General features: G+C 70.8%; 52 protein-coding genes and 4 tRNA genes (2 of these 56 cut by a window edge). 8 read left to right on the forward strand and 48 right to left on the reverse strand.

The genetic code is table 11. From position 1 onward, the window contains the following. The 13 genes from fmt to pyrR all read right to left on the reverse strand — a co-directional run. Window positions 1–486, reverse strand: partial view of a methionyl-tRNA formyltransferase gene (gene fmt, locus BJ984_RS13200; RefSeq protein ID WP_179548412.1) — the 5' portion only. It extends 429 nt beyond the left edge of the window; the window shows 486 of its 915 coding nt (coding positions 1–486); the start codon lies at window positions 484–486; its stop codon lies beyond the left edge, outside the window. After that, complete coding sequence (locus BJ984_RS13205; RefSeq protein ID WP_179549460.1) at window positions 483–2,531, reverse strand: primosomal protein N' family DNA-binding protein; 2,049 nt, start codon at window positions 2,529–2,531, stop codon at window positions 483–485. Before BJ984_RS13205 ends, fmt begins: the two co-directional genes overlap by 4 nt. A gap of 134 nt (window positions 2,532–2,665) precedes the next feature. Next, window positions 2,666–3,874: a methionine adenosyltransferase gene (metK, locus tag BJ984_RS13210; protein WP_179548413.1), complete on the reverse strand. Its 1,209-nt coding sequence runs from the start codon at window positions 3,872–3,874 to the stop codon at window positions 2,666–2,668. After that, window positions 3,871–5,127, reverse strand: a complete 1,257-nt coding sequence (coaBC, locus tag BJ984_RS13215; protein ID WP_179548414.1) for a bifunctional phosphopantothenoylcysteine decarboxylase/phosphopantothenate--cysteine ligase CoaBC — start codon at window positions 5,125–5,127, stop codon at window positions 3,871–3,873. The genes metK and coaBC overlap by 4 nt, the downstream gene beginning before the upstream one ends. Before the next feature lie 34 nt (window positions 5,128–5,161). Next, window positions 5,162–5,425 (reverse strand): DNA-directed RNA polymerase subunit omega, encoded by a 264-nt coding sequence (rpoZ, locus tag BJ984_RS13220; protein ID WP_173181035.1) that lies wholly within the window; start codon window positions 5,423–5,425, stop codon window positions 5,162–5,164. 5 nt (window positions 5,426–5,430) lie between these two features. Next, the gene (gene gmk, locus BJ984_RS13225; RefSeq protein ID WP_179548415.1) at window positions 5,431–6,345 is read right to left on the reverse strand and encodes a guanylate kinase; all 915 of its coding nucleotides are present in this window, start codon (window positions 6,343–6,345) and stop codon (window positions 5,431–5,433) included. Further along, a complete protein-coding gene (gene pyrF / locus BJ984_RS13230) occupies window positions 6,342–7,220 on the reverse strand; it encodes an orotidine-5'-phosphate decarboxylase (RefSeq protein ID WP_179548416.1) in 879 nt (292 codons plus the stop codon). The genes gmk and pyrF overlap by 4 nt, the downstream gene beginning before the upstream one ends. Further along, the gene (gene carB, locus BJ984_RS13235; protein WP_179548417.1) at window positions 7,217–10,528 is read right to left on the reverse strand and encodes a carbamoyl-phosphate synthase large subunit; all 3,312 of its coding nucleotides are present in this window, start codon (window positions 10,526–10,528) and stop codon (window positions 7,217–7,219) included. Before carB ends, pyrF begins: the two co-directional genes overlap by 4 nt. Next, the gene (gene carA, locus BJ984_RS13240; protein ID WP_179549461.1) at window positions 10,528–11,706 is read right to left on the reverse strand and encodes a glutamine-hydrolyzing carbamoyl-phosphate synthase small subunit; all 1,179 of its coding nucleotides are present in this window, start codon (window positions 11,704–11,706) and stop codon (window positions 10,528–10,530) included. The genes carB and carA overlap by 1 nt, the downstream gene beginning before the upstream one ends. Continuing rightward, a complete protein-coding gene (locus BJ984_RS13245) occupies window positions 11,706–12,239 on the reverse strand; it encodes a PH-like domain-containing protein (protein ID WP_179548418.1) in 534 nt (177 codons plus the stop codon). The genes carA and BJ984_RS13245 overlap by 1 nt, the downstream gene beginning before the upstream one ends. Further along, window positions 12,239–13,573, reverse strand: coding sequence for a dihydroorotase (locus tag BJ984_RS13250; RefSeq protein ID WP_179548419.1), 1,335 nt, complete (start codon window positions 13,571–13,573; stop codon window positions 12,239–12,241). Before BJ984_RS13250 ends, BJ984_RS13245 begins: the two co-directional genes overlap by 1 nt. Next, window positions 13,570–14,535, reverse strand: coding sequence for an aspartate carbamoyltransferase catalytic subunit (locus tag BJ984_RS13255; protein ID WP_179548420.1), 966 nt, complete (start codon window positions 14,533–14,535; stop codon window positions 13,570–13,572). The genes BJ984_RS13250 and BJ984_RS13255 overlap by 4 nt, the downstream gene beginning before the upstream one ends. Continuing rightward, window positions 14,532–15,068, reverse strand: coding sequence for a bifunctional pyr operon transcriptional regulator/uracil phosphoribosyltransferase PyrR (pyrR, locus tag BJ984_RS13260; RefSeq protein ID WP_179548421.1), 537 nt, complete (start codon window positions 15,066–15,068; stop codon window positions 14,532–14,534). Before pyrR ends, BJ984_RS13255 begins: the two co-directional genes overlap by 4 nt. 224 nt (window positions 15,069–15,292) lie before the next feature. Between pyrR and BJ984_RS13265 the strand changes: the two genes are divergently transcribed. Next, on the forward strand, window positions 15,293–17,215 hold the full coding sequence (locus tag BJ984_RS13265; protein WP_179548422.1) for a choice-of-anchor I family protein: 1,923 nt from the start codon (window positions 15,293–15,295) through the stop codon (window positions 17,213–17,215). Between the two features lie 30 nt (window positions 17,216–17,245). Here the strand turns inward: BJ984_RS13265 and BJ984_RS13270 are convergent, their stop codons facing one another. From BJ984_RS13270 to BJ984_RS13345, 16 genes are all read right to left on the reverse strand, one after another. Continuing rightward, window positions 17,246–18,196: a hypothetical protein gene (locus tag BJ984_RS13270; RefSeq protein WP_179548423.1), complete on the reverse strand. Its 951-nt coding sequence runs from the start codon at window positions 18,194–18,196 to the stop codon at window positions 17,246–17,248. Between the two features lie 18 nt (window positions 18,197–18,214). Continuing rightward, complete coding sequence (nusB, locus tag BJ984_RS13275) at window positions 18,215–18,625, reverse strand: transcription antitermination factor NusB (RefSeq protein WP_173181044.1); 411 nt, start codon at window positions 18,623–18,625, stop codon at window positions 18,215–18,217. 9 nt (window positions 18,626–18,634) lie between these two features. After that, entirely contained in the window at window positions 18,635–19,195 is a 561-nt protein-coding gene (efp, locus tag BJ984_RS13280) for an elongation factor P (RefSeq protein WP_173181045.1), read from the reverse strand. 107 nt (window positions 19,196–19,302) lie between these two features. After that, a complete protein-coding gene (locus BJ984_RS13285; protein WP_173181046.1) occupies window positions 19,303–19,737 on the reverse strand; it encodes a type II 3-dehydroquinate dehydratase in 435 nt (144 codons plus the stop codon). An 8-nt stretch (window positions 19,738–19,745) separates the two neighbouring features. Further along, window positions 19,746–20,825, reverse strand: coding sequence for a 3-dehydroquinate synthase (aroB, locus tag BJ984_RS13290; protein WP_179548424.1), 1,080 nt, complete (start codon window positions 20,823–20,825; stop codon window positions 19,746–19,748). Further along, a complete protein-coding gene (locus tag BJ984_RS13295) occupies window positions 20,822–21,346 on the reverse strand; it encodes a shikimate kinase (RefSeq protein WP_179548425.1) in 525 nt (174 codons plus the stop codon). Before BJ984_RS13295 ends, aroB begins: the two co-directional genes overlap by 4 nt. After that, a complete protein-coding gene (aroC, locus tag BJ984_RS13300) occupies window positions 21,343–22,542 on the reverse strand; it encodes a chorismate synthase (protein ID WP_179548426.1) in 1,200 nt (399 codons plus the stop codon). The genes BJ984_RS13295 and aroC overlap by 4 nt, the downstream gene beginning before the upstream one ends. Before the next feature lie 82 nt (window positions 22,543–22,624). Then, window positions 22,625–23,536: a shikimate dehydrogenase family protein gene (locus BJ984_RS13305; protein WP_179548427.1), complete on the reverse strand. Its 912-nt coding sequence runs from the start codon at window positions 23,534–23,536 to the stop codon at window positions 22,625–22,627. Between the two features lie 8 nt (window positions 23,537–23,544). Further along, window positions 23,545–25,005 (reverse strand): endolytic transglycosylase MltG, encoded by a 1,461-nt coding sequence (gene mltG / locus BJ984_RS19120; protein ID WP_271206560.1) that lies wholly within the window; start codon window positions 25,003–25,005, stop codon window positions 23,545–23,547. Next, window positions 24,998–25,498: a Holliday junction resolvase RuvX gene (gene ruvX / locus BJ984_RS13315; RefSeq protein ID WP_179549463.1), complete on the reverse strand. Its 501-nt coding sequence runs from the start codon at window positions 25,496–25,498 to the stop codon at window positions 24,998–25,000. Before ruvX ends, mltG begins: the two co-directional genes overlap by 8 nt. A gap of 2 nt (window positions 25,499–25,500) precedes the next feature. After that, on the reverse strand, window positions 25,501–28,188 hold the full coding sequence (alaS, locus tag BJ984_RS13320) for an alanine--tRNA ligase (RefSeq protein ID WP_179548428.1): 2,688 nt from the start codon (window positions 28,186–28,188) through the stop codon (window positions 25,501–25,503). An 85-nt stretch (window positions 28,189–28,273) separates the two neighbouring features. Next, complete coding sequence (locus BJ984_RS13325; RefSeq protein WP_173181052.1) at window positions 28,274–28,483, reverse strand: hypothetical protein; 210 nt, start codon at window positions 28,481–28,483, stop codon at window positions 28,274–28,276. Between the two features lie 97 nt (window positions 28,484–28,580). Next, on the reverse strand, window positions 28,581–30,893 hold the full coding sequence (locus BJ984_RS13330) for an MSCRAMM family protein (RefSeq protein WP_179548429.1): 2,313 nt from the start codon (window positions 30,891–30,893) through the stop codon (window positions 28,581–28,583). A 581-nt stretch (window positions 30,894–31,474) separates the two neighbouring features. Next, window positions 31,475–31,906 (reverse strand): DUF948 domain-containing protein, encoded by a 432-nt coding sequence (locus BJ984_RS13335; RefSeq protein ID WP_179548430.1) that lies wholly within the window; start codon window positions 31,904–31,906, stop codon window positions 31,475–31,477. A 99-nt stretch (window positions 31,907–32,005) separates the two neighbouring features. Then, window positions 32,006–32,635 carry a 30S ribosomal protein S4 gene (gene rpsD, locus BJ984_RS13340; protein ID WP_173181055.1) on the reverse strand — a complete coding sequence of 210 codons (630 nt, stop codon included), beginning with the start codon at window positions 32,633–32,635 and terminating at the stop codon, window positions 32,006–32,008. A gap of 195 nt (window positions 32,636–32,830) precedes the next feature. Further along, window positions 32,831–34,240, reverse strand: coding sequence for a replication-associated recombination protein A (locus BJ984_RS13345; RefSeq protein ID WP_179548431.1), 1,410 nt, complete (start codon window positions 34,238–34,240; stop codon window positions 32,831–32,833). 60 nt (window positions 34,241–34,300) lie between these two features. Here BJ984_RS13345 and BJ984_RS13350 point away from each other — a divergent pair, with 60 nt between their 5' ends. The 3 genes from BJ984_RS13350 (at window position 34,301) to BJ984_RS13360 (ending at window position 37,120) form a co-directional block, all read left to right on the forward strand. Further along, the gene (locus BJ984_RS13350) at window positions 34,301–35,116 is read left to right on the forward strand and encodes a peptidylprolyl isomerase (RefSeq protein ID WP_179548432.1); all 816 of its coding nucleotides are present in this window, start codon (window positions 34,301–34,303) and stop codon (window positions 35,114–35,116) included. Window positions 35,117–35,195: 79 nt separating this feature from the next. Beyond that, on the forward strand, window positions 35,196–36,425 hold the full coding sequence (locus BJ984_RS13355) for a DUF349 domain-containing protein (protein ID WP_179548433.1): 1,230 nt from the start codon (window positions 35,196–35,198) through the stop codon (window positions 36,423–36,425). A 122-nt stretch (window positions 36,426–36,547) separates the two neighbouring features. Then, on the forward strand, window positions 36,548–37,120 hold the full coding sequence (locus BJ984_RS13360; protein ID WP_179548434.1) for a hypothetical protein: 573 nt from the start codon (window positions 36,548–36,550) through the stop codon (window positions 37,118–37,120). Between the two features lie 79 nt (window positions 37,121–37,199). Here the strand turns inward: BJ984_RS13360 and BJ984_RS13365 are convergent, their stop codons facing one another. From BJ984_RS13365 to BJ984_RS13445, 17 genes are all read right to left on the reverse strand, one after another. Then, window positions 37,200–39,458 carry a RelA/SpoT family protein gene (locus tag BJ984_RS13365; protein WP_173181059.1) on the reverse strand — a complete coding sequence of 753 codons (2,259 nt, stop codon included), beginning with the start codon at window positions 39,456–39,458 and terminating at the stop codon, window positions 37,200–37,202. Window positions 39,459–39,602: 144 nt separating this feature from the next. Further along, window positions 39,603–40,631, reverse strand: coding sequence for a protein translocase subunit SecF (gene secF, locus BJ984_RS13370; RefSeq protein ID WP_179548435.1), 1,029 nt, complete (start codon window positions 40,629–40,631; stop codon window positions 39,603–39,605). Then, complete coding sequence (gene secD, locus BJ984_RS13375; protein ID WP_179548436.1) at window positions 40,631–42,352, reverse strand: protein translocase subunit SecD; 1,722 nt, start codon at window positions 42,350–42,352, stop codon at window positions 40,631–40,633. The genes secF and secD overlap by 1 nt, the downstream gene beginning before the upstream one ends. 68 nt (window positions 42,353–42,420) lie before the next feature. Beyond that, window positions 42,421–42,861, reverse strand: a complete 441-nt coding sequence (yajC, locus tag BJ984_RS13380; protein WP_179548437.1) for a preprotein translocase subunit YajC — start codon at window positions 42,859–42,861, stop codon at window positions 42,421–42,423. Window positions 42,862–42,940: 79 nt separating this feature from the next. Continuing rightward, window positions 42,941–43,978, reverse strand: coding sequence for a Holliday junction branch migration DNA helicase RuvB (gene ruvB, locus BJ984_RS13385; protein WP_173181063.1), 1,038 nt, complete (start codon window positions 43,976–43,978; stop codon window positions 42,941–42,943). Next, window positions 43,975–44,601, reverse strand: a complete 627-nt coding sequence (gene ruvA, locus BJ984_RS13390) for a Holliday junction branch migration protein RuvA (protein ID WP_179548438.1) — start codon at window positions 44,599–44,601, stop codon at window positions 43,975–43,977. Before ruvA ends, ruvB begins: the two co-directional genes overlap by 4 nt. Then, the gene (ruvC, locus tag BJ984_RS13395) at window positions 44,601–45,185 is read right to left on the reverse strand and encodes a crossover junction endodeoxyribonuclease RuvC (RefSeq protein ID WP_173181065.1); all 585 of its coding nucleotides are present in this window, start codon (window positions 45,183–45,185) and stop codon (window positions 44,601–44,603) included. The genes ruvA and ruvC overlap by 1 nt, the downstream gene beginning before the upstream one ends. Before the next feature lie 48 nt (window positions 45,186–45,233). Further along, complete coding sequence (locus tag BJ984_RS13400; RefSeq protein ID WP_179548439.1) at window positions 45,234–45,998, reverse strand: YebC/PmpR family DNA-binding transcriptional regulator; 765 nt, start codon at window positions 45,996–45,998, stop codon at window positions 45,234–45,236. A 46-nt stretch (window positions 45,999–46,044) separates the two neighbouring features. After that, window positions 46,045–46,653, reverse strand: a complete 609-nt coding sequence (pdxT, locus tag BJ984_RS13405) for a pyridoxal 5'-phosphate synthase glutaminase subunit PdxT (RefSeq protein ID WP_179548440.1) — start codon at window positions 46,651–46,653, stop codon at window positions 46,045–46,047. Further along, on the reverse strand, window positions 46,643–47,542 hold the full coding sequence (gene pdxS / locus BJ984_RS13410; protein WP_179548441.1) for a pyridoxal 5'-phosphate synthase lyase subunit PdxS: 900 nt from the start codon (window positions 47,540–47,542) through the stop codon (window positions 46,643–46,645). The genes pdxT and pdxS overlap by 11 nt, the downstream gene beginning before the upstream one ends. A gap of 27 nt (window positions 47,543–47,569) precedes the next feature. Beyond that, a complete protein-coding gene (locus BJ984_RS13415; protein WP_179548442.1) occupies window positions 47,570–48,184 on the reverse strand; it encodes an HIT family protein in 615 nt (204 codons plus the stop codon). After that, complete coding sequence (thrS, locus tag BJ984_RS13420; RefSeq protein ID WP_271206559.1) at window positions 48,184–50,172, reverse strand: threonine--tRNA ligase; 1,989 nt, start codon at window positions 50,170–50,172, stop codon at window positions 48,184–48,186. The genes BJ984_RS13415 and thrS overlap by 1 nt, the downstream gene beginning before the upstream one ends. A 50-nt stretch (window positions 50,173–50,222) precedes the next feature. Next, on the reverse strand, window positions 50,223–50,549 hold the full coding sequence (locus BJ984_RS13425; protein ID WP_179548444.1) for a PGPGW domain-containing protein: 327 nt from the start codon (window positions 50,547–50,549) through the stop codon (window positions 50,223–50,225). A gap of 30 nt (window positions 50,550–50,579) precedes the next feature. Further along, on the reverse strand, window positions 50,580–51,149 hold the full coding sequence (locus BJ984_RS13430) for an alpha/beta hydrolase (protein WP_179548445.1): 570 nt from the start codon (window positions 51,147–51,149) through the stop codon (window positions 50,580–50,582). An 85-nt stretch (window positions 51,150–51,234) separates the two neighbouring features. Then, window positions 51,235–51,309, reverse strand: a tRNA-Val gene (locus tag BJ984_RS13435). Window positions 51,310–51,338: 29 nt separating this feature from the next. Next, a tRNA-Cys gene (locus BJ984_RS13440) sits at window positions 51,339–51,412 on the reverse strand. Between the two features lie 63 nt (window positions 51,413–51,475). Next, window positions 51,476–51,547 (reverse strand) — tRNA-Gly (locus tag BJ984_RS13445). Between the two features lie 137 nt (window positions 51,548–51,684). Between BJ984_RS13445 and BJ984_RS13450 the strand changes: the two genes are divergently transcribed. Together BJ984_RS13450 and BJ984_RS13455 are read left to right on the forward strand one after the other, a co-directional pair. Beyond that, window positions 51,685–51,760 (forward strand) — tRNA-Val (locus BJ984_RS13450). 30 nt (window positions 51,761–51,790) lie between these two features. Next, the gene (locus BJ984_RS13455; RefSeq protein ID WP_179548446.1) at window positions 51,791–52,606 is read left to right on the forward strand and encodes an EI24 domain-containing protein; all 816 of its coding nucleotides are present in this window, start codon (window positions 51,791–51,793) and stop codon (window positions 52,604–52,606) included. Here the strand turns inward: BJ984_RS13455 and BJ984_RS13460 are convergent. Together BJ984_RS13460 and zapE are read right to left on the reverse strand one after the other, a co-directional pair. Continuing rightward, the gene (locus BJ984_RS13460) at window positions 52,585–53,829 is read right to left on the reverse strand and encodes an ammonium transporter (RefSeq protein ID WP_373877442.1); all 1,245 of its coding nucleotides are present in this window, start codon (window positions 53,827–53,829) and stop codon (window positions 52,585–52,587) included. The two genes, BJ984_RS13455 and BJ984_RS13460, sit on opposite strands and share 22 nt — an antisense overlap. Before the next feature lie 238 nt (window positions 53,830–54,067). Continuing rightward, complete coding sequence (gene zapE, locus BJ984_RS13465) at window positions 54,068–55,102, reverse strand: cell division protein ZapE (RefSeq protein WP_179548447.1); 1,035 nt, start codon at window positions 55,100–55,102, stop codon at window positions 54,068–54,070. Window positions 55,103–55,240: 138 nt separating this feature from the next. Between zapE and BJ984_RS13470 the strand changes: the two genes are divergently transcribed. Further along, on the forward strand, window positions 55,241–56,140 hold the full coding sequence (locus BJ984_RS13470) for a sulfurtransferase (protein WP_179548448.1): 900 nt from the start codon (window positions 55,241–55,243) through the stop codon (window positions 56,138–56,140). A 53-nt stretch (window positions 56,141–56,193) separates the two neighbouring features. After that, window positions 56,194–56,394 carry the 5' end (the start) of a SufE family protein gene (locus BJ984_RS13475; RefSeq protein ID WP_179548449.1) on the forward strand. It continues 237 nt past the right edge of the window, so the window shows 201 of its 438 coding nt (coding positions 1–201); its start codon is at window positions 56,194–56,196; its stop codon lies off the right edge, out of view.

Here is a 56,394-nt window from a genome sequence, read left to right on the forward strand (position 1 = left end):
GAGGGAGCCCGAGGTCTCGTGCGCGGCGACCGGGGTCGAGCGCATCGTGAAGACCGGCCCGGCGTCGAGCCCGGGCACCAGCTGGAACACGGTCGCGCCCGAGACGGTGTCGCCCGCGATGATGCTCCACTGCACGGGCGCCGCCCCGCGCCAGCGCGGCAGCAGCGAGAAGTGCAGGTTGATCCAGCCGCGGGCGGGCGTGCTGAGCAGCGGCTCGCGCACGAGCCCGCCGTAGGCGACGATGACGCCGAGCTCGGCGCCGACCGCGGCGATGCGGGCGGTCGCCTCGTCGTCGAGCCGGTTCGCCTTGACGACCTCGATGCCGAGCTCGTCGGCGGCCGCGGCGACCGGGGACGGCGTGAGCACGCGCTTCCGCCCAAGCGGTGCGTCCCTCCGGGTGACGACGGCGGCCACCTCGTGCCGCGCGGCCAGAGCCTTCAGGGCGGGCACGGCCACGGCGGGGGTGCCCGCGAAGACGAGTCTCATTCCATGATCTCCGAATCGTCGAGTCGAACCCGCAAGGTGGGCGGCGGCCGGAAGCCCGGGCCGCTGCCCGTCTTCGAGCGACGGGTGGTGGCGTTCTTCACCACGAGCGCCCGCAGGTGCCGGGCGACCGAGGCGCCGACCGCGTAGTCGAAGCGCACGATGGCTCGCACCATGCCGTCACCCGTGGGCACCGGGCCCAGGGTATCCATCTTCGCCCATTCGGCCTCGGTGACGAGCCGCTCCAGCTCGGTGAGGGCGTTCGCGACGGTGTCGGCGGCCCCCGTCACGGTCGCCAGCCGCACGGCCGGCGGGAAGCGCAGCGCGCGCCGGTCGGCCAGCTCGGCCGACGCCACCATCTCCTGCTGCCAGGTCACGAGGGCCTTCGCGAGATCGCCGCCGACACCCACGAGCACGTTCGGGGCGCGGGGAGCCGACAGCGCGATCGCGTTCGACCACCACCGCAGGCAGTCCTCGGCCACGCGCAGGGACTCCCGGGCGAGCATCCGCGGGCCGTCGAGCAGCAGCACGGCGCGGTAGCCGCCCTCGGCGACCGGTTCGGCGCCGCGGGTGGCGACGACGAGCGCCGGCTTGTCGTCGACCGTCAGCACCGTGCGCTCGCCGTCGCTGACGATCACCCGGGTGCCCGGGAACGCCCGGCCGAGCTCGTCGGCGGTGCGGCCCGCGCCGATCGAGGCGAAGCGGAAGGTGGTGCCGTGGCAGTGCGAGCACGACCAGTTCGCCGCGATCGCCCCGCAGAGGGTGCAGGAGGGCCGCTCCCCCGCCCGGTGCACGTGCAACGGTCCGCCGCAGACGGTGCAGGCGGCCGGATGCCCGCAGCTCTGACAGGCGAGCACCGGTGCGTAGCCCGGGCGGGCGACCTGCACGAGCACGGGGCCCTGCTCGAGGGCGCGGCGGGCGGCCTGCCACGCGGCGGTGGGGATGCGGGCGGCGTTCTGCGGAGCATCCGCGTCGTCCTGCTCGGCGGTCGGCAGCACGCGGGGCAGGTAGCGCGGGGCCGGGAAGACCGGGTGCAGGAAGCCGAGCTCGACGAGCCGCTCGATGTCGGTGCTGCGCGAGTGCGAGACGAAGGCGAGGCGGCAGCCCGACTGCTCCTGGCGCACGAGGGCGGCATCGCGGAGGTGCACGTAGGGCGCGAGGGGCTCGGACTGCAGGGAGTCGCCCTCGTCCCAGACGATGATCTGGCCGAGGTGCGACACCGGCGCGTAGATGCTCGAGCGGTTGCCCACCACGATGTGGGGGTCGCCGTCGAGTGCCGTGAGGAAGTTGGCGTAGCGCTCGTTGCGCGCCTGCCGCGCGTCGAGCCGCACGATCGCGTCGCCCGCGCCGAGGTTCTCGAGGGCCTGCTCGACGGCGAGCTGGTCGCGGTAGTCGGGCACGGCGACGATGACCGACTCCCCGCCACGGTGCACGGCGGTGGCGAGCTCGGCGATGGTCAGCGCCCAGTGCCCGACCGTGTGCTGCCCGACCGTGTGCTGCCCGACGCTCTGCTGCCCTGCGGCATCCTGCCCCTGCGTGTGCTGCTGGTCTCCGGATGCGCGCACCGCCGTCACGGTGGCGATCGCGTCGATGGCACTGCGCGCTCCGGCCTCGGCGAGGTGCATCCCATCGGAGCCCGAGTACCCCGTCAGCGCGAATGCCGTCGGCGTCACCGCCGCTGCTCGAGCGGTGGAATCTGCCGCGGCCTGCCGCGCCAGGAACGCCTTCTCCACCCGCACGAAGCGCGGCGGGATGGCGAGGCGCACGATGTCGCAGGCGCTGCCGGCCGCGCGGTCGGCGAGGCGCCGCGCGAGCGCCCACACCTCCGGGGTCAGCACGGGCAGCGGCGACACGACCTCGTCGAGCTCGCTCAGGGCGCGCTCGCCGGGCACGTGGGGCGTGAGTTCGACGATGTAGCCCCGCGCCGTGCGGCCGGCGGAGCGCAGGGGCACCTTGACCCGCACGCCCGGACGGGCATCCGGAACCAGCGCCACCGGCACGAGGTAGTCGAACAGCCGGTCGAGCTGCGGCAGCGGCGACTCGAGCATCACCCGAGCGACGACGCCTGACGTCTCGACTTCGCTCTCGGGCGCCGCGACGGGGAGCACAGCGGCATCGGCCTCCGCACCGGCCCCCGCGGGCGCCGTCGCCGGGGCGCCGGGCCGAGCGGCACCCACCACGGTCAGAGCCCCGCGGCGGACCGGATCTCGTCGACCCGGTCGAGGCGCTCCCAGGTGAAGTCGGGGAGCTCGCGGCCGAAGTGCCCGTAGGCGGCCGTCTGGGCGTAGATGGGGCGCAGCAGGTCGAGGTCGCGGATGATCGCCGCCGGCCGCAGGTCGAACACGTCCCGAAGTGCCGAGGTGATGACCTCGTCGCTCACCACGCCCGTGCCGAAGGTCTCGACGTAGAAGCCGACCGGGGCCGACTTGCCGATGGCGTACGCGATCTGCACCTCGAGCCGCGACGCGAGCCCGGCGGCCACGGCGTTCTTCGCAACCCAGCGCATGGCGTAGGCGGCCGAGCGGTCGACCTTCGACGGGTCTTTTCCGCTGAAGGCACCGCCACCGTGGCGCGCGGCCCCGCCGTAGGTGTCGACGATGATCTTGCGGCCGGTCAGCCCGGCGTCGCCCTGCGGCCCGCCGATCTCGAAGCGACCGGTCGGGTTGATCAGGATGCGCGCCTCGCGGGAGGACAGCGACACCCCGTCGGCCTCGGCCTGCAGCAGCACGGGGCGGATGACCGTCTCCTCGACCTCGCGGCGCAGCTCGTCGAGCCCCACCGACGGCGCGTGCTGGGTGGACAGCACCACCGTGTCGACGGTCTTCGGCACGACGCCGTCGTAGCCGACCGTGACCTGGGTCTTGCCGTCGGGCCGGAGGTAGTCGAGCACGCCCTCCTTGCGCACGGCCGCGAGCCGGGCCGAGAGCCGGTGCGCCAGCCAGATCGGCAGCGGCATGAGCTGCGGCGTCTCGGTGGTGGCGTAGCCGAACATGATGCCCTGGTCGCCCGCGCCCTGCCGGTCGGCCTCGTCGGTGGAGGAGCCCTCGCGAGTCTCGAAGGCATTGTCGACGCCCTGGGCGATGTCGGGCGACTGCCCGCCGATGGACACCGACACGCCGCAGGAGCGCCCGTCGAACCAGACGTCGCTCGAGGTGTAGCCGATCGAGGAGATCTTCTCGCGCACGAGTGCCGGGATCTCGACGTAGCCGCTCGTCGTGACCTCGCCCGCCACGTGCACGAGCCCGGTGGTGACGAGCGTCTCGACCGCGACGCGCGAGTGCGGGTCTTCGGTGAGCAGCGCGTCGAGGATGGTGTCGGAGACCTGGTCGCAGATCTTGTCGGGGTGGCCCTCGGTGACGGATTCGGACGTGAAGAGGCGAAGGGAGGTCATGGTGCTCCTGATAGGGCGGCGGCGAACACACCGAGGATGTCATCAGCCACCGACGTCTTGCTGCCGGATGCCTCGACGACTATAGCCCCGGCGGCATCCAGCACCAGGACCGTGTTGCTCTCCGTGGCGAAGCCCGTGCTCCAGCCGACGCCGTTCACCACGAGGAAGTCGCAGCCCTTGCGGGCGATCTTCGCGCGGCCGAGCGCGAGCAGTTCCTCGCGCGTGTCGGCGGTCTCGGCGGCGAAGCCGACCACGAGACGCCCGTCGCGGGGGCCGGCCGAGATCGTCGCGAGGATGTCGGGGTTCTGCACCAGCTCGAGCGTCAGCCGCTCGCCGGTGGCGGTCTTCTTGATCTTGGAGTCGCTGACCGAGACGGGACGGTAGTCGCTCACGGCCGCCGCCATCACGGTGAGGTCGTTCTCGGGCGCCGCCACGGTCGTGGCCGCCAGCAGCTCGGCGGCGGTCTCGACGCGCACGACGTCGACGCCCTCGGGCAGCCCCACCTCGACGTGCGCGGCGATCAGCGTCACGTGCGCGCCGCGGTCGCGGGCGGCGGAGGCGATGGCCACGCCCTGCTTGCCGCTCGAGCGGTTGCCGATGTAGCGCACGGGGTCGAGGGGCTCGCGGGTGCCTCCCGCCGTCACGAGAACCCGCCGGCCCTCCAGGTCCCGGATGCGCGCCGAGCCGTCACCCGTGCCGGGACGGTCGGGCCCCTTCGTCGTGGCAGCCCCCGCCGCGATCTCGAGCGCCGCGGCCACGATCTCGTCGGGCTCCGCCATCCGCCCGACCCCGGAGTCGGCACCGGTGAGCTGCCCGCTGACGGGCCCCACGAGGTGCACCCCGCGCGAGCGCAGCGTGGCCACGTTCGCGACGGTGGCCGGGTTCTGCCACATCTCGGTGTGCATCGCGGGCGCGATGACGAGTGGCGCCCGGCTGGCGAGCACCGTGTTGCCGAGCAGGTCGTCGGCGAGCCCGGCGGCGAGCTTCGCGATGGTGTTCGCGGTGGCCGGGGCGATGACGATGAGCTCGGCGGCCTGGCCGATGGCCACGTGCCGCACCTGGGCGACGCCGTCGTACAGGTCGGTCGAGACCGTGTTGCGCGAGATCGCCTCGAGCGTCGGCCGCCCCACGAACTTGAGGGCGTGCTCGGTGGCGACCACGTGCACGTCATGCCCACGCAGAACGAGACCACGGATGACGTTCACGGCCTTGTAGGCCGCGATGCCACCCGTGATCCCGACGACGATGTTCAATTGCGCTCCGATGAGAGGAGGACGAACGGGGGTGCTACTCGATGGGCGCCGCGGGGCGGATCGTCAGCTTGTCCTCGTTGATCTCGTGCATGGCGACCGAGAGCGGCTTGTCGTCGATGGTCGAGTCGACCAGCGGGCCGACGTTGTCGAAGAGGCTTCCCTCGTGCAGGTCGGCGTAGTAGTCGTTGATCTGGCGAGCGCGCTTGGAGGCGAAGATCACCAGGGCGTACTTCGAGTCGACCTTCGAGAGCAGCTCGTCGATGGGCGGGTCGATGATGCCGAGTTTGTTGGTGGGCACGGTGTTCACTCCTTGCTGGGAAGGTCAGTCGCCTTCTGAATCTGCATCAATTCTACGACCTCCGCCGCCGCGGCCTGCACATCGCGGTTCACGACGCGGAAGTCGAACTCGTCCTGGGCCGCCAGTTCGACCTTCGCGGTGGTCAGTCTGCGCTCCTGCTCCTCGGCCGTCTCGGTGCCGCGGCCGATCAGCCGGCGCACCAGTTCGTCCCAGGTCGGGGGCAGCAGGAACACGAGCGTGGCGCTCGGCTCGGCTGCCTTCACCTGGCGGGCGCCCTGGATGTCGATCTCGAGCAGCACGCTCGTCCCGGCCGCGAGGGCGCGGTCGATCGGGGTGCGCGGCGTGCCGTAGCGCGACTTGTTGTGCACCACGGCCCACTCGAGGAACTCCCCCGCCTCGATCATCCGGTCGAACTCCTCGTCGGAGACGAAGTAGTAGCTCACGCCCTCGACCTCGCCCGGGCGCGGCGCCCGCGTGGTGGCCGAGACCGAGAGGTGCACCTCGGGGTAGTTCTCGCGGATGTACGTGGACACGGTGCCCTTGCCGACCGCCGTCGGCCCGGCCAGCACGACCAGGCGGCTGTCGCCGGTGGCCGCGACCTTGGGCGCCCGGCGCTCGAGGTACTCCCGGAGCCGCTGCTGCTGGTGCACCCCGAGTCCCGACAGGCGCTTCGACGCCGCGATGCCGAGCGAGTCCATCACGCGTTCGATCCGCACGGGCCCGAGGCCGGGGATGGCCATCAGCAGGTCGCGCACGCGCATGCCGGCCTCGATGCTCTCAGTGCTGCCGAGGGCGGTCTCGAGCACGGCGACGGCGCTCAGCCGCCGCTCGGTGACGGCTCGCTTGACGGATGCACGGGCACGCCGGGCCGCTACGGCGGCCCGGCTGGCGGCGACACGGTCCACATCGGGCGGGTTCATCGCAGCACCTCTCCGAGAGCGGCGCTCTCGCGTTCGATCGCCTCGGCGAGGCCGGCGGCCCCGGCGGGGCTGGCGGAGCCGAGGGCGAGCACGGAGCGGGACACGCTCACCACGACGTTCGGCGCGAGCTGCCCGAAGACGGCGGGGATGGAGTCGAACGAGGCACCCTGGAAGCCGAAGCCCGGCGCGAGCACCGGCGTGGTCGAGAGGGTGCGGCCGGCGTCGCCGGTGAAGCCGTAGTCCTCGAGGCGCTGGGTGGCGCCGAGCACCAGACCGTGGTCGCCGAGGCGGGTGCGGTCGGTGTTGCGGGCGGCGACCTCGTCGGCGACGAGTCGCGCGACCGTGCGCCCGGGGTTCTCGCCCGCATCCGTCGTCGCCGTCTGCAGCACGCGCGCCTCGGGGTTGGAGGTCGCGCTCAGCACGAAGGCCCCCTTGCCGGCGGCCTCGGCGGTGTCGAGCAGACCGCTGAGGGCTCCGACGCCGGTGTACGCGGTGACGGTCAGTGCGTCGACCTCGAGCGACGAGCCCGCGGTGAGCCAGGCCGCCGCGTAGCCGTCGTTGGTGGAGCCGATGTCACCGCGCTTGGCGTCGCCGATCACGAGCAGGCCGACGGCGCGGGCGGCGGCGAGCACGTCCTCCAGAGCGGCGAAGCCCGCCGAGCCGAAGGACTCGAAGAACGCCACCTGCGGCTTGACGATGCCGACCCGGCCCGCGGCCGCCTCGACGACCCGCAGGCCGAAGTCGCGCACGCCCGCGGCGTCGCGCCCGAGGCCCCACTCCTGAAGGAGGTAGGGGTGCGGGTCGATGCCGACGCACAGGTGACCGTGCGCCGCGAACGCGCCGTCGAGGCGGGCGCCGAAGGGAGCGCCGCTCACCGACGGGCGTTCCTGGCGATGGCGTACTCCTGCAGCGAGGTCACCTCGAAGCCGTCCTTCAGCGCGTCGAAGGAGGCCACGGCCGCGCCCAGTTGGGCGATGGTCGTGAACAGCGGCTTGTCGGCCGCGACGGCGGCGGCTCGGATCTCGTAGCCGTCGACGCGGGCCGAGCGGCCGGAGGGCGTGTTGATGACGATGTCGACCTTGTTCGCGTTGATCAGGTCGACGATCGTCTCGACCGGCTCGCCGTCGCCGTCTGCGGCGTTCTGGGCCGCGTTCTCGGAGTACTTGCCGACGATCCCGGCGTGGATGCCGTTGCGGTTCAGCACCTCGGCCGTGCCGCTGGTGGCCAGGATCTCGAAGCCGAGTTGCTGCAGCCGGAGCACCGGCAGCACGATCGCGCGCTTGTCGCGGTCGGAGACCGAGACGAACACGGTGCCGGTCAGCGGCATGCCGCCGTACGCGGCCTCCTGGCTCTTGGCGAAGGCGCGGGGGAAGTCGCGGTCGATGCCCATGACCTCACCGGTCGAGCGCATCTCCGGGCCGAGCACCGAGTCGACGATCAGGCCCTCCTTGGTGCGGAAGCGTTTGAACGGCAGCACGGCCTCCTTGACGGCGACGGGCGAGTCGAGCGGAACCCGCGAGCCGTCCTGCTCGGGCAGCATTCCCTCCGCCTTCAGCTCGGCGATGGTGACGCCGACCATGAGGCGCGACGCGGCCTTCGCGAGCGGGATGCCCAGGGCCTTCGACACGAACGGCACGGTGCGCGAGGCGCGGGGGTTGGCCTCGAGCACGTAGAGGATGCCGGCGCCGATCGCGAACTGGACGTTCAGCAGGCCCTGCACGCCGATGCCCTGCGCGATGGCGAGGGTGGCGTCGCGCACGGCGTCGATCTGCGAGCGGCCGAGCGTCACGGGCGGCAGCGAGCAGCTCGAGTCGCCGGAGTGCACGCCGGCCTCCTCGAGGTGCTCCATGATGCCGCCGATGTAGAGCTCGTGGCCGTCGTAGAGTGCGTCGACGTCGATCTCGATCGCGTCGTCGAGGAAGCGGTCGACCAGCAGCGGGTTGGCCGTGCCGACCATGCCCTGGCCGGCGATCCGCTCGAAGTAGTCGGCGAGCGACGGGGTGTCGTAGACGATCTCCATGCCGCGGCCGCCGAGCACGTAGCTCGGGCGCACCAGCACGGGGAAGCCGATCTCCTCGGCCACGGCGACGGCCGTCTCGTAGTCGACCGCGATGCCGTTCTTCGGGGCCAGGAGGCCCGCCTGGTCGAGGATGCCCGAGAACAGCCCGCGCTCCTCGGCGAGGTCGATGGCCTCGGGGGTCGTGCCGAGGATCGGCACGCCGGCCTCCTTCAGCCCCTTGGCGAGGCCGAGGGCGGTCTGCCCGCCGAGCTGCACCACCACGCCCACGAGCTCACCCGACTGCGACTCGGCGTGGATGACCTCGAGCACGTCCTCGAGCGTGAGCGGCTCGAAGTAGAGCCGGTCGCTCGTGTCGTAGTCGGTCGAGACCGTCTCGGGGTTGCAGTTGATCATGATCGTCTCGTACCCGGCGTCGTGCAGGGCGAACGAGGCGTGCACGCAGGAGTAGTCGAACTCGACGCCCTGGCCGATGCGGTTCGGGCCGGAGCCCAGGATGACGACCTTGCGGGCATCCGAGGGCTCCACCTCGGTCTCGAGGTCGTAGCTGGAGTAGTGGTACGGCGTGAGCGCCGGGAACTCCCCGGCGCAGGTGTCGACCGTCTTGTAGACCGGGCGGATGCCGAGGATGTGGCGCACCTCGCGCACGTCCTTCTCGCCGAAGCCGCGGAGCGACGCGATCTGGGCATCCGAGAAGCCGTGCTCCTTGGCGAGGGTGAACATGGCGTGGTCGGCGTTCTCGGAGGCGCTGATCGCCTCGGCGACCTCGTTGATCAGCACGATCTGGTCGAGGAACCAGGGGTCGATCTTGGTGGCCTCGAAGGCCTCCTCGATGCTGGCCCCCGCACGGAGGGCCTGCTGCACCGTGACGATGCGGCCGTCGGTCGGCACGGCGGCGATCGCCAGCAGCTCGTCCTTGTCGCCGGGCTCCCCGTCCCAGTGGAACGACGAGCCGCGCTTCTCGAGCGAGCGCAGCGACTTCTGCAGCGCCTGGGTGAAGTTGCGGCCGATGGCCATGGCCTCGCCCACCGACTTCATGGTGGTGGTGAGGGTGGGGTCGGCCGCCGGGAACTTCTCGAACGCGAAACGCGGCACCTTGACGACCACGTAGTCGAGCGTGGGCTCGAAGGAGGCGGGGGTCACCTTGGTGATGTCGTTCGGGATCTCGTCGAGCCGGTAGCCGATCGCGAGCTTCGCGGCGATCTTGGCGATCGGGAAGCCGGTGGCCTTCGACGCCAGCGCGCTGGAGCGGGACACCCGCGGGTTCATCTCGATCACGATGATGCGGCCGTTGGCCGGGTCGACGGCGAACTGGATGTTGCAGCCGCCGGTGTCGACGCCGACGGCGCGGATGATGTCGATGCCGATGTCGCGCATCTTCTGGTACTCGCGGTCGGTCAGGGTGAGCGCGGGCGCCACCGTGATCGAGTCGCCCGTGTGCACGCCGACGGGATCGACGTTCTCGATGGAGCAGACGACGACCGTGTTGTCGGCGGTGTCGCGCATGAGCTCGAGCTCGTACTCCTTCCAGCCGAGGATGGACTCCTCCAGGAGCACCTCGGTGGTCGGGCTCTGGTGCAGGCCGTCGCCGACGATCCGGCGCAGCTCCTCCTCGGTGTAGGCGAAGCCCGAGCCGAGCCCGCCCATCGTGAAGGAGGGGCGGACGACCAGCGGGTAGCCGAGGTCTTCGGCGTAGCCGACGGCCTCCTCGACGGTGTGCGCGATGTAGGAGCGCGCCACCTCCGCGCCCGCGTCGATCACGAGCTGCTTGAAGATCTGCCGGTCTTCGCCCTTGTTGATTGCCTCGAAGTTGGCGCCGATCAGCTCGACGTCGTACTTCTCGAGGATGCCGTGCTCGTGCAGCTGGATCGCCGCGTTCAGCGCGGTCTGGCCGCCGAGGGTCGGCAGGATGGCGTCCGGCTTCTCCTTGGCGATGATGGTCTCGATGACCTGCCAGGTGATCGGCTCGACGTAGGTGGCGTCGGCGAAGTCGGGGTCGGTCATGATCGTGGCCGGGTTCGAGTTCACCAGGATGACGCGCACGCCCTCCTCGCGGAGCACGCGGCAGGCCTGCGTTCCCGAGTAGTCGAACTCGACGGCCTGACCGATGACGATCGGGCCGGAGCCGATGACCAGAACGCTCTGGATGTCGTCTCTGCGTGGCATTACTCGTGGTCTCCTTCGGAGGAAGCGGTGGGAAGCTGGCCGTCGGGCGACTCGCGTCGCGCGAGCACCATCTCGCGGAAGCGGTCGAACAGGTACATGGAGTCGTGCGGGCCGGCGGCGGCCTCGGGGTGGTACTGCACCGAGAAGGCGTCGATGTCGAGGCAGCGGATGCCCTCGACCACGTCGTCGTTCAGGCTGACGTGGCTCACCTCGACCCGTCCGAAGCCGGCGGGCGAGTCGACGACGCCCTCGCGGGGCGCGTCGACGGCGAAGCCGTGGTTCTGGCTGGTGATCTCGACCCGGCCGGTGAGCTTGTCGAGCACGGGCTGGTTGATGCCGCGGTGCCCGAAGGGCAGCTTGTAGGTGCCGAAGCCGAGCGCCCGTCCGAGCAGCTGGTTGCCGAAGCAGATGCCGAAGTAGGGCACGCCGCTCTTCAGCACCTCGCGCAGCAGCTCGACATGGCTCTCGGAGGCCTCGGGGTCGCCCGGGCCGTTGCTGTAGAAGAGGGCATCCGGAGCGAGCTCGAGCACCTCGTCGACCGTGACCGACTCGGGCAGCACCTCGACGTCGAGCCCGCGCTCGGCGAGGTAGTTCAGCGTGGAGGTCTTGACGCCCAGGTCGAGCACCGCGACCGAGCCGACGCGCTCGCCGACGGCGGGCACCTGGTAGCGCTCGCGGGTCGACACGACGCTCGACAGCTTCTGGCCGGCCATCTCGGCACCGGCGCGCACGGCGCCGAGCTGCTCGGTGGCGGAGAGCTCGTACTCCGCGCCCGAGAAGATGCCCGCGCGCATGGCGCCGGCGCTGCGGATGTGGCGGGTGACCGCACGGGTGTCGATGCCCGAGATGCCCACCACCCCGTCGGTCTCGAGGTCGTCGTCGAGGCTGCGCTGGGCACGGAAGTTCGACACGACGCGGGAGGGGTCGCGCACGACGTAGCCAGCGACCCAGATCTTCGCCGACTCCTTGTCGGTGTCGTTGACGCCCGTGTTGCCGATGTGCGGCGCGGTCTGCATGACGATCTGGCCGGCGTAGGAGGGGTCGGTCAGCGTCTCCTGGTAGCCGGTCATGCCGGTGGCGAAGACGGCCTCGCCGAGGGTGCGCCCGCGGGCTCCGTAGGCTCGGCCCTCGAAGCGCCGACCGTCTTCCAGCACGAGCACGGCGGGTTCGGTTGTGATCACGACGAGGTTCCTCCCTGAGGGGTGTTGTTCGGGATGATGGCGCCGGCGGCGTCGATCAGCCGGCCCGCGTCACCGAGATCGGTGGCGCGGACGTAGCTCTCGACCTCGGCCGGGCCGGTGGTGGAGTCGTAGGTCCAGTCGATGCGCACGAGCCCGCCGGGCTCGACGACACGGTCGATGGTCCAGGTGGAGGTGCCCACCGAGCGCAGGCGCTCGCGGACGATGAAGGTCTCGGGTTCGCCGGGGATGACCAGCGACAGGCCGGTCTCCCGCACGGTGAGCACACCGCGGCCGCGGAAGGCGAGGCCCGGGATGGTCAGCCGGTTCAGCGGGTCGCCCGCCGCGGTGGTGGCGACGTAGAGAACGGATGCCCGGGCGAGCTCCCGGCCGCGCGCGGCCTCGGCCGGAGCATCCGTCGCCCGGCCGAACGCCGACTGGCGGTGGCGCCTCGCCCGCCAGGCCCAGACCATGGCGCCGAGCACGAGCGCGGCGAACAGGGTGACGAGCACCCCGGGGACGAGCCGCTCCATCAGCGCACCGCCGCATCGGCCGCATCGGCCGCTTCGCCCACGGGAGCCAGCACACCGTCGCGAAGGGTGGCGAAGCCCTCGTGGAAGGTCCAGCGCACGCTGCCCGAGAGGGTGGCGCCGAGGTAGGGCGAGTTCTGGCTGCGGCCGTGCAGGCGCTCGAGGTCGAACACGCTCGAGGCGGTCGGGTCGACGAGCGTGACGTTCGCGGGCGCGCCGTCCTCGAAGGCGTGGGAGTGCCTCTCCAGACGACCGATGGCGGCGGGGGCCTGGGAGAGCACCCGGGCGACGCCGGCCCAGTCGAGCAGCCCGGTGTCGACGAGCGCGGTCTGCACCACGGGCAGGGCCGACTCGAGGCCGACCATGCCGAAGGCCGCCGCATCCCACTCGCACTCCTTCGCCTCGCGCGGGTGCGGGGCGTGGTCGGTGGCGATGATGTCGATCGTGCCGTCGGCGACCGCCTCGCGGAGCGCCTGCACGTCCTCGTCACGGCGGAGCGGCGGGTTCACCTTGTAGCGGGCGTCGTAGCTGCGGATGAGCTCCTCGGTGAGGAGGAGGTGGTGCGGTGTCGCCTCGGCGGTGACCTGGATGCCCCGGGCTTTCGCCCACCGGATCACGTCGACCGAGCCGGCAGTGGAGAGATGGCAGATGTGCAGGCGGGCGCCGACGTGCTCGGCGAGCAGCACGTCGCGGGCGATGATGGACTCCTCGGCGACGGCGGGCCAGCCCTTGAGGCCCAGCTCGCTGCTCAGGGAGCCCTCGTTCATCTGGGCGTTCTCGGTCAGCCGCGGGTCTTGCGCGTGCTGGGCGATCACGCCGTCGAAGGTCTTGACGTACTCGAGCGCGCGGCGCATCAGCAGCGAGTCGTGCACGCACTTCCCGTCGTCGGAGAAGACCCGCACGCCGGCGCGCGACTGGGCCATCGCTCCGATCTCGCTGAGGCGCTCGCCGCCGAGGCCCACCGTGACGGCGCCGATCGGGCGCACGGTCGCGTAGCCGGCGGCGCGGCCGAGGGCCTGCACCTGCTCGACGACGCCCGCGGTGTCGGAGACGGGCAGCGTGTTGGCCATGGCGAAGACGGCGGTGAAGCCGCCGGCCGCGGCGGCGCGAGTGCCGGTGAGCACCGTCTCGCTCTGCTCGAAGCCGGGCTCGCGGAGGTGGGTGTGCAGGTCGACGAGGCCGGGCAGGGCCACGAGGCCCGCGGCGTCGACGACCGTGGCGCCCGCAGCGACCGCGCCGGTCGTGGTCGACACGATGCGGCCGGCCTCGATCAGGATGTCGGCGCCGGCGCCGCTCGGCAGGGTCGCGCCCTTCAGCAGGTAGCTCTGCTCGCTCAACTCAGGGCCTCTCGCTCGCCGCGCTCGCCGGAGAGCAGCAGGTAGAGCACTGCCATCCGGATGGACACCCCGTTCGCGACCTGCTCGAGCACGGTCGACTGCGGGGAATCGGCCGCACCCGACGAGATCTCGAGGCCGCGGTTCATCGGTCCGGGGTGCATCACAATCGTATCCGGGCGCAAGGCCCCCATCCGCTCGTCGTCGAGGCCCCACTGCCGTGCGTACTCGCGGGCGTTGGGGAAGTAGGCGGCGTTCATCCGTTCGCTCTGGATGCGTAGCATCATCAGCACGTCGGGCCGCACGGCGGCGAGCGTGGCGTCGAGATCGAAGCCCACCGCGGCGGGCCAGCTCTCGGCGCCGACGGGCACGAGCGTGGCCGGGGCCACGAAGGTCAGCTCGGCCCCGAGGGTCTCGAGCAGCCACAGGTTCGACCGCGCGACGCGGGAGTGCAGGATGTCGCCGACGATGACGACGCGAACTCCGTCGAGCGCCCTGCCGCGGCTCGCGTGGCCGTGCAGCCGGCGGCGCATGGTGAACGCGTCGAGCAGGGCCTGGGTCGGATGCTCGTGCGTTCCGTCGCCCGCGTTCACGACGCCCGCGTCGATCCAGTCGCTCTGCGCGAGCACCTGGGGCGCTCCCGAGGCGTGGTGGCGGATGACGACACCGTCGGCACCCATCGCGGCGAGGGTCTGCGCGGTGTCCTTCAGGCTCTCGCCCTTGGAGACGCTCGAGCCCTTGGCCGAGAAGTTGATCACGTCGGCCGAGAGCCGCTTGGCAGCGGCCTCGAACGAGATGCGGGTGCGGGTGGAGTCCTCGAAGAAGAGGTTGACGACCGTCTTGCCGCGGAGCGTCGGCAGCTTCTTGACCTCGCGGTTCTGCACGTCGGCCATGTCCTCGGCGATGTCGAGGATGCGGACGGCCTCGTCGCGGCTGAGGTCTTTGGTGGAGAGGAGGTGTCTCATCCTTCGATCGTCACCTCTTCGGTGGCGTCGAGCCCGGCGAGGCGCACGTTGATGCGCTCGGAGCGGGAGGTCGGCAGGTTCTTGCCCACGAAGTCGGCGCGGATCGGCAGGTCGCGGTGGCCCCGGTCGACCAGCACCGCGAGCCGCACGGCGCGCGGGCGGCCGAGGTCGCTGAGCGCGTCGAGCGCGGCCCGGATGGTGCGGCCGGAGTAGAGCACGTCGTCGACGAGCACGACCGTCTTGCCGTCGATGCCCTGTCGCGGCACCTGCGTGGGCTGCGGGGTTCGGGTCGGATGCTTCGCCAGGTCGTCGCGGTACATCGTGATGTCGAGAGCGCCCACCATGCCGGCGGGATCGCTGCCCGGCTCGATGCCGGCGATCAACGCGCCGATGCGATCGGCGAGGATCACCCCGCGCGTCGGGATCCCGAGGATCACCAGATCGTCCGCTCCCCGGTTGGACTCGAGGATCTCGTGCGAGATCCGAGTCAACGCCCGGGCTATGTCAGCCTGCTGCAGCACGGTTCGTGCCATGGCGACCGACCTCCTTCCCCGCCTCCCGGACGGCCTTAAAGGATGCCTGTGTACCCCTCGACTCTAGCAGTCCGCTCCAGCCGATCGCAGGCTCGAGCTATCCTCATCATAGGGCCTTCGTGACAGTGCTGCGGATCGTCCCGTTCACGCCCGCGTCACCCGTCGTTCACACGGATGCGGTCGGCTGGGGCATCCGAACGCCGAGACCCCTCCCGAGGAGCCCCATGCGCCGCCGCGCCGCCTTCACCGCCCTGGCCAGCACCACGCTGGCCACCTGCACGATCGTCGCGGGGGTCGCCTTCGGGCCCGCCGCAGCCAACGCCGTCCTCGACACCGACCCCACCGCACCGTTCTCCCCCATCGTCGCCTCGGCCTCGGACGCGGCGATCGGCCTGAACCCGCTGGGCAGCTTCTCGACCGGGGTGTTCGACGAGAGCGCCGCCGAGATCGTGCAGTTCCACGGCGGGACCAAGCGCGCCTTCGTGGTGAACGCGCAGGCCGGTGTGGCCCAGGTGCTCGACCTCTCCGACCCTTCGGCGCCCGAGCGGATGTTCGACCTCTCCACCGCCGGTGTGGTCGCCGCAGACGGCTCCACCGTCCCGGCCACCGCCGTCGCCAACTCGGTCGCCGTGCGCGCCGACGGGCTGGTGGCGCTCGCCGTCGAGGCCGACCCGAAGACGGCCGACGGCTGGCTGGTGTTCTTCGACGCGGCCGGCACCGGCACCGCGCTCGGGGCCGTGCGCGTCGGCGCCCTGCCCGACATGGTGACGTTCTCCCCCGACGGCGCCACCGCGCTGGTGGCGAACGAGGGCGAGCCCGCCGACGACTACAGCGCCGACCCGGAGGGCACCGTGTCGATCGTGGCGGTTCCCTCGACCGTGACCGCGCCCACCCAGTCGGCCGTGCGGAGCGCCGGCTTCCACGACTTCGAGGCGGGCGGGTCGAAGCCGCTGCCCGAGGGCGTGCGTGTCTTCGGCGTGCGCGTCGGCGCCGTGAACCCCGTCTCCGAGAACCTCGAGCCCGAGTACGTCACCGTCTCCGGCGGCACGGCGTACGTGTCGCTGCAGGAGGCGAACGCCATCGCCGTCGTCGACATCGCCTCGGCGACGGTCACCGACATCCACGCGCTCGGCTACCAGGACTTCTCGGTCACGCCGTTCGACGCCTCCGACAAGGACGATGCGGTGGACATCACCACCTGGCCGGTGCGCGGTCTGTACCAACCCGACGCGATCGGCAGTTACACCGTCGGCGGGGAGAGCTACGTGGTCTCGGCGAACGAGGGCGACAGCCGCGACTGGGAGGGCTACTCGGAGGAGGCGCGGGTCGAGGACCTCGACGTCTGCGCCCCGCTGGCGCCGTTCGTCACGGACGCGCAGCTCGGCCGCCTCAAGGTCACCACTGCCGACGGCTTCGACGAGGCCGCCGGCTGCTACTCGTCCCTCTACGCCTTTGGCGGACGCTCGTTCTCGATCTGGTCGTCGGACGGGCAGCAGGTGTTCGACTCGGGCTCGGACTTCGAGGAGATCACCGCGGCCGACCTGCCGGAGGGCGCCTTCAACTCCGACCACACCGAGGTCGCGTTCGACTCCCGCAGCGACGACAAGGGGCCGGAGCCCGAGGGCCTCGCCCTCGGCGAGGTGGACGGACGCCGCTATGCCTTCATCGGCCTCGAACGCGTCGGCGGCGTGATGGTCTACGACATCACCGACCCGGCTGCGACGCAGTTCGTCACGTACGTCAACAACCGCGACTTCTCGGTGGCCGACCCGTCCGCGTCCCCGGAGGCACTCGCGGCATCGGGCGACCTCGGCCCCGAGGGCCTCGCCTTCGTCCCGGCCGCCGACTCCCCCACCGGCGCCCCGATGCTCCTCGTCGGCAACGAGGTCTCGGGCACCACGACGGCCTTCGCCGTCACCTCCGACGCCGTGCCGACGCCGATCCCCGACCCGACGTCGACCGCCCCCGCCCCGGCGCCCGCGCCCGCTCCCGGGGCCCCCGCTCCCGGCGCGGCGCCCGCGACTCCTGGCGCGGAGCTCGCGGCGACGGGCTCCGACGCGGCCGGCTTCGCCGCCCTCGCGACGTTCCTCGTCGGCGCGGGAGCCCTCGCGGCCTACCTCACCCGCCGCCTCCGCCGCCGCGCCTGACCCCACCCTCGGCTGCCCTGAGCCGGTCGCTCAGGGCAGCCGGTGGAACCAGGTCCACAGGAGCACCATACCGGCGGGGTACCGCGCGATCGCGGCGTCGAGCTCGTCGCTCGGGGCCGTGCGGAAGATCGCGAGGTAGGGATCGGCCGTGGTACGACCAGCGGCATCCGTGCTCGAGCGCGCGACGTACGGGTCGGGGCCGAACAACGGCTCGTCGAGAGCGCTCTGCAGCTCGATCGCCGAGACCGATGAGGTCACGATGCAGGCCGCGTCGGGGAAGAGCTTTTGCATGCCGGTACGCACGGCGTCGAGGTCGGCGTCAGCCGCTGCGCCGATCAGGGCGACGCTCACACCGTCGGCGACCCCGAGCGGCGCCCAGCCGACGACTTGACCCGGATAGCCGGCGGTGTACGGGCCGATCAGTCCCTCGAGGTCGCCGGCATCGCGCCATCCGCCCTCGGGTTCCGCACAGCCGTACTGCTCCGGATCGGCCTGCGCGAACAGCGCCGCCGACTTCTCCTCGTCGGTCGAGTAGCTCGGCTGCGGCTCGGAGGGGACGGGCGGTGCCGAGGCGGCGTCTTGCAGGGCGATCGCCTCCCGCGTGTCGATGCCGGTCACCCTGAAGCGGTTTCCGGCGAGCGACCCCGTCACGACGTGGGCGGACCAGGTCCATCCGTCGTCCTCGCCGGCGCTGGACTGAGGCGACGACATCGCGAGCTCGGCGGCATCCACCCCGTCGACCTCAAGTGGATCATCGCAGACCGACGGACCGCCCCAGCCCGGATCGATGAACGGAGCCGGACACAGCGAGAGGTCGCCCTCGGGAGAGGTCCAGAACGCCACGCTCCCCCACACCTCCGGCCCGGCAGCCGAGGTGTCCCCGGTCGGGGACGGGGCCGACGTCGGTGCGCCGGCCGTGGTGCATCCGCCCAGCACGACGGAGACGACGGTGAGCACGACCCCGGGCACGAACCGTCGCATGCGCATCCCCGGGGCGGGCTAGGCCGCCTGGGCCACCTTGCCGAGCACGCCGTTCACGAAGCCGCCCGAGTCGTCGGTCGAGAGCGTCTTGGCGAGCTCGACCGCCTCGGCGATCGCGACGCCCGCGGGCACCTCGTCGTTGTAGAGGATCTCCCAGACGCCGATACGCAGCAGCGCGCGGTCGATCGTCGGCATGCGCGCGATCGTCCAGCCTTGGGCGTAGCTCTCGATGGTCTCGTCGATCTCGCTGAAGCGGTCGACGACGCCGTCGACGATCTCACGGGCGTACAGCCACGAGTTCTGCCGGTCGGGCTCGCTCGCGGCCCGGCCCGCCTCGGCCGCGAGGGCCTCGGTGATCGGGATCTGCCGCACGTCGGCGGCGTAGAGGATGTCGAGGGCCCGCTTGCGGGCCTTCGTGCGTGCGCTCAACGACGGGGCCTAGTTGACCCGGCCGAGGTAGTCGCCCGTGCGGGTGTCGACCTTGACCTTGGTGCCGATCTCGAGGAACAGCGGGACGTTGATCTGGTAGCCGGTCTCGACGGTGGCCGGCTTGGTGCCACCGGTCGAGCGGTCGCCCTGCAGGCCCGGCTCGGTGTAGGTGATCTCGAGCACGACCGAGGCGGGGAGCTCGACGTAGAGCGGCTCGCCGTCGGTGAGAGCGATGGTCGCGGTCTGCTGCTCGAGCAGGAAGTTGGCGGCGTCGCCGACGATCGTGCCGGGGATGGTGATCTGGTCGTAGTCGCTCGTGTCCATGAACACGAAGTCCTCGCCGTCCTTGTACAGGTACTGGAAGTCGCGACGGTCGACGTTGGCCGTCTCGATCTTAGCGCCGGCGTTGAAGGTGCGGTCGACGAGCTTGCCGGTGCGCACGTTCTTGATCTTGGTGCGCACGAAGGCGCCGCCCTTGCCCGGCTTGACGTGCTGGAACTCGATCACGTTCCAGAGCTGGCCGTCGATGTCCAGCACGGTGCCGTTCTTGATGTCGTTCGTTGAAGCCATGGAGGGGGGAATCCGTTTCGAAGAAGGTGTTGCGACCGGCATGTCGGTCGCGAAGGTCCTCGAAGAGTGTACCGGGTCCGCCTCTGCGACCGCTCGGGCCCGCGCGGTCAGCGCCAGAGCAGCGACGCGAGCGCGAGCCGGTACGACCCGAACCCGAACCCCGCGATCACCCCGGTCGCGATCCCCGAGATCACGCTCGTGTGCCGGAACGTCTCGCGTGCGTGCGGGTTCGAGATGTGCACCTCGATCAGCGGCACCCCGGCCTTCGTCACGAGGGCGGCCGCATCCCGCAGCGCGTACGAGTAGTGCGTGAACGCCGCCGGGTTCAGGATGACCGGGGTCGCCGTGTCGACGGCCTCGTACAGCCACGACACCAACTCGGCCTCGTCGTTGGTCTGCCGCAGGTCGATCGAGAGCCGCCCGGCCGCGTCGGTCTCGAGCAGCTGCCGGAGCGAGTCGAGGTCCTGCGACCCGTACACGTCGGGTTCGCGGCTGCCGAGACGCCCGAGGTTCGGGCCGTTGAGGACGAGGACAGACGACATGCGAGCTCCTAGGAGGCGATCTCTTGGTACGCGGCGAACAGCAGGGAGGTCTCGGGCCCGGCGAGCACCGAGGGCCGCGCCAGGTCGTCGAGCACGATGAACCGCAGCATCCCGCCGCGCGACTTCTTGTCGCGCTGCATCGTGGCGAGCAGCGTCTGCCAGCGCCCGGCCGGGTACTCGGTCGGCAGCGTCAGCGAGGTCAGGATGCGCCGGTGCCGGTCGACGACCTCGTCCGACAGCGATCCGGTGAGGCGGCCGAGCTCGGCCGCGAACATCATGCCGACGGCCACCGCCGCGCCGTGCCGCCACTGGTACCGCTCGGCGTGCTCGATCGCGTGGCCGAGGGTGTGCCCGTAGTTGAGGATCTCGCGGAGCCCGGCCTCCTTGAAGTCCGAGCTCACGACCCGCGCCTTGACGGCGACCGACAGCTCGATCAGCCGCCGCAGCTCGTCGGAGGTGGGGTCGGTGGCCTTGTCGACGTCGGCCTCGATGATGTCGAGGATCTCGGGCTCGGCGATGAACCCGCACTTCACGACCTCCCCGAAGCCGGCGAGCATCTCGTTCCGCGGCAGCGGGGCGAGCGTGTCCAGGTCTTCGACCACGAGCGACGGCGCGTAGAAGGCGCCCACGAGGTTCTTGCCCTCGTTGGTGTTGATGCCGGTCTTGCCGCCCACGGCCGCGTCGACCATGCCGAGCAGCGTGGTGGGCACCTGCACGAGGGTGACGCCGCGCAGCCAGGTCGCGGCGACGAACCCGGCCAGGTCGGTGACGGCGCCTCCGCCGAAGCCGACCACCGCATCCGTGCGGGTGAAGTCGGCCTGCCCGAGCACCTGCCAGCAGAATGAGGCGACCTCGATGCGCTTGCCGGCCTCCGCATCCGGGATCTCGGCCAGCAGCACCTCGTAGCGGTCGAGCAGACTCTCGCGCAGGCTCGCGGCCGCCTGGCCGAGGGTCGGCGGATGCACGATCAGCACCTTCTTCACCCCGGGGCCGAAGCCCTCGGCGACCCGCCCCAGGATGCCGCGGCCGACGAGCACGTCGTAGCCGTTCTCTCCGATGACGGGGATGACGGTGGGCTCGGCGCTCATCGCTCGATCTCCTTCTGCTTCGTGACGTTCGCGGCGTCGGCGCTGCCGAGCCACTCCATGATCTCGGCGGCGACCTTCTCGGTGGGCTGCGAGCTCGTGTCGGCGGTGTGGTCGGCGAGGCTCTCGTAGAGCTCCCGGCGACGCTCGTAGACGACCTTCCAGGTCTCGACGTCGGGCACGGTGGGCCGTCTGCCGTTGCCGAGGCGGCCGGCGACGGCATCCGGATGCACGGTCAGCAGCACGACCGGCCACGAATCGATGTCGCGCTGCGTCTCGGGATCGAGCACCGCACCTCCCCCGAAGGCGACGACGCCGTCGCTTTCGAGCGCCGTGACCACGGCCGCCCGCTCCAGTGCGCGGAAGTGGGCCTCCCCGTGCTCCGCGAAGATCTCCGGGATCGGTCCGTGCTCCTTCACCACGAGGCGGTCGGTGTCGACGAAGCCGGTGCCGAGCATCCGCGCCAGCTTCTTGCCGATGCGCGACTTGCCCGAGGCCGGCGGGCCGATCAGCACCACCCTCATGCGCGGGCGATGCCGGTGCGCAGCGCCTCGGGGATGGCGGCGAGGTAGCCCTCGAGGTTGCGGCGGGTCTCGCCGACCGAGTCGCCGCCGAACTTCTCGAGCACGGCGTCGGCCAGCACCAGCGCGGTCATGGCCTCGGCCACGACACCGGCGGCCGGAACGGCGCAGACGTCGGAGCGCTGATGGTGCGCCGCCGCGTCCTCCCCCGTGGTCACGTCGATCGTGTGCAGGGCGTGCGGCACGGTCGCGATCGGCTTCATACCGGCGCGCACGCGCAGCACGGTGCCCGTGGACATGCCGCCCTCGGTGCCGCCCGCGCGGTCGGTGGCTCGCGTGATCTCGTCGCCCTCGCGGTACAGCTCGTCGTGCGCGGCCGAGCCGCGGCGCCTCGTGGTCTCGAAGCCGTCGCCGACCTCGACGCCCTTGATGGCCTGGATGCCCATCAGCGCGGCCGCGAGCTTGGAGTCGAGCCGTCGGTCCCAGTGCACGTGCGAGCCGAGCCCCGGTGGCAGCCCGTAGGCGAGCACCTCGACGACACCGCCGAGGGTGTCGCCCTCCTTGTGGGCGTCGTCGATCTCCGCGACCATCAGCGCGCTCGTGGCGGCGTCGAAACAGCGCACCGGGTCGGCGTCGAGCGCGTCGACGTCGCCGGGCTTCGGCAGCGCGGCACCCTCGGGCACCCGCACCGGCCCGATGGAGAGGGTGTGGCTGACGAGGGTGATGCCGAGCTCGCCGAGGAAGGCGCGGGCGATGGCGCCGAGCGCGACGCGGGCGGCCGTCTCCCGGGCGCTCGCCCGCTCGAGGATGGGGCGGGCCTCGTCGAAGTCGTACTTCTGCATGCCGACCAGGTCGGCGTGACCCGGGCGGGGGCGGGTGAGCGGGGCGCTGCGGCCGCGGCCGGGGAGCTCCTCGTCGAGGGGCTCGACGCCCATCACCTCGGTCCATTTAGGCCACTCGGTGTTGCCGATGCGCACGGCGACCGGGCTGCCGAGGGTGCGGCCGTGCACGACGCCGCCGGTCATCGCGAGCTCGTCCTGCTCGAACTTCATGCGGGCGCCACGGCCGTAGCCGAGCTTCCGCCGAGCGAGGTCGGTGCGGAGCTGATCGAGTGTGACGGGGATGCCGGACGGAAGACCCTCGACGATCGCGACGAGTTCTTGACCGTGGGACTCCCCGGCGGTGAGCCAACGAAGCATGGTTACGATCCTCCCACAGACGGAGGACTCCTCAGCTCAGCCCGGTCGCCGGTGGGCCTCTCGGCGGGGTCGTCCCGGTGGCTCAGTCGCGCAGTCGCCCCGCCGCGTCGAGCCCCACCGCGTCGAGCAGGGCCGCGAGGATGCGCTCCTCGCCGTCGAGCGCCACCAGCGGGTCGCCGTGCACGAACACCCGGATCTGGCCGACCGCCTGGTGCACGAGCATCGCGAGCCCGGGCACCGCGAGGCTGCCGGCCTCCTGCCAGATCGTCGCGAGCTCGCTCGGCCACGGGTGGTAGGCCACGTCCAGGATGCTCGAGCTGCGCGGCGCCGCGGCGTCGACGAAGTTCACGCCCACCCCGACCCCGCCGGGCAGCGTGCTGATCGTCAGGTCGGGCTCGATCAGCCGCATCCCCGGATCGTGCAGAGCCACGACCTCGGTGCTGAGCCCGGCGGCGCGCGCCGCCTCGACGACGGAGCCGGCCTTGCCGGGGCTCCGCAGCACGATGTCGGCGTGCTCGGCGCCGAGCTGGGCGACTGCGACGGCGGCCGAGCGGGCGGTCGCGCCGGCCCCCACGATCATCACGCGGCGCACGTCGGCCACTCCGGCGCGCTCCAGGGCCTCTCGGATGCCGTGCACGTCGGTGTTGAAGCCACCGAGCTCGCGCCGCCCGTCGTGCTCGGTGACGAGCACGGTGTTCACGGCTCCGCTGGCCTCGGCCACCGCGTCGACACTCGTCAGCAGCGGCCGGATCGTCTCCTTCAGCGGCATGGTGAGCGAGAGGCCGCGCCACTCGGCCGTGAGGCCGTCGATGAACGCCGGCAGCGCATCCGTCGTCACCTCGTGCGCGTCATAGTGCCAGGGCAGCCCCAATGCGCGATAGGCGGTGCGGTGCAGCAGCGGCGACCGCGAGTGCGCGATCGGCGAGCCGAGAACGCCGAGCCGCCGCTCACGCGGCCGGCCGTCGGCCTCGTCGCCCACGAAGGTCTCGGACACGGTGCCGGCTACTCCACGTCGGGGTGGGCGGCCCACCAGGCCTGCAGGCGCTCCACGGCGGCGGCGTGCTCGTCGGCGGTGGTCGAGAAGACCGTCTCGCCGGTGTCGAGGTCGACCGTCACGAAGAACATCCACGGGCCGTCGGCCGGGTGCAGCGCCGCGTTGATCGCGTCGTCGCCCGGGTTCGAGATCGGGCCGGCCGGGAGACCCGGGTAGTAGTAGGTGTTGTAGATGTTGTTCGGGTCTTCGCGCTCGGCCTGGGTGGTCTCGACCCGGCTGTGGCCGGCGCCGTAGGCCACCGTGGCGTCGGACTCCATGTTCCAGCCCTGGTCGAGGCGGTTGGTGAAGACGCGGGAGACCTTCGCCATGTCCTCGACGCTGCCGGCCTCCTTCTGGATCAACGCGGCCAGCGAGAGCACCCGCAGGCGGTCGTCGGGGGCGACGCCGGCGGCATCCAGCGACTGGAAGCTGCGGTTCACCATGGTGGTGATCATGTCGGTCGCGGTCTCGCCGGGCTGGAAGACGTAGGTCGCCGGGAAGAGGAAGCCCTCGATGGTCGGGGCGTTCGCCGGTACTCCGAGTGCGGCGTAGTTCGCGCCGACGGCCTGGAACTCCTCGATCGGGATGCCCGTGACGTCGGCGAGCTCCTGGTAGATGCCCTTGGCGCTGGAGCCCTCGGGGATGGTCACCGTGAAATCGACCTTCGCGTCGGGGTTCTGCAGCGCGTCGAGCGCGGACTGGGCGCTCATCTTCTCGGCCAGCCGGAAGGTGCCGGCCTGGAAGACGGGCGCCGGGTCCTGGTCGAGCAGCAGCTCGTAGAAGGCGCGGGAGCTGGCGATCACGCCCGCCTCGGCGAGGTTGTCGCCGATGGTCTCGCCGACGTCGCCGTCGTTGACGACGAACATCACCTCGCCCTCACCGGAGCCCTGGTAGTCGTCGGCGGAGGGGCTGCCGGCGATCAGGCTCTGCACCTGCTCCCCGAAGACGTTCCAGACGAAGACGCCGGCACCGGCGATCAGGCCGAGGATGACGACGAGCACGATCATCGGGGTCACCCAGCGGCGTCGACGCCGTTCGCGCGGGGGGCGCCCGCCACCGGAGGAGCGGCGCCCGCCGCCGGAGCCGCCCTGCCCTCCGCCGGAGCCGCCGCTGCCGCCGCCCGTGCGGCCGGAGCCGCCGGACCCGGAGCCCGGGCCGCCGGGGTGGGCGTCGTCGCCGCCGAGCCCGAAGTGCTCGATGCCCACGTGCTCGACGTCGTCGTCGGCGGTGCGGGTCGAGGAGCGGTTCATCGACGCGCGGGTCGCGGGTGCCGGCTCCGCCGGGGCTGCGGCGCCGGGGCTCGCGGACGTCGGTGTCGCGGCCTGTCGGGCGGCCCGCCGGGGCGATTCCGCGGGGCTCGGCGGCGTCGCCGGCTCCTGTCGGAAGAACTCGGCGAACGGGTGGTCCTGTGCGGGCTGTCGGTCAGTCACTGCCTTTTCCTTGACTCGGGTCGAGGAGGATGCCGGGGGGTCTGTCGGTGGCAAGCTCGCTGTCGAGGGCATGTTGAAGGAGTATAACCGCGGCGACCTGATCGATCACGGGGCGGGAGCTCTTGGTGTTCCGGCCGTTCCGGTGCAGGGCGGCCTGGGCCGAGACGGTGCTGAGCCGCTCGTCGATCATCCGCACCGGGCGGCCCGATGCCGCGCCGAGACGGGCGGCGAAGTCCCGCGCATCCTGGGTGGAGGCGGTCTCGGCACCGCTCATCGACAGCGGCAGACCGACCACGAACTCGAGGGCCTCGAGCTCGTCCGCGATGTCCAGAATGCGAACGACGTCGGCGCTCGGCCCGGTCTCGGGCACCTCGCCGGGAGCCGTGCGGGGCACGGTCTCGACCGGGGTGGCGAGCATGCCGTGCAGGTCGGTGCGGGCGACACCGATGCGGGCCCTGCCCACGTCGACGCCGACCCGCACCCCGCTGCGCATGCTCAACCGGCCGTCACTGCCCGGCCGATGGCCTCGAGCGCCGCGGGGACGGCGCCGACGTCGGTGCCGCCGCCCTGGGCCAGGTCGTCCTTGCCGCCTCCGCCACCGCCGAGCACGCCGGCGGCGATCTTGGCGAGGGCTCCGGCCTTGACGCCGGCCGCGCGGGCGCCGTCGGTGGTGGCCACGATCACGACGGGCTTGCCGTTCACGGCAGCGGCGAGGGCGACGACAGCGGCGGCGGACCCGCCGGCCACGAGGGCCTCGCGCACGCCGGAGGCGAGCTGGCGCACGTCGTCGGGCGAGCGCAGCTCACCGAGGTCGGCAGCCACCAGCGACACGGCGCCGGCCGGACGCGCGGCGGCGGCGAGGGCCGGGATGCGCGTCGACAGCTGCGAGGCCTCGAACGCGGCGATCTTCTTCTCGGCCGCCTTGAGGTTCGCAGCCAGGTCGGCGACGCGCGTCGCGATCTCGTCGCGCGGTGCCTTCAGCGACGAGGTCAGCTGCGACACGAGCGCCCGCTCGGCGGCGAACTCGCGGAACGCCTCGAGACCGACGAGCGCCTCGACGCGACGGTTGGCCGAGCCGATCGACGACTCGCCCTGCAGGTTGATCAGGCCGATCTGCGCGCTGGTGGAGACGTGGGTGCCGGCGCAGAGCTCGCGCGACCACGGGCCGCCGATGTCGACCATGCGCACCACCTCGCCGTACTTCTCGCCGAACAGTGCCATGGCGCCCATCGAACGGGCCTCGTCGAGCGGCAGTTCGCGGGTGACGACCTGCAGGTCGTCGCGGATGGCGGTGTTGGCGATCTCCTCGATCTCGGTGCGGGTCGCGGCCGAGAGCGGCTGGTTCCACGAGAAGTCGAGCCGCATGTAGCCGGCCTTGTTGTACGAGCCGGCCTGGTGGGCCTCCTCGCCCAGCGTCTGACGCAGCGCCGCGTGGATGAGGTGCGTCGCCGAGTGGGCCTGCGTGGCACCGCGGCGCCACGAGGGGTCGACCACCGAGCGCGCCTGGTCGCCGACGGCCACCTGGCCGCTGGTGACCTCGACGCGGTGGCTGATCAGCCCCTTCACCGGCTTCTGCACGTCGAGCACGGTCAGCTCGAAGCCGTCGCCGATGATCGTTCCGGCGTCGGCCTCCTGGCCGCCCGACTCCGCGTAGAGGGCGGTCTCGGCGAGGATGACCTCGACCTGCTCCCCCGCGACGGCCGACGTCACCGAGACGCCGTCGACGATCAGGCCGAGCACCGGCGACTCCGCCTCGAGCTCGTCGTAGCCGCGGAACACGGTCTCGCCGAGGGCGCGGAACTGGCTGTACACGGTGAGGTCGGTGATGCCGAGCTTCTTCGCCTTGGCGTCGGCCTTGGCGCGCTGCTTCTGCTCGGCCATCAGCGACTCGAACGCGACGCGGTCGACGGCGAGGCCGGACTCCTCGGCGATCTCGAGGGTGAGGTCGATCGGGAAGCCGTAGGTGTCGTGCAGCAGGAAGGCGGTGTCGCCGGCGAGCACGGGCGCGGCGTCGGTGCCCGAGGCCGCCTTCTGCTTCACCGCGGCGACCGCGGTGTCGAGGATGGTCGTGCCGCCGGTGAGCGTGCGGAGGAAGGACTCCTCCTCGGCGTACGCACCGCGCGAGATGCGCGAGAAGTCGGTCTCGACCTCGGGATAGGCCGCCTTCATCGCATCGCGCGAGGCGGTCAGCAGCTCGGGCATGGTCGCGGTGTCGACGCCGAGCAGGCGCATCGAGCGCACCGTGCGCCGGAGCAGGCGCCGCAGCACGTAGCCGCGGCCGTCGTTGGCGGGCGTGACGCCGTCGCTCATCAGCATCAGGGCGGAGCGCACGTGATCGGCGACCACGCGCATCCGCACGTCGTCGTCGTGGTCGGCGCCGTAGCGTCGGCCCGAGATCTCGGCGGCGCGGTCGAGCACCGGGCGCACCTGGTCGATCTCGTAGAGGTGCTCGACGCCCTGCTTGAGGAAGGCGACGCGCTCGAGGCCCATGCCGGTGTCGATGTTCTTGCGCGGCAGCTCGCCGAGGATCTCGAACTCGGTCTTGGAGGTGCCCTCGCCGCGGAGGTACTGCATGAACACGAGGTTCCAGATCTCGATGTAGCGGTTCTCGTCGGCAGCGGGGCCGCCCTCGGCACCGTAGGCGGGGCCGCGGTCGAAGTAGATCTCCGAGCAGGGCCCGGCCGGACCGGGCTGGCCGGTGGACCAGTAGTTGTCCTCCTTGCCGAAGCGCTGGATGCGTGCATCCGGAACCCCTGCCACCCGCTTCCAGATGTCGATCGCCTCGTCGTCGTCCTCGTAGACGGTGACCCAGAGGTCGCGCTCGGCGAGGCCCAGGCCGCCCTCGGACTCGGGCGTGGTGAGCAGCTCCCAGGCGTACCCGATCGCGCCCTCCTTGAAGTAGTCGCCGAACGAGAAGTTGCCGTTCATCTGGAAGAAGGTGCCGTGCCGGGTGGTCTTGCCGACCTCCTCGATGTCGAGGGTGCGGATGCACTTCTGCACGCTCGTGGCGCGCGGGTACGGTGCGGGCACCAGCCCCGACAGGTACGGGATGAACGGCACCATGCCGGCGACGGTGAACAGCAGCGACGGATCGTCGCTGACGAGCGAGGCGGACGGCACGACGGTGTGGCCGCGATCGCCGAAGAAGTCGAGCCAGCGGTTGCGGATGTCAGCGGTGAGCATGGGTGAAGTGGTGTTCCCGGTTCGGATCGGCGCGGAGTTCGGATCGGCAGGCGGGCACCGGCGAGCTGCCGGACCCCGTGCCCGGCTACTTGGAGAGCGCGTCCCCGGCGCCGGAGATGGCGTCGCGGAGCTCGGCCTCGCGCTCGCGGTAGCCGTCGACGAGTGAGTCGCTGAACTCCTTGGTCTTGCGGTCGAGCTCGGAGAAGAACTCCTTGCCGCTCTTGGTCTGGTTCACCTGGTGGGCGACGGCGAAACCCACGCCGATGCCGATGACGAGCCACAGGATCTTCTTCATTGCGTTCTCCTCGTTCGTTCCGGGCGCACGACGGCGACCGTTCAAGCCTTCGTCAAGCTTAGCCCGCCGGTCCGGCGGCGGTCGCGAAGGCCGCCGATCAGCCTGCTGCGCGGATGGCGACGGGCGATGACGTCTGGGTCACGATGGCGTAGCCCTGCTTCGTGCCGGTGACGGCGACGGAGATGCTGTGCCCGGTGTCGGCGGTGCTCAGCAGGTACACCGACTTCACCTTGCCGGTCAGCGGCACGCCGTCGCGAAGCCACTGGTAGCTCAGTGCGACGGGTGCGGGGGCCCAGGCACCCGGCTGCGCCGTCAGCGTCGTGCCGACGGACGGCACCCCGCTGATGATCGGGGTCGGCGTCGCGCTGAGCTTGGCCAGCACCGCGGCGGTCACGGAGCTGGTTCGGGTCGTCGTCGTGTACCCGGTCAGGGTGCCCGTCACGGCGACCGAGACCGTGGCTCCCGCGTCGGCCTTGACCAGGCGGTAGGAGGATGCCGTCGCTCCCGGGATCGGGGTCCCGGAGCACAGCCACTGGTAGCCGAACGCCGGGGCGGGCGACCAGCCCGTGGTGACCGCCTTCAGGATGCTGCCGACGGCCGCGGTGCCCGTGATCGTCGGGACGGGGCTGGTCGTGAAGGGCTTGGGCCGGAGGGTCATCGACGTCGAGACATCGGGTACGACGCCCCCGCCGGTCACCGTGACCGGGGTACCGGTGTCGACGCTCGCCGCGCCCGACCAGAAGGTGTCGACATAGCGTCCCTTCGTACTGGGCTCGGTCCAGTGGTGGTCGCTGAAGCCGATCTTCACCTGACCCGGCGGGAGACCGAGCAGGGTGTACCGGCCGTCGGCGTCGGTGGTGGTGCTCGACGCGGCCGCGGTGCCGGTCGAGTCGAACAGCCAGCCGGTGACCCAGATGCCCTTGATCGGGGCGCCGGCCGCATCCGTCACCCGCCCGGCGACGGTGCCTGAGGTCTTCAGCAGCGCGTTGCGCCCGGTCAGCGCGCCACCGGCGGGCAGTGCCGAGGGGTTCGCATTGCTGAGCATCGACTTGCCGCTCCACCACTGCAGTGCGTGGTCGTCGAGGGTGCTGAACGAGATGCGGTAGGTGCCCGCTGGGAGGGAGCGCACGGTGTAGGCGCCCTTGCCCGAGGTGTAGGTGTAACCGGCATACGCTCCATCGGCGTCGTAGACGTTCACGTTGGCCTGGGGCAGGGGCACGAGCGTCTGTGCATCCTTCACGATGCCTGAGATCGAGCCACCCTTCGTCAGGGATGCGTTCACGCCGGTCACGACCTGGGAGGTGGCGACCGTGGTGGTCGTCGCGGCTGAGCGGAGGCCGGCACCACCGCTCCACTGGTAGGCGTAGGCGGCGCTGTCGGCGACGGAGCTCGGGGCGAACTTGAACGAGTAGCTTCCGGCCGGGAGACCGGTGATCGTGTATGCGCCGCCGGCGTCGGTGTAGCCGCTCTTCGAGCTGAAGCCGGAGGCGTCGACGGCCGAGACCGTCACCATCGACAGCGGGGCGCCGGTGGTCGCGGATGTCACCGTGCCGCTCACGGTCGCGCCGCGGGTGAGGGTGATGTCCCGCTTCGTCACAGCCTGGCCGGCGGTGACCGCGATCGGCGTCGCGGTCTCGCGGGTCGGCTTCCCCTTCCACCACTGCGGGGTGTAGTCCGCAGACGGGGACAGGTTGACGCCGAGGAGATAGCTGCCCGAACGGAGCCCGCCGATGACGTAGGAACCCGCGGCGTTCGTGTTGGCCCAGCCGACGATGCTGCCGTCGGGGTTCACGACCTGCACGCTGACGTACTGCAGCGGGACACCTCCGGTGCCCTTGATCGTGCCGCTGATGCTGCCGCCCGGTGCCAGGGCGGCGTCACGGCCGACGGTGGTCTTGCCGCTCGAGACGGTGAAGAACGTGGCCTCGCTCTGGGATGCCCGGTCGTTCCACCACTCGTCGATGTACGCGGACTCGGCCGACGCGTCGAAGGAGAGAGTCGTCGCACCCGGGGCGACACCGGTGATCCGGTACGCCCCGGCGGCGTCGGTGACGGCGGTCTGCCCGAAGGTGTAGCTGCCGCTTTTCGGTCGGGCTTGCACGCTGACGCCCGCCAGGGGCCGGCCCGTGGATGCGTCGGTCACCGTGCCGCTCACGGCACCCGTGCGCACGAGGCCGGCGTCGATGCCGGTCACGTCCGAGCCGTCCACCCGGAGGAGCGTCGCCGAGAGGAAGTCGGTCGTGTCGTTCCAGTACTCGTTGACGTAGGAGGGCTGGTTCTGGAAGGAGAGGACGTAGTCCCCGGTCGGCACCGAGTCGATGCGGTAGGCACCCTGCGCATCGGTGTAGGTGTATCCCCAGAACCCCGTTCCGTTGCGCTGCGAAGCGGAGACGAAGGTGTTCGGGATCACTGCGCCGGTGCCCGCGTTGCGGACGACACCGGAGATGCTGCCCAGCGCTGCGGCGCGCTGGGCCGGGGGCTCCGTCGCTGCCGGCGTCGGCGTCGGCGCGGGTGTCTTCGAAGGCGCTGGTGTCTTCGTAGGCGTGGGCTGAGGTGTCGGCGCAGCAGTCGGTGTCGGCGCAGACGTCGGCGTCGGCGCAGACGTCGGCGTCGGCGCCGCGGTCGGCGTCGCCGTGGGTGCCGGGGTGGTTGCCGGTGCCGTCGACGGCACCGGCGTCGGAGACGGAGACGGAGTGGAGGTGGCCACCGGTGCCGGAGCGGCCGTCGACGTGGGCGTGGGAGTCGGTGTGGGAGTCGACGCCACCGCCGCTCCTGCGCCGCCGAGCATCCCGCCCAGCAACGCTGTGATCAGCAGGGTTCCCGCGATGGTTCGGCGGATTCGCGCGGCGCGCAGGTGCAGAGGCACGTGGTCTCCCCGGGTCGACGAGCGGTGCTGCCCGAGCAGAGCCGGCGTCCCCCGCCTGCCCCGTCGAGAAAACTATCGGCGCGCTCCCCCGACCACAACTCCCCCGTGCGGGGTGCAGACGCGGGCTAGCGCTTCTTCTTGGAGCCGGACGTCGACGAGCGCTTCTTCGACGGCTTCTTGTCGGAGACGACGTCGTCGGCCTCCTTCGCGGCCCGGAGGCTCGTGAGGCCGGCGCGCACCGCGGCGCTGAAGCCGGCGAGGCGGATCAGGGGCCCGCCCACCGATGCCGCGAACAGCGCGACGAGCGACGTGACGTTGCCCGTCACCTCCTCGACGTTCCGGGTGATGACGTCGACCCGGGCGAGCTGCTTGTTCGCCTCCTGCACGGTCACCGTCGACTCGGCGAGGATCGGCGTGATGCCGTCGCTGACGTCTTTGATGGAGTCGCGGGTCTGATCGAACACGCCGCCGAGCTTCAGCAGGGGCACGGCGATCAGGCCGACCAGCACGGCGAACACTCCGGCGGCGATCAGGCCTGCGATATCTCCACCGGTCACGGTGACTCCTTCAGGAAAGCGACCCGGGCGGGGCCGGATACGACGAGAGCGGGCCACCCTGTGGGCGACCCGCTCTCTAGTATGTCGTGACTCGTGCTGCTAGCGGCCCGAGTAGTACTCGACCACGAGCTGGACCTCGCAGGTCACGGGGACCTGCGCGCGCTTCGGGCGGGCGACGAGGCGCGCCTGGAGCTTGTCGAGCTCGACCTCGAGGTAGGCCGGGGTCTTCGGGAGCAGGTCGATGTGACCACCGGCGGCGGCGACCTGGAAGGGCTCGGTGCCCTCGGAGCGCTGCTTGACGTGGATCATCTGGCCCGGCTTCACGCGGAAGGAGGGGCGGTCGACGAGCTGGCCGTCGACGAGGATGTGACGGTGCACGACCATCTGACGGGCCTGCGCGGTGGTGCGGGCGAAGCCGGCACGCAGCACGAGGGCGTCGAGGCGCATCTCGAGGAGCTCGACCAGGTTCTCACCGGTCAGGCCCTTCGCGCGGCGGGCCTCTTCGAAGGCGATGGTCAGCTGCTTCTCGCGGATGCCGTACTGGGCGCGCAGACGCTGCTTCTCGCGCAGACGGACGGCGTAGTCGCTGTCCTGCTTGCGCTTGGTGCGGCCGTGCTCACCGGGAGCGTAGGGGCGCTTCTCGAGGTACTTGGCCGCCTTCGGGGTGAGGGGGATGCCGAGTGCCCGCGAGAGGCGGGTCTTGCTGCGCGTACGCGACTTGGTAGCCACTTACGTCCTTTCGTAGAGATTCTTACAAGATGAATTGCGCACCGATGCACGCGAGTGAATCCACAGGATTCCAAGTAAGAGGGTGTGTGCCGGGCGGTTCGGCTAAAGAACGCGGCCCCGTTATCGAACATCGATCGGCAGCCGCTCCGAAATGACGCTGATTAGGCGTCTACGAGAATAGCACAGCGGATGCCGTCAGCCCTGCGTTCCCCGCGTGATGTCGCGGAGTTTCGCGAGCCGCGCCGAGACCTCCCGCTCGTGGCCGTGATCGGTGGGGTCGTAGTAGACCTTGCCGGTCAGCTCGTCGGGCAGGTACTGCTGCTTCACGACCCCCACGTCGCTGTCGTGCGGGTACTTGTAGCCCTTGCCGTGGCCGAGGCGCTTGGCGCCCGCGTAGTGCGCGTCGCGCAGGTGCTTGGGCACCCGCCCGAAGTTGCCGGCCTTGACGTCGGCGATCGCGGCGTTGATGCCCATGTAGGCCGCGTTCGACTTCGGCGCGGTGGCGAGGTACACCACGGCCTCGGCGAGCGGCAGCCGCCCCTCGGGCATGCCGATCATCTGCACGGCCTCGGCCGCGGCCACCGCGATGGGCAGGGCTTGCGGGTCGGCGATGCCGATGTCCTCCGCGGCGAGGATGATCACCCGACGCGCGATGAACCGCGGGTCCTCCCCCGCCTCGAACATGCGAGCCAGGTAATGCAGCGAGGCGTCGACGTCGCTGCCGCGCACTGACTTGATGAACGCGCTGATCACGTCGTAGTGCTCGTCGCCGTTGCGGTCGTAGCGCAGCAGCGCCCGGTCGACCGACTGCTCGAGCACCTCGGGGGTGATGACGGGCAGCGGATGCTCGTCGCCCTCGCGATCGTCGTCGTCCTCGTCGTCGCCCTCGTCTCCGTCGTGGCCCGCGGCTCCCGCCCCCTCCGCGGCCGCCAGCGCCGTGCCGGCCGACGCCTCGAGCGCGGTGAGGGCACGGCGGGCGTCACCCGAGGCCATGCGGATGATGGCGGCCCGCGCCTCGGGGTCGAGCTCGACCGTGCCGGCGAGCCCCCGCGCATCCGTCACCGCACGATCGATGAGCACACCGAGGTCGTCGTCGGTGAGCTGCTCGAGGGTGAGCAGGAGCGAGCGCGACAGCAGCGGGGAGATGACGGAGAAGGAGGGGTTCTCGGTGGTCGCGGCGACCAGGATGACCCAGCCGTTCTCGACACCGGGCAGCAGCGCGTCTTGCTGGGCCTTGGTGAAGCGGTGGATCTCGTCGAGGAAGAGCACGGTCGAGAGGCCGTAGAGATCGCGGTTGCGGAACGCGTCCTCCATCACCTGCCGGACGTCTTTCACACCGGCGGTGACGGCCGAGAGCTCGACGAACTTGCGGCCCGAGGAGTGCGCGATCGCCTGCGCGAGCGTGGTCTTGCCGGTGCCGGGAGGACCCCAGAGGATGACCGACACGGAACCCGCGGCCCCGGTGCGGTCGGTCGCGAGGTTGACGAGGGGGGAACCCGGCCGGAGGAGGTGGCGCTGACCGGCCACTTCGTCGAGGCTTCTCGGGCGCATTCGCACCGCAAGAGGGACCGCCCCGGAGTGGAGTCCCGGTTGCTGAAGAGCCATGCGTCTAGGGTACTGTGATGGGCCGACAGCGCCCGGCGGAACGACGACACTGGAGGACCTGTGGCACCCAGCAATCAGGAGCGTGCTGCTCGTGAGGCCCGCACCCGTCTGCGCGAGTACCAGGCTCGGCAGCAGGCGCACACCGAGCGCATCCGCCGACGCACCCGCGACAACGTGATCGCGGCGGTCGTGGTCGTCGTTCTGATCGCCGGCGTCACGGCCGCGCAGCTGTTCTACTTCAGCGGCGGCCCAGGCGCGCCCGCCGCCTCCTCGGCCCCCACCGCGACACCGGCCGCGACCGATGCCCCCGCCGACGGCGACGACGCCGCGGAGGGCCAGAACACCGGCGACGTCCCGCCCACGAGCCTCGCCGAGGGCCGCGACTGGACCGGCACGATGACGATCAACGACATCCCGCTCGGCATCACGCTCGACGGGGCCGCGGCGCCCCAGGCGGTCTCGGCCTTCATCGCGCAGGCGCAGTCGGGCTTCTTCACCGGCACCTCCTGCCACCGCCTCACCACGAGCGGCATCTTCGTGCTGCAGTGCGGCGACCCGACCGGCACGGGCACCGGCGGCCCAGGCTACAGCTACGGCCCGGTCGAGAACGCCCCGGCCGACGACGTCTACCCCGCCGGCACGCTCGCCATGGCCCGTCAGGGCGGCAACGGCTACAGCATGGGCAGCCAGTTCTTCATCGTCTACGACGACTCGACGATCCCGTCCGACGCCGCGGGCGGCTACACCGTGCTCGGGCAGGTCACCTCGGGGCTCGACCAGCTCGACTCCTCGGTGATCGCGGCCGGTGCCGTCGACGGCGCGCCCGACGGCAAGCCGGCGGCGGCGGCCGTCATCACCGACGTCACCGTCCAGTAGCCCAGCACGGCCGGTGCTCGGGGCGTCCCGTGCTCTAGGCTTGTGGCCGTACTCCAGACATCGTCGACAGGATGGTTCCGTGACCGATTCAGATCAGCACCCGTGGGGGCGAGTCGACGACGACGGCTCCGTCTACGTCCGTGAGGCCGAGGGCGAGCGTCTCGTCGGCCAGTATCCCGATGGCAGCAAAGAAGAGGCGCTTCGCTACTTCGAGCGAAAGTTCACCGACCTCGCCGGGCAGGTGACGCTGCTCGAGCAGCGCGCCAAGCGCGGCGCTCCGGCGGCCGACATCGCGAAGACCGTCAAGACGCTCTCGGCCTCGCTCGCCTCGGCCAACGCCGTCGGCGACCTCGCGGCCCTGCAGAAGCGCGTCGAGGCGCTGCAGTCGACGGTCTCCGAGATCACCGAGAAGCAGTCGGCCGAAGACAAGGCGCTGGTCGATCAGGCCATCCTCGACCGCACCGCGATCGTCATCGAGATCGAGACCCTCGCGGGCCACGACCCGGCCAAGGCGCAGTGGAAGAACGTGACCGCGCAGATCGACGAGCTCTTCGGCCGCTGGCAGAAGCACCAGCAGGAGGGCCCGCGGCTCCCCCGCGCCGAGGCCGGCGAGCTGTGGAAGCGCTTCCGTGAGGCCCGCACCACGCTCGAGACGCAGCGCAAGGCGTTCTTCGCCGAGCTCGACCAGGTGCACCGCGACGCGCGCACGCGCAAGCAGGCGCTCGTCGAGCAGGCCGAGGCGCTCGAGGCGCGCGGCTCCGACGGCATCCCCGCCTATCGCGACCTGCTCGCGCAGTGGAAGGCCACCGGGCGCGCCGGCAAGAAGTACGACGACGCGCTCTGGGACAGGTTCAAGGCCGCCGGTGACGTGCTGTACTCCGCCCGCAGCGAGGTCGCCGCCCGCGACGAGTCCGAGTTCGGCGAGAACCTCACCGCGAAGCTCGCTCTCCTCGAGGAGGCCGAGCCCCTGCTGAAGGAGACCGACCGCACCAAGGCGCGCGAGGCCCTGATCTCGATCCAGCGTCGCTGGGACGAGATCGGCAAGGTGCCGCGCGAGCAGGTCAAGACGGTCGAAGACCGCCTGCGCCGGGTCGAGACCGCCGTGCGCAAGCTCGACGAGGAGCACTGGAGCCGCAACAACCCCGAGAAGAAGGCCCGCAGCGAGGGTCTCGCCTCGCAGCTGACCGGCGCCATCGAGAAGCTGCAGCGCGAGATCGACGACGCGAAGTCGGCCGGCGACACGAAGAAGGCCGCCGAGCTGCAGGAGGCGCTCGACGCGCGCAAGGTCTGGCTCGACGCCCTGGGCTGAACCTCACTGGGCTGATCCTCCCTGGGCTGATCTCCTCCTCCACCGGCACGAAGCCCGGGTCGTTCATCCACAGATTCCGGATGCGCGACCCGGCCTTCTGGCGTCCCTGGCACCATCGGGCCATGCCACCTTCGCTGCCCTTCCTCCTCGGCACCGCCGAACTCCCGCTGGCCGAACTCCACGCCGCGCGCCTCGACGGCGAGCTCGTCGGAGTGGGCGACCGCTTCTCGCCCACCGACATCGCCCGAACGGTCGACCTGCGCGGAGCGCGCGAGCTGAGGGCGCTGGCCCTGGTGCCCCGGCTGCCCGCGGGCCTCGTGGTGGAGCGACGCACGGCGGCCTGGCTGCACGGGGCGTGGGCGGCACCACCCGCCCCGCTGGAGCTCTGCCTGCGCAGCGATCACCGGGTGCGCGTGGGGCCGAACGTCGCGTGGACGGTGAGGCAGGCGGTGCTCCGGCCCGACGAGCTGCTGCTCGTACGGGGCGTGCTCAGCACGACGCCACTCCGCACGGCACTCGACCTGCTGCGCCTGCAGCCCGACGGCCGCTTCGACCGGCGGCACCGCAGCGCGGTCGTCACCCTGCTGCTGATGCAGCCCCGCGGCCGCGAGCGGGCCGAAGCCGTTCTGCACCGCTCACCGCACCTGCCGCACAAGCAGCGCGCCCTCGACCGCCTGGGGGCCCTGGAGCTCTGAACCCGCCCACGCCGGACGGCGCCCGACGCCGGGACTGCGTGACGCCAGGAGAGCACCCGACGCGTCGGCGGGCGTTCGCTCAGCCGCCGCTGACGCGATAGACGTCGTAGACGGCGTCGATGCGTCGCACCGCGTTCAGCACGCGGTCGAGGTGCGTGGTGTCACCCATCTCGAAGACGAAGCGGCTGATCGCGAGGCGATCGCTCGAGGTGTTGACCGAGGCGGAGAGGATGTTGACGTGATGCTCCGACAGCACCCGCGTGACGTCGGAGAGCAGCCCGGAGCGGTCGAGCGCCTCGACCTGGATCTGCACCAGGAAGACGCTCTTGGACGACGGCGCCCATTCCACGTCGATCATGCGCTCGGGCTCGTTCAGCAGCGACGCCACGTTGTGGCAATCCGACTGGTGCACCGAGACACCGGAGCCGCGCGTCACGAAGCCGACGATCGGGTCGCCAGGCACGGGGGTGCAGCACTTGGCGAGCTTCACCAGGATGTCGGGGGCGCCGCGCACCAGCACGCCGGAGTCGCTGTGCGTCACCCGCGGGCGGTTGCCGACGAACACGTCGACGTCGGAGTCGTCGCTCTCGACCTCGGTCTGCAGCGAGGCGAGCACCTTCTCGATCACCGACTGGGTCGAGATGTGCCCCTCACCGATGGCCGCGTACAGGCCCGACACGTTGTCGTAGTGCAGCTGCGAGGCCACGTCGGCGATCGAGTCCTGGCTCATCAGCTTCTGCAGCGGCAGGTTCTGCTTGCGCATCGCCCGGGCGATGGCGTCGCGGCCCTGCTCGATGGCCTCGTCTCGCCGCTCCTTCGTGAACCACTGGCGGATCTTGTTGCGCGCCCGCGGGCTCTGAACGAAGCTCAGCCAGTCCTGGGAGGGGCCGGAGTCGGGGTTCTTCGAGGTGAACACCTCGACCACGTCGCCCGAACCCAGGGTGGAGTCCAGCGGCACGAGCCGTCCGTTCACCTTGGCGCCCATGGTGCGGTGCCCCACCTCGGTGTGCACGGCGTAGGCGAAGTCGACCGGGGTCGCGCCCGCGGGCAGTCCGATCACCTTGCCCTTGGGCGTGAAGACGTAGACCTCCTTCGCGCCGATCTCGAAGCGCAGCGAGTCGAGGAACTCGCCGGGGTCGACGGTCTCGGCCTGCCAGTCGCTGATGCGGGCGAGCCAGGCCATGTCGGTGTCGGGCATGCCGGTGGGGGCGGCCGACGAGGACTTGCCGCCGTTCATCCGCTCCTTGTACTTCCAGTGCGCCGCGACACCGAACTCGGCGCGCTGGTGCATCTCGGTGGTGCGGATCTGGATCTCGACTGGCCGCCCGCCCGGGCCGATCACCGTGGTGTGCAGCGACTGGTACAGGTTGAACTTCGGCGTCGCGATGTAGTCCTTGAAGCGGCCCGGGATCGGGTTCCAGCGCGCATGGATCGAGCCGAGCACCGCGTAGCAGTCCCGCACCGTGTTCACCAGCACACGGATGCCCACCAGGTCGTAGATCTCGTCGAACTCGCGGCCCCGCACGATCATCTTCTGATAGATCGAGTAGTACTGCTTCGGGCGCCCGACGACCTTGCCGCGGATCTTGCCCGACTTGAGGTCGTCGCCGACGGCGTCGATGACCTGCTGCACGTACTCCTCGCGCTGCGGGGTGCGCTGACGGACGAGGTTCTCGATCTCGACGTAGAGCTTGGGGTAGAGCACCGCGAACGAGAGGTCCTCGAGCTCCCACTTGATCGACTGGATGCCAAGGCGGTGCGCCAGCGGGGCGTAGATCTCCAGCGTCTCCTTGGCCTTGCGGGCAGCAGACTCGGCGGGCACGAAGCCCCAGGTGCGGGCGTTGTGCAGCCGGTCGCAGAGCTTGATGATGAGCACGCGGATGTCGCGCGACATCGCGACGATCATCTTGCGCACGGTCTCGGCCTGCGCGCTGTCGCCGTACTTGACCTTGTCGAGCTTCGTCACGCCGTCGACGAGCATGGCGACCTCGTCGCCGAAGTCGTGGCGCAGCATGTCGAGCGAGTAGTCGGTGTCCTCCACCGTGTCGTGCAGCAGCGCGGCAGCGACGGCCTTCGAGCCGAGGCCGAGCTCGGCGAGGATCTGGGCGACCGCCAGGGGGTGCGTGATGTACGGCTCGCCGCTGCGGCGCTTCTGGCCGTCGTGCGCCTTCTCGGCCGACGCGTAGGCCCGCTCGAGGATGGTGAGGTCGGCCTTGGGGTGATTCGTGCGCACCGTGCGGAGCAGCTCGTCGACGGCCCCGGCCGGCTGAGCGCGGGAGAACAGGCGCGGAACGAGACGTCTCAGCGTCGCGGTCGAGGTGGTGCTCGTCTCGGTCATGTCAGGCCTCCACGACGATTATCCCCCAGCGCGGAGGCCCGGATGCACGCTCGCCCCCGGCGCGATTGCGCCGAGGGCGAGCAGGCGGGCCGGCCACCGACCCGGACGAGCCTCTCGAGGGGCCGGCCGGGCTGCCGGACGAGGTCAGGCCGAGGCCGTCGCCTCCGAGCCGACGGCACCGGCGGCGGTCTTCGCGGCGCGCTCCCGGTCGGTCTCCACGCGCGCGTCGTGCTTGCGCATCTTCGGCTCCTTCTCGCGGAACTGCACGTACAACGGCGCCGCCACGAAGATCGTGGAGTAGGTGCCGACGATGATGCCGATCAGCAGGGCCAGCGAGATGTCACGGAGCGTCGAGGCACCGAGCACGAACGAGCCGATGATCAGGATCGACGCCACGGGCAGCGCGGCGACGATCGAGGTGTTGATCGAGCGCACCAGCGTCTGGTTGATCGCCAGGTTCACCATCTCGGGGAAGGTCTGCGTTCCGCGCTCGGTCATGCCCGCCGTGTTCTCGCGGATCTTGTCGAACACCACCACCGTGTCGTAGAGCGAGTACCCCAGGATCGTCAGGAACCCGATCACCGCGGCCGGGGTGATCTCCAGACCGGTCAGGCCGTAGACGCCCGCCGTGATGACGAGGTCGTGCAGCAGAGCGATCAGCGCTGCGGCCGCCATCTTCCAGGTGCGGAAGTACAGCGCCATGAAGACGGCGACGAGCACGAGGAAGATCACGAGGCCACGGATGGCCTGGGTCGTGATGTCCTGCCCCCAGGTCGCGCCGATGAACGAGGTGGTGACGTCGTCGGAGGGCACACTGTAGGCGGAGGCCAGCGCATCCTGAACCGTCGACGTCTGGGTCTTGTCGAGCTCGTCGGTCTGCACGCGCACGGAGTCGCCGCCGAGGGTGCTGACGCGCGGGTTCACACCCGGGGCCACGTCGTTCACCGCATCCGTCGCGAGCGTCTGGTCCATGCTCGAGACCTGCGACACGGTGAACTCCGAGCCGCCGCGGAACTCGATGCCGAACTCGTAGCCGCCGCGCAGCCACGGGCCGATCAGGGCGATCAGCACGAGCACCGCCGAGACGATGTACCAGATGCGGCGGCGGCCGACGAAGTCGATCGAGCGCTTGCCCGAGTAGAGGTCGTTTCCGAATTGGGAGAAGCTGGCCATCAGGAGTTCTTCCCCTCGTCGGTCGTGCGGGTCGAGGCGGCGCCGGTGCCGCTCGAGGCGAGCTCGGCGGCCTTGCGCTCGGCGATCGTCTGGCGCTTCACGGCCTCTCGGCTGGAGGAGCCCTTCTTGGCCGCGGTGACGCTCGCCGCCGGCGCCCGGAACTGGGCCCGGCCGCGGTAGACGGCGCCGAGGGCCCGCGGGTCGAGACCCGAGAGCTTGTGGCCGTCGCGGAAGAACGGCAGCTCGGCGAGCAGCGTCATGAGCGGATGCGTGAACAGCATCACCACGACGATGTCGACGATGGTCGTGAGGCCGAGCGTGAACGCGAAGCCCCGGACGTTGCCGACGGCGAGCACGTAGAGCACCGCGGCGGCGAGGAAGTTGACCGCGTCGGAGGCGGTGATCGTGCGGATCGCGCGCTTCCAGCCGGCCTGCACCGAGGAGTTCAGGGCGCGGCCGTCGCGCAGCTCGTCGCGTATTCGCTCGAAGTACACGATGAAGGAGTCGGCCGTGATGCCGATCGCCACGATCAGACCCGCGACGCCGGCGAGCGACAGGCGGAAGTCGATGCGCCACGACATCAGCGTGACCAGGAGGTAGGTGAGCGCCGCCGCCACGACCAGCGAGGCGATGGTGACCGTGCCGAGCAGGCGGTACTGCAGCAGCGAGTAGATCACCACGAGGATCAGGCCGATCGCGCCGGCGATGAGCCCGGAGAGCAGCTGCGTCGAACCGAGCGTGGCCGAGATGGCCTCGGACGACTGCGTCTCGAAGCCGATCGGCAGGGCGCCGAACTTGAGCTGGTCGGCCAGGGACTGCGCCGAGTCCTGCGTGAACGAGCCCGAGATCTGGGCCTTGCCGTCGGTGAAGGCGCCGCCCGTGGTGGGGGCCGTGATCACCTTGCCGTCGAGCACGATGGCGAACTGGTTCTGCACGCCCTGCAGCCCGAACAGGCGGGTGGTGACGTCGGCGAACTTCGCGGTGCCGGCGTCGTTGAACGAGATGTCGACGACCCACTGGCCGGTGGAGGCACCCTGCTGGGTGGTGGCCACTCCGGCCGAGGCGTCGGCGATGTCGGCGCCCTCGATCTCGACGGGGCCGAGGAGGTACTTCACGCCGTTGTCGTCGCAGGTGACGAGCGGCTGGTCGGCGGGCGCCTGGCCCGCGTCCTCAGCGGCCTCGGACGCGCAGTCGAAGCTGTCGAACTGCGCCTGCAGCGCCGGGGTGACGTAGGCCAGGTCGCTGCCGTTGGTGGGCGTCGCGGTGGGGACCGTCGACAGGCTCGGGTCGGGCGAGGCGCTCGGCGAGGTGCTGGCCGACGGGGTGGCGACCCCGGCGAGCAGCACGGCACGGAAGTCGAGCTTCGCCGAGGACTCGATGCGGTTCAGCGTGGCGTCGTCGGGCTGACCCGGGATCGACACCACCACGTTGCGCGCACCCTGGGTGGTGACCTCGGCCTCCGAGACGCCACTGGCGTCGACGCGCTGCCGGATGATCGACACCGCCTGGTCGAGCTGCTCGGAGGAGACCTCCTGGCCCGACTCCAGCTTCGGCGTCAGGATGATCTGCGTGCCGCCCTCGAGGTCGAGGGCGAGCTTCGGGGTCCATGTGGCGGTGCTGAACAGCACCCCTCCGGCGATTGTTCCGATCAGGACTGCGAAGATCACTCCGAGCCAGATCAGCGTCTTCCACGCCTTCTTCACGGCGGTCGATTGTGCCACCAGTTACTCAGCTTTCTGTACGCTCGAGCGCCATCGCGACGAGCGTGAGTCAGAGGTCGGACGAGTTGCTACTCGTCGCCCTTCTTGTCGGACTTTGCGGCGGAGTCGGGGGCATCCGTAATGCGGGTGGTGGGGCCGTCGAGCAGGGGGCTCGCGGTGCTGTCGGTCGGCTCGTCGAGACGCTCGCCGTAGGCGGGCTCACCGTCGAGGGCGACCGGCTCGTCGTCGATCGGGGCCAGCGGCGAGGGGGTGACCACGCGGGTGACCGTCTGGCGGTGCACCTTCAGCACGGTGCCCGGGGTGGTCTCCAGGAGGACCTGGTTCTCCTCCTCGTCCATCTCGAGCACGGTGCCGTACACGCCGAAGTTCGTCATGACCTCGGCGCCCACCGCCACCTTGCTCTGCAGCTCCTGGGCCTCGCGCTGACGCTTGCGGCTGTTGCGGAACATGAAGATCACCAGGACGGCCAGAACGACCAGCATGACGATAGTTAACGGATCGAATGCCATGAAAAACGGCGCCTTCCAGATGGTGGGGGTTGTTGAGCGAGGAACAGCTTAGGGTGCTGAGCCTGAAGACCAGCTTGAATTATAGGTCATCGCCGAACAGGGCCGCGGAATCGCGCTCCAGGCCGAAGTGGGCCCAGCCCGCCTTCGTGGCGATCCGGCCCCGCGGCGTGCGCGAGATCAGGCCGATCCGCACGAGGAACGGCTCGACCACGGCCTCGATGGTCTCGGCCTCCTCGCCGACCGACACGGCGAGCGTGCTGAGCCCGACGGGGCCGCCGTCGAAGCGCTGCAGGATGGTGGTCATCACCGCGCGGTCGAGGCGGTCGAGGCCCAGCTCGTCGACGTCGTAGAGCTCGAGTGCGGCACGCACCGCGGAGAGGGTCGCATCGGTGCCGGCCACGAGCGCGAAGTCGCGCACGCGCCGCAGCAGGCGGTTCGCGATGCGGGGCGTACCCCGGGAGCGCGACGCGATCTCGCGCAGCGACTCCTCCTCGATCTCGACGCCGAGCAGGGCCGCCGCCCGGTGCAGCACGCGCACCAGCTCCTCGGTCTCGTAGAACTCCAGGTGCGCGGTGAAGCCGAAGCGGTCGCGCAGCGGGTTCGGCAGCAGGCCCGATCGGGTGGTCGCCCCGACCAGGGTGAACGGCGCCAGGTCGAGCGGGATGCTCGTCGCCCCCGCCCCCTTGCCCACCATGATGTCGATGCGGAAGTCCTCCATCGCGAGATAGAGCATCTCCTCGGCGGAGCGCGCCATCCGGTGGATCTCGTCGATGAAGAGCACCTCGCCCGGCACGAGCGAGGACAGCACCGCGGCCAGGTCGCCGGCGTGCTGGATGGCCGGACCGCTCGTCATCCGGAGCGGACGACCGGTCTCGTGCGCCACGATCATCGCGAGCGTCGTCTTGCCGAGCCCGGGCGGGCCCGCGAGCAGGATGTGGTCGGGCGTGCGGTCCTGCATGGCGGCCGCGTCGAGCAGCAGCTGCAGCTGGCCCCGCACCTTGCGCTGGCCCACGAACTCCGCGAGCGACTTGGGGCGCAGGGCGCCCTCGAACGCGACCTCGGCGTCGCCCTCGACCTCGGGGTTCACGACCTCGTTGCCGTCGAAGGCCGGGGTCATCGCGCTCCCCCGGAGTTCTTGGCCGGGCCGAGCACCGCGAGGGCGAGCCGCAGCAGGGTCTGCACGTTGCCGGCATCGGCGGCCGAGGCGCTCTCGAGCACCTCGTCGAGGGCCGCGGTTGCGCTTCGCTCGGGGTAGCCGAGGCCGATCAGGGCGCGCTCGACGTTGCCGCGCACCACGGGCGAGGTGCCGGCGGCCGGCTCCTCGGGTGCAGGGGCGTGACGAAGGGCGAGCTTGCCGGCGAGCGACACGACGATCAGCTTCGCGGTCTTCGGGCCGATGCCCGACACCTTGCGGAAGACGGCGTCGTCTTCGCGGGCGACGGCCGACGCGACCTCGGAGGGCGTCACCTCGGCGAGCACCCCGAGCGCCGACTTCGGCCCGACACCGGTCACCCCGACGAGCGCGGAGAAGATGTCGAGCGAGTCCTGGTCGGGGAAGCCGAACAGCGACAGACTGTCCTCCCGCACGATCAGCGTGGTCAGCACGGTCGTCTCCGACCCGGTGCGGAGACCGAGGGCGTGCCGCGGTGTGACGGCCACCGAGAAGCCGACACCGCCCACGTCGATGACGGCGGTACCGCCCGAGAGGGAGAGCACGGTGCCGCGCAAGGCAGAGATCATCAGGCCAGCCTACGGGCGGCCACCCGCGACTTCGTCCCTTGCTCGGCGGCGCGCCATGCCTGCTGGGCTGGGGTGAGGCCCGATGCTCCGGATGCGGTGACCGGCCCCGCGGGAGGAAGACGCCAGGCGTGGCAGATCGCCAGGGCCAGCGCATCGGCCGCATCGGCCGGGCGCGGGATCTCGGCGAGCTTCAGCACCTTGGCGACCATCGTGCCGACCTGCTTCTTGTCGGCCTGACCGTAGCCGGTGATGGCGGCCTTCACCTCGGACGGGGTGTGCAGCCCGACCGGCAGCGAGCGGCGCGCCGCGGCGAGCAGGGCGATGCCGCTGACCTGCGCCGTGCCCATCACGGTGCGCACGTTGTGCTGGGCGAACACCCGCTCCACCGCGAGGTGATCGGGCCGGTGCTCGTCGAGCACCGCCTCGATACCGGCCGCGACGGCCAGGAGGCGCAGTTCGAGCGGCATCTCGGGCGGGGTCTGGATGACGGAGACGTGAACCAGCACCGCGGTGCGGGTCGGCGAGACGTCGACGATGCCGACGCCGCAGCGGGTCAGCCCGGGGTCGATGCCCAGCACTCTCATGCCACACCCCTCATGCGTCGCCCTTCCGACCGCTCGGGACCACCCGGATCAGTCGGACTCGTCCTCGAGCTCGGCCTGCACCTCGGGCGTCAGGTCCATGTTCGTGTAGATGTTCTGCACGTCGTCGGAGTCCTCCAGGCCGTCGATCAGCCGGAACACCTTGCGGGCGGTCTCGGCGTCGGCCTCGACCTGCAGGCTCGCGACGAACTCGACGTCGGCCGAGTCGTAGTCGATGCCCGCGTCCTGCAGCGCGGTGCGCGCGGCGACCATGTGCGAGGGGTCGGTGAGCACCTCGAACGTCTCGCCCCGGTCGGTGACCTCCTCGGCCCCGGCGTCGAGCACGGCCATCAGCACGTCGTCCTCGGTGAGCTCGCTGGCGTGGGCGACGGTGATGACGCCCTTGCGGCTGAAGTTGTAGGCCACGCTGCCGGGGTCGGCCATGGTGCCGCCGTTGCGGGTCATGGCGGTGCGCACGTCGGCCGCCGCGCGGTTCTTGTTGTCGGTGAGGCACTCGATCAGGAGGGCGATGCCGTTCGGGCCGTAGCCCTCGTACATGATGGTCTGGTAGTCGATGACCTCACCGGTGAGGCCGGCCCCGCGCTTGATGGCGCGGTCGATGTTGTCGTTCGGCACCGAGGTCTTCTTGGCCTTCTGCACCGCGTCGACCAGGGTCGGGTTGCCCGACATGTCGGCACCGCCGATCTTGGCCGCCACCTCGATGTTCTTGATGAGCTTCGCGAACGACTTGGCACGGCGGGCGTCGATGACGGCCTTCTTGTGCTTGGTGGTCGCCCATTTAGAGTGTCCGGACACGAGGTTCTCCTTCGGAAGTCGGTGACAAGTCTACGCGAGGGCGCTCTCAGGAGAGGGATGACCGCGCGGCGACCTTGTCGAGGAAGTACTGGTGGAAGCGGTAGTCGGCCGTCATCTCGGGGTGGAACGAGGTGCCGAGGAGGCTCCCCTGCTCGACCGCCACGACGGTGCCGTCGGCCAGGGTGGCGAGGGCGCGCGCCTCCGGCCCGAGCGAGTCGACCACCGGTGCGCGGATGAAGACCGCGTGCATCGGCGGCTCCCCCAGCACCGGCACGTCGAGCTCGGCCTCGAACGAGTCGGTCTGCGAGCCGAAGGCGTTGCGGCGCACCGCGACGTCGAGACCGCCCAGGCTCTGCTGACCCCGGATGCCGTCGAGCACCCGATCGGCGAGCATGATCAGGCCGGCGCACGTGCCGTAGACGGGCAGGCCCTCCCCGATGCGGCGCTTCAGCGTCTCGGCCACGCCGAAGGCGCGGGACAGCTTGTCCATCACGCTCGACTCGCCGCCCGGGATGACGAGGCCGGAGACGAGCTCGACCTCCTCGGGTCGGCGCACCGGAACGGCGTCGGCGCCCAGGCCGCGGAGCACGGCGAGATGCTCGCGGAAGTCGCCCTGCAGGGCGAGCACCCCGACCGGCGGCGTGCTACCAGCCACGCTCGGCGAGGCGGTGCGGGGCCGGGACGTCGGCGACGTTGATGCCGACCATCGCCTCGCCGAGACCGCGCGACACCTCGGCGATGACGCTCGGGTCGTCGTAGAAGGTGGTGGCCTTCACGACGGCCGCGGCGCGCGCCGCCGGGTTGCCCGACTTGAAGATGCCGGAACCGACGAACACGCCGTCGGCGCCGAGCTGCATCATCATGGCGGCGTCGGCCGGGGTGGCGACGCCACCCGCGGTGAAGAGCACGACGGGGAGCGAGCCGGTCTCGGCGACCTCGACCACGAGGTCGTAGGGCGCCTGCAGCTCCTTGGCGGCGACGTACAGCTCGTCCTTGGACATGCTGGACAGGCGCGCGATCTCCTGCTTGATGGTGCGGATGTGCTTGGTCGCCTCGGAGACGTCGCCGGTGCCGGCCTCGCCCTTCGAGCGGATCATGGCCGCGCCCTCGGTGATGCGGCGGAGCGCCTCGCCGAGGTTGGTGGCACCGCAGACGAACGGGATGGTGAAGTTCCACTTGTCGATGTGGTTGACGTAGTCGGCGGGGCTCAGCACCTCGGACTCGTCGATGTAGTCGACGTTCAGCGCCTGCAGCACCTGGGCCTCGACGAAGTGGCCGATGCGGGCCTTCGCCATCACGGGGATGGACACCTCGGCGATGATCGACTCGATCAGGTCGGGGTCGCTCATGCGGGCGACGCCGCCCTGCGAGCGGATGTCGGCGGGCACGCGCTCGAGGGCCATGACGGCGACCGCTCCGGCGTCTTCGGCGATGCGGGCCTGCTCGGCGGTCACGACGTCCATGATGACGCCGCCCTTCAGCATCTCGGCGAGGCCTCGCTTGACGCGGCTCGAGCCGAGCTGGTGGTTGGTGGTGTCGCTCATCATGTCCTTTCGGGAAGCAGGAGAATCCTACCGTGCAGCGGGGGCGGGCCAGGCCGCCTGGACCATCGCGCGCACGTCGCCGAGAAGCTGCGGCAGCGCCTTCGTGCGGGCGATGATCGGGAAGAAGTTCGCATCCGACGCCCAGCGCGGCACGATGTGCTGGTGCAGGTGGCCGGCGACCCCGGCGCCGGCCACGCGGCCCTGGTTCATGCCGATGTTGAAGCCGTCGCAGTTCGACACGGCCGTGAGCACGCGCATGGCCGTCTGGGTGAGGCTCGCCATCTCGGCGACCTCGGCATCCGTCGCCAGGTCGTACGTCGACACGTGCCGGTAGGGGCAGACGAGCAGGTGGCCGGAGTTGTAGGGGAAGAGGTTCAGCAGCACGTAGGCGTGCTCGCCGCGGGCGACGATCAGGCCCTCCTCGTCGGAGAGCGTGGGCGCGCGGTCGAACGGGCACTCGTCGATGTGCGGCTGCGGGCCGCCCTCGATGTAGGCCATGCGGTGCGGGGTCCAGAGGCGCTGGAAGGCGTCGGGGACCCCGGCGAACTCGGCCGCGTTCTGCAGCTCGTCGTGCTCTCCCGGGTGGCTGTGCCTGCCGTGCTCGCCAGGATCACCGTGCCCGCCGTGCTCGTGCTGCTCCATCAGAGCTGGCCGGCGGTGGTGACCTGCAGGTGCTTCTCGACGCTCGCCACGATGCGCTCGATCGCCTCGTCGGCGGCCACGCCGTTCTCCTGCGAGCCGTCGCGGAAGCGGAAGCTGACCGAGCCCGCCGCCACGTCCTCGCCGCCGGCGATGAGCAGCACCGGCACCTTGTCCTTGGTGTGGGTGCGGATCTTCTTCTGCATGCGGTCGCCCGAGTCGTCGAGCTGCGCGCGGATGCCGCGCTTCTTCAGCCGCCGGATCACCTCGGCGAGGTAGTCGGCGTGGTCGTCGGAGATCGGGATGCCCACCACCTGCACCGGCGCAAGCCACACCGGGAACGCCCCCGCGTAGTGCTCGAGCAGGATCGCGAAGAAGCGCTCGATCGAGCCGAGCAGGGCGCGGTGGATCATCACGGGCTGCTGGCGCGAGCCGTCGGGCGCGGTGTACTCGAGCTCGAACAGCTCGGGCTGGTTGAAGTCGAGCTGGATGGTCGACAGCTGCCAGGTGCGGCCGATGGCGTCGCGCGCCTGAACCGAGATCTTCGGGCCGTAGAACGCCGCTCCCCCGGGGTCGGGCACGAGTTCGAGGCCCGAGGCGAGGGCGACCTCGCGGAGCGTCTCGGTGGCGGTCTCCCACATCTCGTCGGTGCCGACCGACTTCTCGGGGTCGCGGGTCGACAGCTCGAGGTAGAAGTCGTCGAGGCCGTAGCCGCGGAGCACCTCCAGCATGAAGTCGATCTGACGGGTGAGCTCCTCGCGCACCTCGCCGGGTGCGACGTAGATGTGTGCGTCATCCTGGGTGAGGCCGCGCACACGGGTGAGGCCGGAGAGCGTTCCGCTCTTCTCGTAGCGGTACACGGTGCCGAACTCGGCGAGGCGCAGCGGCAGCTCGCGGTAGCTGCGGCCGCGGGCCCGGAAGACCAGGTTGTGCATCGGGCAGTTCATGGGCTTGAGGTAGTAGTCCTGGCCCTGGCGGGTGATGTTGCCCTCGGCGTCCTGCTCCTCGTCGAGGTGCATCGCCGGGAACATGCCCTCCTTGTACCAGTGCAGGTGCTGGCTGGTCTCGAACAGGTGCGCCTTGGTGATGTGCGGGGTGTTCACGAGCTCGTAGTCGTTCGCCACGAGCTGGCGGCGCAGGTAGTCCTCGATCTCGGAGCGGATGATGCCGCCCTTCGGGTGGAACACGGCGAGGCCCGAGCCGATCTCGTCGGGGAACGAGAACAGGTCGAGCTCGGCGCCGAGCTTGCGGTGGTCGCGCTTGGCGGCCTCCTCGAGACGGGTCTGGTAGGCGCGCAGCTCGTCCTTCGTGGGCCAGGCGGTGCCGTAGACGCGCTGCAGCTGCTTGTTCTTCTCGGAGCCGCGCCAGTACGCCGCCGCGAGGCGGGTGAGCGCGAAGCCGTTGCCGATCATCCGCGTGCTCGGCAGGTGCGGGCCGCGGCAGAGGTCCTTCCAGACGGTCTCGCCGGTCTTGGGGTCGACGTTGTCGTAGATGGTGAGCTCGGCGCCGCCGACCTCGACCGACTCGTTGTCGCCGTTCAGCTCGTCGTCGCCGGTCGAGCCGTCGGAACCGCCCTTCAGGCCGATCAGCTCCAGCTTGTACGGCTCGCCCGCCAGCTCGGCGCGCGCTTCGTCCTCGGTGACGACGCGACGCACGAAGCGCTGGCCGGCGCGCACGACGCGCTCCATGCCCTTCTCGATGGCCTTCAGGTCGTCGGGGGTGAAGGGCTCGGCGACGTCGAAGTCGTAGTAGAAGCCGTCGGTCACCGGAGGGCCGATGCCGAGCTTCGCCTCGGGGTTGATCGCCTGCACGGCCTGCGCGGCGACGTGGGCGGCCGAGTGCCGCAGGATGGCGAGGCCGTCGGGGCTGTCGATCGTGACGGGCTCGACGGTGTCGTCGTCGCCGACGGTCGTGGCGAGGTCTTTCAGCTCTCCGTTGACGCGCAGGGCCACGACGGCCCGGTCGGTGAAGAGGTCGAATCCAGTTGCCACGCTCGCATGCTCCCTAGCTGTCGGTGCAGAACGAACCAACTCTACCGGCGCTAGGGGGTGCGGTCGGTCTTCCGGGCCCGGCGGTCGGCCCTGACCTCCTTGGCCTTCGCGTACGCCTTCTTGGCGACGGCGTTGGCCTTCGTGCTGGCCTTCCTGGCCGGCTCGAACTCGGTGCCGAGCAGGGCGAGCCCGCCGACCGCCACGAGCGCGCCCGGGCCGGGCAGCGGGATCATCACGACGCCGAGCGCGACGGTGCCGGCCCCCACGACGCCCACGCCGGTGCGGTAGACGCGGTTCACGCGCGGATTGCGGCGAATGAGCTCACGAGCCCTGCCCGCGGCGACGCGAGCGGTTCCGGGGGTGCGTTCGTCGGTCATGCCACGACGCTAGCCCGAGGTGCTGGGAGATCAGTCCCAGTCGAGGTAGTCCTCGATGGCCCAGGAGGTGGCGCCGACGTGGGTGGCCGGGAAGCGGTGGCCGCCGCCCTCGACGGCCACGATGCTGACCAGCCCGGGGGCGGCCTCGCGGAGGGCCTCGCCGTTGGCGGGCGGGGTGACCTCATCGGCGTCGCCCTGGATGACGAGCATCGGGATGCCCTCGGCGGGAGCCGGGAGCTCGTCTCCGGCCTCCACGCCGAACAGCAGCACGCCATCGACGTGGTCGTGCCGGCGGTGGGCGATGTGCCGGGCGGCGGAGCCGCCGAAGCCGTGGCCGCCGATCCAGGCGGCGGGGAGCTCGAGCTGGTCGAGCAGGTCCTCGACGTCCTGGGCGGCGGTCACGGCGTCGGGCGCCTCGGCACCGGCGCGGTGGCCGATCAGCACGACGCGGAAGTCCTCCTCGACGAGCGAGTGCGCGAGCGAAGCGAGGTAGCCGATCTCCTCGCCGCGCTCGGCGACGATCACGACGGCCGGGCCCACGCCCTCGTCGGAGAACGGGATCGCGCGGGCATCCGCGTCGAAGATCTGGGTGTCGGCCATGTCGGGAGTCCTTTCGAGGGCGAACCGGCGTGCAGAACCAGAAAAACCCTCGGCCGGAGAATCTGTGCGGGCCGAGGGTTTTCGTTGGTGGGCGATACTGGGATCGAACCAGTGACCTCTTCCGTGTCAGGGAAGCGCGCTACCGCTGCGCCAATCGCCCAGTGGAGACGGGCTCCTCTGGTGGTGGAGTGGAGGTGGCGACGGGATTTGAACCCGTGTGGACGGCTTTGCAGGCCGCTGCCTCGCCTCTCGGCCACGCCACCCAGTTCGTGCACTGCGATCGCTCCGGATGAACCGGAGCTCTCACAACCGAGTAACTTCACTCGAGCGGATGACGAGATTCGAACTCGCGACCCTCACCTTGGCAAGGTGATGCGCTACCACTGCGCCACATCCGCATTTCGTTCAGCATTCCTGCGAACGGATTAGACACTAGCCGACTCTTTCGGCGATTGCCAAATCGTCACCGGAACAGCGTGTCGCGCCCCCGGGTGTTCACGAGCACCCCGTTTCGTCCGCTACTATCGATAACCGCGGGCGATTGGCGCAGTTGGTAGCGCGCTTCCTTCACACGGAAGAGGTCATCGGTTCGAGTCCGGTATCGCCCACCAGAAACCTCCGCATCACCATAAGCTCGCGGCATGATCCGCTCGTTCCTCGAAGGCGTCGGCCTGTTCGGCCGCGGCCTCGGCTTCTGGCTCAGCCGCCCCGGCCTCATGCTCCTCGGCGCCGTGCCCGCCGCCATCGTCGGTGCCGTCTACGTGACCGGCATCGTGCTGCTGGTGGTCTACTCCCCCGCCCTCGCCGACTGGGCGACGCCCTTCGCCGACCGCTGGGACGAGCCGTGGCGCGAGATCACCCGCGCCGCCGCCTCCCTGGCCCTCGTGGGCCTCGGCGTGCTGCTCGTGGTCTTCACCTACACCGCCATCACCCTGGCCGTCGGAGACCCGTTCTACGAGCGCATCTGGCGCGCCACCGAGGAGACCCTGGGCGAGGCCCCCGGGGAGCCCGCCAGCGGATTCTGGGGCCAGCTGGCCCGCGGCATCCTGAACGCCCTGCGCCTGCTGCTGCTCGCCCTCGGCATCGGCCTGGTGCTCTTCGCGGTCGGGCTCGTCCCGGTGGTCGGGCAGATCGCCGGCCCCGTGCTGGGCGCCCTGTTCGGCGGCTGGGTGCTCGCGCTCGAGCTCACCGGCTTCGCCTTCGACGCCCGCGACATCCCCCTGAAAGAGCGGCGACGGATGCTCGGCCACCGCCGCGCGCGCACCCTCGGCTTCGGCGTCGCCGCCTACCTCGTGTTCCTCATCCCGCTCGGCGCCGTGGTCGCGATGCCGGCCGCCGTCGCCGGCGCCACCCGCCTGGCCCGCGCCGCGAACGCCGAAGCGGGGCGCCACCCGAAGGTGACGCCCCGCTCACGGGATGATGCAGGAGAGACGGATCAGACGGTCTCGAGGGCGTAGCCCTCTTCGCCGTGCACCGTGGTGTCCACGCCCGCGACCTCGTCCTCGTTCTTGATGCGGAAGCCCATCGTCTTCTGGATGATCCAGCCGATGATGAAGGCCATCACGAAGGAGTAGACCAGCACGACCGCGGCCGCGCCCGCCTGCTTGCCGAGCTGCTCCAGCGAACCGGTGTCGAGCAGGCCGATGCCGGCGCCGAAGATGCCGATGTAGAGCGTTCCGATGATGCCGCCGACGAGGTGGATGCCCACGACGTCGAGCGAGTCGTCGAAGCCGAGCTTGAACTTGAGCTCGATCGCCAGGGCGCAGACGGCACCGGCGATGACGCCGAGCACGATCGCCCAGCCCGGGGTCAGGATGTTGCAGGCCGGGGTGATGGCGACGAGGCCCGCGACGGCACCGGAGGCGGCACCGATCGAGGTGGGCTTGCCGTCCTTGATCTTCTCGACGATCAGCCAGCCGATGATGGCGGCGGCGGGAGCGGCAAGGGTGTTGATCCAGGCGATGGCGGCGACGCCGTCGACCGCGGCCTCGGAGCCGGCGTTGAAGCCGAACCAGCCGAACCACAGCAGCGAGGCGCCGAGGAGCGTCAGCGGCACGTTGTGCGGCTTCTGGATGCCCTTCTGGAAGCCGACGCGCTTGCCGAGCACCAGGGCGAGGGCGAGGGCCGCCGCACCGGCGTTGATGTGCACCGCGGTGCCACCGGCGAAGTCGTTGACGCCCCAGAGCGGAGCCCAGCCCTCGTCGAGGTTGAACACCCAGAACGCGACCGGGAAGTAGACGACCGTGACCCACACGCCGGCGAAGACCATCCAGGCACCGAACTTGGCGCGGTCGGCGATGGCGCCCGAGATCAGGGCGACCGTGATGATGGCGAAGGTCGCCTGGAATCCGGCGAAGGCGAGTCCGTTGAGGTCGGGGTTCATGGCGCCGGCCTCGTCGATGCCGAGCAAGTTTCCCAGCCCGATGGAGCCGTCGAACGGGTTGCCGAGAAGGCCCGGGATGGCCGGCGTGCCGAACACCATGCCGTAGCCGTAGACCACCCAGAGCACGCCCACGAGGCCCATGGCCCCGAAGCTCATCATCATCATCGAGACGACGGACTTCGCCTTGACCATGCCGCCGTAGAAGAATGCGACGCCGGGGGTCATGAGTAGAACGAGTGCCGCTGCGACCATCAACCACAGCGAATCCACGTTCAGGGATACGTCTTCAATTTCCATAGTGGAACGGTTACCTCTCTGTTTCGTGCTGGCGGGTACATCCGGGAACTGCTGTGTTGCTGACGGCTAGCACGGTGGCCGAAGGCGCAATTGCAGGCAGGTGCAGTCTGTCGACAGCACGTTTCGCCGGGAGGCGTGTTCTGTGTACGCCGTGTTACACGGCGGGGCCGAATGTAAATTCGGTGTTACGGGGCGCGCAGAATCTGCAGAACGGATGCCCGTTCGGTCGCTCGAAGGATCAGAGCGACGCCGAGGCGATCAGCCGGGACGTGGCCCGCAGGTACTTCTTGCGGTAGCCGCCGTTCAGCATGTCGCCCGCGAAGACCTCGTCGAGCGGGGTGCCGGAGGCGAGGATGCGGATCTGAGCGTCGTAGACGCGGTCGACGAACGCGACGAACCGCAGCGCATCCGTCTGATTCAGGAGGGGGGCGACGTCGCTGAGCGCGATCACGTCGACACCCTCGATCATCTTGATGTAGCGCGAGGGGTGGATGCTGCCGAGGTGCTCGACGAGCTCGGCGAACGGGTCGAGGGTGATCGACTCCCCCGCCGCGACCCTGCGCCCGACGGCGGCGAGCAGCTCGGCGTCGCTGCCGAACGCGACGGCGTGCCCCTCGATGTCGCGGCGGCGGTAGTCCAGGCCGTCGATCCGCACGATGTCGAAGCGGTCGGCGATGGCCTGGATCTCGCGCAGGAAGTCGGCGGCGGCGAAGCGGCCCTCGCCGAGGGCGTTCGGCGGGGTGTTGGAGGTCGCGGCCAGCCGGGTGCCGCCGGCGACGAGCTCGCCGAGGAAGCGGGTCATCAGCATGGTGTCGCCCGGGTCGTCGAGCTCGAACTCGTCGATGGCGATGAAGCGCGCGCCGTGGAACAGCTTGACGGCCTCGCTGAAGCCGAGGGCACCGACGAGGGCGGTGTACTCGATGAACGTGCCGAAGTACTTGGGGCCGGGGGCAGCGTGCCAGAGCGCGGCCAGCAGGTGGGTCTTGCCCACGCCGAAGCCGCCGTCGAGGTAGATGCCGGGCTTGGTCGCCGGCCCCTTCTTCGCCCGGCTGAAGAAGCCGCCCGACTTGGCGGGCTTCCAGCTGCCGGCGAAGGCGGTGATCTTCGCCAGCGCCTCGGCCTGCGAGGGGTAGTCGGGGTCGGGCCGGTAGCTCTCGAACGACGCGGTGTCGAACTGGCGGGGCGGCACCAGGGTCGCGGCGAGCTCGGCCGCCGACATCGACGGGCTCCGCTCGGTGAGGCGCGGCGCCACGGCCTGCTGCTCGGCTGTCATCGGATCATCCTGTGTCTCGGGTGCGCCGCGTCTGGACGTGAGCGCCGTGTCTCGAACTGTGACCTCCGGCGTGCAGAGCCGGCCGGGGAGGACCTAGATTCGTAGGGGGTGTCACCTACCCTAACTGGAGGTTGTGAAATGACTGTCGAGACCGATTCCGCTCCGAAGTTCGCCGGCTACGCGCATCCGGAGCGCCTCGTGTCGACCGAGTGGCTCGAGGCCCACCTGGGCGAGCCGGGCCTCGTGGTCGTGGAGTCCGACGAGGACGTGCTGCTGTACGAGACCGGTCACATCCCGGGCGCCGTCAAGATCGACTGGCACACCGACCTGAACGACCCGGTGCTCCGCGACTACATCGAGGGCGAGGCCTTCGCGGCGCTCGTCGGCGGCAAGGGCATCGCGCGCGACTCCACCGTCGTGATCTACGGCGACAAGAACAACTGGTGGGCCGCCTACGCCCTCTGGGTCTTCACCCTGTTCGGCCACGAGGACGTGCGCCTCCTCGACGGCGGCCGCGACAAGTGGATCGCGGAGGACCGCCCCTTCACCACCGAGCGCACGGTTCCGGATGCGGTGGACTATCCGGTCGTCGAGCGTCACGACGCCGAGATCCGCGCCTTCAAGGACGACGTGCTCGCCCACCTCGGCCACCCGCTGATCGACGTGCGCTCCCCCGAGGAGTACAGCGGAGAGCGCACGACGGCTCCCGCCTACCCGGAGGAGGGCGCCCTGCGCGCCGGCCACATCCCGAGCGCGGCGAACGTGCCGTGGGCGAAGGCCGCGGCCGAGGACGGCACCTTCAAGCCCGTCGCCGAGCTCGACGCCATCTACCGGGACGGCGCCGGCCTCACCGAGGGCGAGCCGGTGATCGCCTACTGCCGCATCGGCGAGCGGTCGAGCCACACCTGGTTCGTGCTGACGCACCTGCTCGGCTTCGAGGACGTGCGGAACTACGACGGCTCGTGGACCGAGTGGGGCAGCACCGTGCGGGTGCCGATCGTCAAGGGCTCGGAGCCCGGCGAGGTGCCCGCGCGCTGAGCTGCCGGCCCGCCGGGGCGCCGGTCGCCCCGGCGGCGCGCATACTTGAAGGGATGACCGAGAACCAGCTGCCGGCGACGCTCGCCGAGATCCGTGACGACTTCCTCGCCCTCGAACAGCGCGAGCGGCTCGAGATGCTGCTCGAGTTCGCGAACGAGCTGCCCGAGCTGCCCCCGCGCTACAGCGAGCACCCCGATCTGCTGGAGCGGGTCGAGGAATGCCAGTCGCCGGTGTTCATCTTCGTCGAGGTCGAC

Origin of the sequence: Herbiconiux flava, from assembly GCF_013409865.1 — a bacterium.
Lineage (GTDB): Bacteria > Actinomycetota > Actinomycetes > Actinomycetales > Microbacteriaceae > Herbiconiux > Herbiconiux flava.

Excerpts from the sequence above, each read along its gene's own strand:
- secF (WP_179548435.1), bottom strand. The coding sequence starts at position 40,631 with ATGGCCAGCTTCTCCCAATTCGGAAACGACCTCTACTCGGGCAAGCGC.
- BJ984_RS13455 (WP_179548446.1), top strand. The coding sequence starts at position 51,791 with ATGATCCGCTCGTTCCTCGAAGGCGTCGGCCTGTTCGGCCGCGGCCTC.
- BJ984_RS13365 (WP_173181059.1), bottom strand. The coding sequence starts at position 39,458 with ATGACCGAGACGAGCACCACCTCGACCGCGACGCTGAGACGTCTCGTT.
- BJ984_RS13285 (WP_173181046.1), bottom strand. The coding sequence starts at position 19,737 with ATGTCGTCTGTCCTCGTCCTCAACGGCCCGAACCTCGGGCGTCTCGGC.
- ruvA (WP_179548438.1), bottom strand. The coding sequence starts at position 44,601 with ATGATCTCTGCCTTGCGCGGCACCGTGCTCTCCCTCTCGGGCGGTACC.
- aroC (WP_179548426.1), bottom strand. The coding sequence starts at position 22,542 with ATGCTTCGTTGGCTCACCGCCGGGGAGTCCCACGGTCAAGAACTCGTC.
- zapE (WP_179548447.1), bottom strand. The coding sequence starts at position 55,102 with ATGACAGCCGAGCAGCAGGCCGTGGCGCCGCGCCTCACCGAGCGGAGC.
- BJ984_RS13425 (WP_179548444.1), bottom strand. The coding sequence starts at position 50,549 with ATGACCGACGAACGCACCCCCGGAACCGCTCGCGTCGCCGCGGGCAGG.
- ruvC (WP_173181065.1), bottom strand. The coding sequence starts at position 45,185 with ATGAGAGTGCTGGGCATCGACCCCGGGCTGACCCGCTGCGGCGTCGGC.
- BJ984_RS13360 (WP_179548434.1), top strand. The coding sequence starts at position 36,548 with ATGCCACCTTCGCTGCCCTTCCTCCTCGGCACCGCCGAACTCCCGCTG.
- metK (WP_179548413.1), bottom strand. The coding sequence starts at position 3,874 with ATGACCTCCCTTCGCCTCTTCACGTCCGAATCCGTCACCGAGGGCCAC.
- BJ984_RS13325 (WP_173181052.1), bottom strand. The coding sequence starts at position 28,483 with ATGAAGAAGATCCTGTGGCTCGTCATCGGCATCGGCGTGGGTTTCGCC.
- aroB (WP_179548424.1), bottom strand. The coding sequence starts at position 20,825 with ATGAGCGCCGAGCCCACCGTCATCCCCGTCATCGGAGAGAACGGCTAC.
- efp (WP_173181045.1), bottom strand. The coding sequence starts at position 19,195 with ATGGCTTCAACGAACGACATCAAGAACGGCACCGTGCTGGACATCGAC.
- BJ984_RS13245 (WP_179548418.1), bottom strand. The coding sequence starts at position 12,239 with ATGGAGCGGCTCGTCCCCGGGGTGCTCGTCACCCTGTTCGCCGCGCTC.
- BJ984_RS13205 (WP_179549460.1), bottom strand. The coding sequence starts at position 2,531 with ATGCTCGAGTCGCCGCTGCCGCAGCTCGACCGGCTGTTCGACTACCTC.
- gmk (WP_179548415.1), bottom strand. The coding sequence starts at position 6,345 with ATGAACCCGCCCGATGTGGACCGTGTCGCCGCCAGCCGGGCCGCCGTA.
- ruvX (WP_179549463.1), bottom strand. The coding sequence starts at position 25,498 with ATGCGCAGCGGGGTGCGGGTCGGCGTCGACGTGGGCAGGGCCCGCATC.
- BJ984_RS13295 (WP_179548425.1), bottom strand. The coding sequence starts at position 21,346 with ATGAGGGTGGTGCTGATCGGCCCGCCGGCCTCGGGCAAGTCGCGCATC.
- BJ984_RS13255 (WP_179548420.1), bottom strand. The coding sequence starts at position 14,535 with ATGAGACACCTCCTCTCCACCAAAGACCTCAGCCGCGACGAGGCCGTC.
- BJ984_RS13265 (WP_179548422.1), top strand. The coding sequence starts at position 15,293 with ATGCGCCGCCGCGCCGCCTTCACCGCCCTGGCCAGCACCACGCTGGCC.
- BJ984_RS13430 (WP_179548445.1), bottom strand. The coding sequence starts at position 51,149 with ATGGCCGACACCCAGATCTTCGACGCGGATGCCCGCGCGATCCCGTTC.
- carB (WP_179548417.1), bottom strand. The coding sequence starts at position 10,528 with ATGCCACGCAGAGACGACATCCAGAGCGTTCTGGTCATCGGCTCCGGC.
- BJ984_RS13270 (WP_179548423.1), bottom strand. The coding sequence starts at position 18,196 with ATGCGACGGTTCGTGCCCGGGGTCGTGCTCACCGTCGTCTCCGTCGTG.
- BJ984_RS13470 (WP_179548448.1), top strand. The coding sequence starts at position 55,241 with ATGACTGTCGAGACCGATTCCGCTCCGAAGTTCGCCGGCTACGCGCAT.
- yajC (WP_179548437.1), bottom strand. The coding sequence starts at position 42,861 with ATGGCATTCGATCCGTTAACTATCGTCATGCTGGTCGTTCTGGCCGTC.
- pyrR (WP_179548421.1), bottom strand. The coding sequence starts at position 15,068 with ATGGCACGAACCGTGCTGCAGCAGGCTGACATAGCCCGGGCGTTGACT.
- pdxS (WP_179548441.1), bottom strand. The coding sequence starts at position 47,542 with ATGAGCGACACCACCAACCACCAGCTCGGCTCGAGCCGCGTCAAGCGA.
- ruvB (WP_173181063.1), bottom strand. The coding sequence starts at position 43,978 with ATGACCCCGGCCTTCGACGGCAACGAGGTCGTGAACCCCGAGGTCGAG.
- alaS (WP_179548428.1), bottom strand. The coding sequence starts at position 28,188 with ATGCTCACCGCTGACATCCGCAACCGCTGGCTCGACTTCTTCGGCGAT.
- BJ984_RS13460 (WP_373877442.1), bottom strand. The coding sequence starts at position 53,829 with ATGGAAATTGAAGACGTATCCCTGAACGTGGATTCGCTGTGGTTGATG.
- BJ984_RS13415 (WP_179548442.1), bottom strand. The coding sequence starts at position 48,184 with ATGGAGCAGCACGAGCACGGCGGGCACGGTGATCCTGGCGAGCACGGC.
- BJ984_RS13345 (WP_179548431.1), bottom strand. The coding sequence starts at position 34,240 with ATGGCTCTTCAGCAACCGGGACTCCACTCCGGGGCGGTCCCTCTTGCG.